General features: G+C 65.9%; 42 protein-coding genes, 1 tRNA gene and 2 pseudogenes (1 of these 45 running past the window's edge). 20 read left to right on the top strand and 25 right to left on the bottom strand.

Features of this window, described 5'->3' with window-relative positions:
• Positions 1–389 (top strand): annotated as a pseudogene (locus AB0I59_RS38380) (transposase); its annotated part reaches 169 nt to the left of the window's first position; the annotation flags it as partial.
• 220 nt (positions 390–609) lie between these two features.
• On the opposite strand, the gene AB0I59_RS38375 reads toward AB0I59_RS38380, so the two are convergent.
• Complete coding sequence (locus AB0I59_RS38375) at positions 610–3,795, bottom strand: NACHT domain-containing protein (protein WP_358141184.1); 3,186 nt, start codon at positions 3,793–3,795, stop codon at positions 610–612.
• A 965-nt stretch (positions 3,796–4,760) separates the two neighbouring features.
• Between AB0I59_RS38375 and AB0I59_RS38370 the strand changes: the two genes are divergently transcribed.
• Both AB0I59_RS38370 and AB0I59_RS38365 read left to right on the top strand, forming a co-directional pair.
• Positions 4,761–5,690 (top strand): ADP-ribosylglycohydrolase family protein, encoded by a 930-nt coding sequence (locus AB0I59_RS38370; protein WP_358141181.1) that lies wholly within the window; start codon positions 4,761–4,763, stop codon positions 5,688–5,690.
• Positions 5,691–6,061: 371 nt separating this feature from the next.
• A pseudogene (locus AB0I59_RS38365) lies at positions 6,062–7,454 on the top strand (IS1380 family transposase).
• Between the two features lie 224 nt (positions 7,455–7,678).
• Here the strand turns inward: AB0I59_RS38365 and AB0I59_RS38360 are convergent.
• The 3 genes from AB0I59_RS38360 to AB0I59_RS38350 are packed head-to-tail and all read right to left on the bottom strand — an operon-like array spanning position 7,679 to position 11,034.
• Entirely contained in the window at positions 7,679–8,332 is a 654-nt protein-coding gene (locus AB0I59_RS38360) for a hypothetical protein (RefSeq protein ID WP_358141178.1), read from the bottom strand.
• A 42-nt stretch (positions 8,333–8,374) separates the two neighbouring features.
• Positions 8,375–9,265: a 5'-methylthioadenosine/S-adenosylhomocysteine nucleosidase family protein gene (locus AB0I59_RS38355; RefSeq protein WP_358141175.1), complete on the bottom strand. Its 891-nt coding sequence runs from the start codon at positions 9,263–9,265 to the stop codon at positions 8,375–8,377.
• Complete coding sequence (locus AB0I59_RS38350) at positions 9,265–11,034, bottom strand: AbeC-like domain-containing protein (RefSeq protein ID WP_358141172.1); 1,770 nt, start codon at positions 11,032–11,034, stop codon at positions 9,265–9,267. Before AB0I59_RS38350 ends, AB0I59_RS38355 begins: the two co-directional genes overlap by 1 nt.
• 147 nt (positions 11,035–11,181) lie before the next feature.
• On the opposite strand from AB0I59_RS38350, the gene AB0I59_RS38345 reads away from it, so the two are divergent.
• Positions 11,182–11,874: an NUDIX hydrolase gene (locus AB0I59_RS38345; RefSeq protein WP_358141169.1), complete on the top strand. Its 693-nt coding sequence runs from the start codon at positions 11,182–11,184 to the stop codon at positions 11,872–11,874.
• Positions 11,875–12,543: 669 nt separating this feature from the next.
• On the opposite strand, the gene AB0I59_RS38340 is transcribed toward AB0I59_RS38345, so the two are convergent.
• From AB0I59_RS38340 to AB0I59_RS38315, 6 genes are all read right to left on the bottom strand, one after another.
• A complete protein-coding gene (locus AB0I59_RS38340) occupies positions 12,544–12,951 on the bottom strand; it encodes a hypothetical protein (RefSeq protein ID WP_358141166.1) in 408 nt (135 codons plus the stop codon).
• Between the two features lie 138 nt (positions 12,952–13,089).
• Positions 13,090–13,950, bottom strand: coding sequence for a hypothetical protein (locus tag AB0I59_RS38335; RefSeq protein WP_358141163.1), 861 nt, complete (start codon positions 13,948–13,950; stop codon positions 13,090–13,092).
• 91 nt (positions 13,951–14,041) lie between these two features.
• A complete protein-coding gene (locus tag AB0I59_RS38330) occupies positions 14,042–19,297 on the bottom strand; it encodes a LamG-like jellyroll fold domain-containing protein (RefSeq protein ID WP_358141161.1) in 5,256 nt (1,751 codons plus the stop codon).
• Between the two features lie 520 nt (positions 19,298–19,817).
• Positions 19,818–20,135 (bottom strand): hypothetical protein, encoded by a 318-nt coding sequence (locus tag AB0I59_RS38325; RefSeq protein ID WP_358141158.1) that lies wholly within the window; start codon positions 20,133–20,135, stop codon positions 19,818–19,820.
• Positions 20,132–20,527 carry a hypothetical protein gene (locus AB0I59_RS38320; protein WP_358141156.1) on the bottom strand — a complete coding sequence of 132 codons (396 nt, stop codon included), beginning with the start codon at positions 20,525–20,527 and terminating at the stop codon, positions 20,132–20,134. The genes AB0I59_RS38325 and AB0I59_RS38320 overlap by 4 nt, the downstream gene beginning before the upstream one ends.
• A gap of 60 nt (positions 20,528–20,587) precedes the next feature.
• The gene (locus AB0I59_RS38315; protein WP_358141153.1) at positions 20,588–21,760 is read right to left on the bottom strand and encodes a hypothetical protein; all 1,173 of its coding nucleotides are present in this window, start codon (positions 21,758–21,760) and stop codon (positions 20,588–20,590) included.
• Positions 21,761–22,127: 367 nt separating this feature from the next.
• Here AB0I59_RS38315 and AB0I59_RS38310 point away from each other — a divergent pair, with 367 nt between their 5' ends.
• Positions 22,128–22,700, top strand: coding sequence for a hypothetical protein (locus AB0I59_RS38310; RefSeq protein ID WP_358141150.1), 573 nt, complete (start codon positions 22,128–22,130; stop codon positions 22,698–22,700).
• Positions 22,701–23,132: 432 nt separating this feature from the next.
• Here AB0I59_RS38310 and AB0I59_RS38305 read toward each other — a convergent pair whose 3' ends face one another.
• Entirely contained in the window at positions 23,133–23,324 is a 192-nt protein-coding gene (locus tag AB0I59_RS38305; RefSeq protein ID WP_358141148.1) for a hypothetical protein, read from the bottom strand.
• Positions 23,325–23,518: 194 nt separating this feature from the next.
• On the opposite strand from AB0I59_RS38305, the gene AB0I59_RS38300 reads away from it, so the two are divergent.
• The gene (locus AB0I59_RS38300) at positions 23,519–24,442 is read left to right on the top strand and encodes a DUF5655 domain-containing protein (RefSeq protein ID WP_358141145.1); all 924 of its coding nucleotides are present in this window, start codon (positions 23,519–23,521) and stop codon (positions 24,440–24,442) included.
• Between the two features lie 13 nt (positions 24,443–24,455).
• Here the strand turns inward: AB0I59_RS38300 and AB0I59_RS38295 are convergent, their stop codons facing one another.
• Positions 24,456–24,869, bottom strand: coding sequence for a hypothetical protein (locus tag AB0I59_RS38295; protein ID WP_358141142.1), 414 nt, complete (start codon positions 24,867–24,869; stop codon positions 24,456–24,458).
• Positions 24,870–24,912: 43 nt separating this feature from the next.
• On the opposite strand from AB0I59_RS38295, the gene AB0I59_RS38290 reads away from it, so the two are divergent.
• The gene (locus AB0I59_RS38290; protein ID WP_358141139.1) at positions 24,913–25,284 is read left to right on the top strand and encodes an ADP-ribosylation/crystallin J1; all 372 of its coding nucleotides are present in this window, start codon (positions 24,913–24,915) and stop codon (positions 25,282–25,284) included.
• Between the two features lie 90 nt (positions 25,285–25,374).
• Here the strand turns inward: AB0I59_RS38290 and AB0I59_RS38285 are convergent, their stop codons facing one another.
• Positions 25,375–25,866, bottom strand: coding sequence for an ATP-binding protein (locus AB0I59_RS38285; protein ID WP_358141136.1), 492 nt, complete (start codon positions 25,864–25,866; stop codon positions 25,375–25,377).
• A 262-nt stretch (positions 25,867–26,128) separates the two neighbouring features.
• On the opposite strand from AB0I59_RS38285, the gene AB0I59_RS38280 reads away from it, so the two are divergent.
• The gene (locus AB0I59_RS38280) at positions 26,129–26,464 is read left to right on the top strand and encodes a hypothetical protein (protein ID WP_358141134.1); all 336 of its coding nucleotides are present in this window, start codon (positions 26,129–26,131) and stop codon (positions 26,462–26,464) included.
• A 4-nt stretch (positions 26,465–26,468) separates the two neighbouring features.
• On the opposite strand, the gene AB0I59_RS38275 is transcribed toward AB0I59_RS38280, so the two are convergent.
• Positions 26,469–27,485 (bottom strand): AfsR/SARP family transcriptional regulator, encoded by a 1,017-nt coding sequence (locus AB0I59_RS38275; protein ID WP_358141131.1) that lies wholly within the window; start codon positions 27,483–27,485, stop codon positions 26,469–26,471.
• 809 nt (positions 27,486–28,294) lie between these two features.
• Positions 28,295–28,954, bottom strand: a complete 660-nt coding sequence (locus AB0I59_RS38270; protein ID WP_358141128.1) for a hypothetical protein — start codon at positions 28,952–28,954, stop codon at positions 28,295–28,297.
• A 159-nt stretch (positions 28,955–29,113) separates the two neighbouring features.
• Here AB0I59_RS38270 and AB0I59_RS38265 point away from each other — a divergent pair, with 159 nt between their 5' ends.
• The 4 genes from AB0I59_RS38265 (at position 29,114) to AB0I59_RS38250 (ending at position 36,747) form a co-directional block, all read left to right on the top strand.
• The gene (locus AB0I59_RS38265) at positions 29,114–32,665 is read left to right on the top strand and encodes a DEAD/DEAH box helicase family protein (protein WP_358141125.1); all 3,552 of its coding nucleotides are present in this window, start codon (positions 29,114–29,116) and stop codon (positions 32,663–32,665) included.
• Positions 32,662–34,155: a restriction endonuclease subunit S gene (locus AB0I59_RS38260; protein ID WP_358141122.1), complete on the top strand. Its 1,494-nt coding sequence runs from the start codon at positions 32,662–32,664 to the stop codon at positions 34,153–34,155. Before AB0I59_RS38265 ends, AB0I59_RS38260 begins: the two co-directional genes overlap by 4 nt.
• A 5-nt stretch (positions 34,156–34,160) precedes the next feature.
• Positions 34,161–35,714, top strand: a complete 1,554-nt coding sequence (locus AB0I59_RS38255; protein WP_358141258.1) for a class I SAM-dependent DNA methyltransferase — start codon at positions 34,161–34,163, stop codon at positions 35,712–35,714.
• Positions 35,715–35,883: 169 nt separating this feature from the next.
• Entirely contained in the window at positions 35,884–36,747 is an 864-nt protein-coding gene (locus AB0I59_RS38250; RefSeq protein ID WP_358141119.1) for an abortive infection family protein, read from the top strand.
• Here the strand turns inward: AB0I59_RS38250 and AB0I59_RS38245 are convergent.
• Together AB0I59_RS38245 and AB0I59_RS38240 are read right to left on the bottom strand one after the other, a co-directional pair.
• Entirely contained in the window at positions 36,726–38,831 is a 2,106-nt protein-coding gene (locus tag AB0I59_RS38245) for a GmrSD restriction endonuclease domain-containing protein (RefSeq protein WP_358141116.1), read from the bottom strand. The genes AB0I59_RS38250 and AB0I59_RS38245 overlap by 22 nt on opposite strands.
• Before the next feature lie 424 nt (positions 38,832–39,255).
• Positions 39,256–39,329, bottom strand: a tRNA-Arg gene (locus AB0I59_RS38240).
• Between the two features lie 299 nt (positions 39,330–39,628).
• On the opposite strand from AB0I59_RS38240, the gene AB0I59_RS38235 reads away from it, so the two are divergent.
• Positions 39,629–40,465: an NAD-dependent protein deacetylase gene (locus tag AB0I59_RS38235; protein ID WP_435831178.1), complete on the top strand. Its 837-nt coding sequence runs from the start codon at positions 39,629–39,631 to the stop codon at positions 40,463–40,465.
• A gap of 29 nt (positions 40,466–40,494) precedes the next feature.
• Here AB0I59_RS38235 and AB0I59_RS38230 read toward each other — a convergent pair whose 3' ends face one another.
• Complete coding sequence (locus AB0I59_RS38230; protein WP_061259146.1) at positions 40,495–41,187, bottom strand: response regulator; 693 nt, start codon at positions 41,185–41,187, stop codon at positions 40,495–40,497.
• A complete protein-coding gene (locus AB0I59_RS38225) occupies positions 41,184–42,341 on the bottom strand; it encodes a sensor histidine kinase (RefSeq protein WP_358141108.1) in 1,158 nt (385 codons plus the stop codon). Before AB0I59_RS38225 ends, AB0I59_RS38230 begins: the two co-directional genes overlap by 4 nt.
• Positions 42,342–42,492: 151 nt before the next feature.
• Here AB0I59_RS38225 and AB0I59_RS38220 point away from each other — a divergent pair, with 151 nt between their 5' ends.
• The 4 genes from AB0I59_RS38220 to AB0I59_RS38205 are packed head-to-tail and all read left to right on the top strand — an operon-like array spanning position 42,493 to position 46,984.
• A complete protein-coding gene (locus tag AB0I59_RS38220; protein WP_358141106.1) occupies positions 42,493–43,101 on the top strand; it encodes a hypothetical protein in 609 nt (202 codons plus the stop codon).
• A 52-nt stretch (positions 43,102–43,153) separates the two neighbouring features.
• Positions 43,154–43,858, top strand: coding sequence for a TetR/AcrR family transcriptional regulator (locus AB0I59_RS38215; protein WP_358141102.1), 705 nt, complete (start codon positions 43,154–43,156; stop codon positions 43,856–43,858).
• Between the two features lie 37 nt (positions 43,859–43,895).
• Positions 43,896–46,046 carry an SDR family NAD(P)-dependent oxidoreductase gene (locus tag AB0I59_RS38210; protein ID WP_358141255.1) on the top strand — a complete coding sequence of 717 codons (2,151 nt, stop codon included), beginning with the start codon at positions 43,896–43,898 and terminating at the stop codon, positions 46,044–46,046.
• 11 nt (positions 46,047–46,057) lie between these two features.
• Complete coding sequence (locus AB0I59_RS38205; RefSeq protein ID WP_358141099.1) at positions 46,058–46,984, top strand: amidohydrolase family protein; 927 nt, start codon at positions 46,058–46,060, stop codon at positions 46,982–46,984.
• Here AB0I59_RS38205 and AB0I59_RS38200 read toward each other — a convergent pair.
• Entirely contained in the window at positions 46,962–48,218 is a 1,257-nt protein-coding gene (locus AB0I59_RS38200) for an ATP-binding protein (protein WP_358141096.1), read from the bottom strand. The two genes, AB0I59_RS38205 and AB0I59_RS38200, sit on opposite strands and share 23 nt — an antisense overlap.
• Positions 48,219–48,379: 161 nt before the next feature.
• Between AB0I59_RS38200 and AB0I59_RS38195 the strand changes: the two genes are divergently transcribed.
• Entirely contained in the window at positions 48,380–49,348 is a 969-nt protein-coding gene (locus AB0I59_RS38195) for an aldo/keto reductase (RefSeq protein ID WP_358141093.1), read from the top strand.
• A 12-nt stretch (positions 49,349–49,360) separates the two neighbouring features.
• Here AB0I59_RS38195 and AB0I59_RS38190 read toward each other — a convergent pair whose 3' ends face one another.
• Positions 49,361–50,119 (bottom strand): SDR family oxidoreductase, encoded by a 759-nt coding sequence (locus AB0I59_RS38190; RefSeq protein ID WP_358141090.1) that lies wholly within the window; start codon positions 50,117–50,119, stop codon positions 49,361–49,363.
• Complete coding sequence (locus tag AB0I59_RS38185) at positions 50,116–51,342, bottom strand: acyl-CoA dehydrogenase family protein (protein WP_061259137.1); 1,227 nt, start codon at positions 51,340–51,342, stop codon at positions 50,116–50,118. The genes AB0I59_RS38190 and AB0I59_RS38185 overlap by 4 nt, the downstream gene beginning before the upstream one ends.
• A 75-nt stretch (positions 51,343–51,417) precedes the next feature.
• Here AB0I59_RS38185 and AB0I59_RS38180 point away from each other — a divergent pair, with 75 nt between their 5' ends.
• On the top strand, positions 51,418–52,083 hold the full coding sequence (locus AB0I59_RS38180) for a helix-turn-helix domain-containing protein (protein WP_358141087.1): 666 nt from the start codon (positions 51,418–51,420) through the stop codon (positions 52,081–52,083).
• A gap of 44 nt (positions 52,084–52,127) precedes the next feature.
• On the opposite strand, the gene lpdA is transcribed toward AB0I59_RS38180, so the two are convergent.
• A complete protein-coding gene (gene lpdA, locus AB0I59_RS38175; protein WP_358141084.1) occupies positions 52,128–53,528 on the bottom strand; it encodes a dihydrolipoyl dehydrogenase in 1,401 nt (466 codons plus the stop codon).
• A 118-nt stretch (positions 53,529–53,646) separates the two neighbouring features.
• Here lpdA and AB0I59_RS38170 point away from each other — a divergent pair, with 118 nt between their 5' ends.
• Positions 53,647–54,468: a class I SAM-dependent methyltransferase gene (locus AB0I59_RS38170; protein ID WP_061259134.1), complete on the top strand. Its 822-nt coding sequence runs from the start codon at positions 53,647–53,649 to the stop codon at positions 54,466–54,468.
• 178 nt (positions 54,469–54,646) lie between these two features.
• Here AB0I59_RS38170 and AB0I59_RS38165 read toward each other — a convergent pair whose 3' ends face one another.
• Together AB0I59_RS38165 and AB0I59_RS38160 are read right to left on the bottom strand one after the other, a co-directional pair.
• Positions 54,647–55,150 (bottom strand): GNAT family N-acetyltransferase, encoded by a 504-nt coding sequence (locus tag AB0I59_RS38165; protein ID WP_358141081.1) that lies wholly within the window; start codon positions 55,148–55,150, stop codon positions 54,647–54,649.
• A gap of 59 nt (positions 55,151–55,209) precedes the next feature.
• Entirely contained in the window at positions 55,210–56,547 is a 1,338-nt protein-coding gene (locus AB0I59_RS38160) for an HNH endonuclease signature motif containing protein (protein ID WP_358141078.1), read from the bottom strand.
• Between the last annotated feature and the right edge of the window lie 1,124 nt (positions 56,548–57,671).

Below are 57,671 nucleotides of genomic sequence, written 5' to 3'. Positions count from 1 at the left end.
CCGACGCCGAGTCGGTGTATGCGCAGCATCGTCACGTCGTGGAGGTGTTGGAGGCGAAGTATCCGGCTGCTGCCGCCCATGTGGATGAGGCCAGGGACGACATCTTGGCGTTCACCGCGTTCCCGAAGGCTGTGTGGCGGCAGGTGTGGTCCAACAACCCTCAGGAGCGGTTGAACAAAGAGATCAGGAGGCGGACGGACGTGGTTGGTATCTTCCCGAACCGGGAGGCGATCGTCCGGCTTGTCGGTGCGGTGCTGGCGGAACAGAACGACGAGTGGACCGAGCAGCGCCGCTACATGGGCCGTGAGGTCTTGGCCGAGTGCCGTAAGAAGACCACGGCGAACGAGACAAACGATGCTAAAGTGAATATTGAGGCGATTTCTGCCTAACAGTCCACCGGATTACGGGTGGCCTTCTCAAACACCACTCCCCGGACGTGGCCAACGCCCGGATTCGGGGTATGCATTTGGCGGGCTTAACTACAGTTCCTCACCGATAGCAGCGCACCACCACACCCAGCAGAGGGGCCCTGATCGGCATACCTACCAATCAGGGATCGTAATGCTTACAAGAGGCGGGCGTTGACGCATTTCCTCATGGTCACCTGAGTCACTCTCTCGAAGTTCCGGAGTCTTGGTCGGAATCTCCCTTACCTTCGCCTTCGCTGATCCTGGTGAACATTTCCTCTACTTTTACAATGATCTCATGATGGCGCGCAACATCGAGATCGGCTCGATCGCCGAGGCGCCCAAGGATCCGCCGGATACCATTCCATTGAATCCGGGACTTGTTCGCGTTGATTGCCCATCTGTCCAGAAAGTTCAGAATCTCCTGGGCGGGCAGCTTGTCGCAGTCCTCGTCAAGCTGTTTCACAACGAAGTCGCCGTAGCGTCCACCGGATTCAATCGCTCCAAAGGATTCCGCAGCAGATAAGGCTCGCATATAGATACGCATGCGGCGGTCGGTGTCCGAGCAGGGCTCCAGCAGGAGCGTCAGCAGTTCAAAAGCAGGAACGACTGCGCCTACTTCGGAAGATAAATAGTTGGCACTAAGACCTACGCCAAGGTTCTTGGCGTAGGGAAGGAGATTAACGAACAGATTCGCCAATAGATGGTCGTCTCGAAAGGAAATCTCTCGCGGCCATACCGCGAGCTCATGGTCCTGGGATATGGCTAGGTCATAGTCACCAGCCCGATCACTGGATTCGAACGGCCACTTCGAGTCATAGCGTAGGGAGATCGGCCATATGAAGGGTGGCAGCTCAGCCACCTTGAAGGCATCGCCGCGATTCAGCTGTACCGTCATCACCCTGACGTTGTCCTGCAAGGAGCGGTGCACGCGCACGGCGCGGATCAGCGAGCCCCATTCCTCGCCCGTGAGCTGGGAGTGCCAGAGGCCGGCGATGCCCTGCCAATGCTCGTTCGCGACGCCCGCATTGTTAAGGGCGAACAACTCAGTACCGGAGATCGGCCTGTCCGTGGCAAGGATGCACAGCAGCAGGTTCGAGCTGTAGGCGGCGAGCCTGGCGGGCACTGTCGCGGGCATGGGTCGGTAGGCATCGTAGGAAGAGCTGGGCCTCGCGTACAGCGAATTGGTGAACAGCTCGCAGAGGTAGCGCCGTAGGAGCGTGCGCCGGTCCTCAGGGATGCGATAGCTGATTCCATACCTCAAAAAGCCGACGATAGGGGCACGCACGGTGAGGACGGCGAAGGACAGCAACGCGTGCAGAAACGCGTCGTCAGGCCGAGCCGGCCGGGTACGGGATCCAGCGGCGGCGAGCTCCGCGGCAAGATCGGCAAGTTCTCGGGCGACCAGCCGGGCGATCAGATATTCGCTGAACGTGGCGTGGAGGAATTCGTAGGTCTTCAGGCGCTGCTCGTCCCGTAGTGCCTGCGCCCGGTGAACGAAGAAGAAGCCGCCGATGACACCTTCAGCCGATGTCAGTTTCCGGCGGAAGCCGTCGGGCCGGCGGACTTCAGAGGGTTGGCAGAGAAGGGCGTTGAGATCCTCATCTAGATCGTCTTCGGTTACCCACTGGCGGCCTCGGTTGAACATGGCAAAGGCGGTCACCGAGAGCCGGAGGAACTCCTGCTCGATCGCCGGTAGGAGGTCGGCGTCGGAGATCCCTTCGCGGGTTTTGCGCACCTCGCGCTCGGCAAAGCGGAGCAACAACTGCTCGTAGAGTTCGGCCTCATCCAGTGTGTTATGCACGCGCCGCAACTCGTTGGCGTCGGCGTCGTATAACGCGAGCATGAGCAGCAGGAGGGGCTGCCCGGCCAGATCGGGTACCGCTAGTACCTCTTCGATCGATAGCGGTGCGAGTCTTCGCTCGTTAAAGTACCCGTGATTGGCACCGTTCCAGACGGTCACCCACTGCCAGACCTGCTCTTCATTGAACGACTCCAGCCGCAGCACTACGGCATCATCAGGCACGCGCGCCCGGTCCGCGACAGCAGTACGGCTAGTGACGACGACGACCAGCGCCCTGCCCCTCTCGGCCTGACGTTGCTGGAACTCCGCAACTTTCTCCAGGTAGTCGGTCTGGGTCACTCCAGTCGCCTGCAGCAGTTCGTCGAAACCGTCCATCATAACGACCGGGAGCGCACCCTGCGCCGCTTGGACCAGCTCCGGCCAGGACACCGGCTCATCCAGGGCATCCCTGATCGCGTGTTCGATCTGCGCCAGCACACTGCTGTCGGCGGGTACATTGCGCAGCTCTACCCGGATTGGCAGGAAGTCGCCCGAAGGCAGGCGGGCCGCGAGCATCTTGGTAAGCACCGACTTGCCCGCACCAGGCTGGCCCAGGATGAGAAGGGGAGCCCGCACTGCCTGTGGCAAAGTGAGGTGACCGGAGAGAAATTCGTTCAGATCATTTCGGAGAGGCAGCGTATCCCAGGACCTCTCGTCCGCGGGATGGCGGTAATGCTCTGGCGAAAGGACGCGAAATCCGGGGTTGATGTACGCCAGGCGCAGAGGCGGAATCGTCATCCCTTGAGGCACGTCGGTCGCGGAGATAATGGGGCGGTCGAGTGCTGCGCGGTTCGCCTGAACCAGCGCCGCCAGCCTGTCGGACGGCTCACGTCCCGATCCGATCTTCCGGAGTTGCTCCTCCAGACCCGCAAGGCCCTGCCTGAGGTGCTGGACCTTGGCACGAGTGGCCTGGTGCTCAATGAGGTTCGCCCAGCAAGCGACCTCGGGGAATTCGGCGGCAAGACGGCGGAAGAGCTCCTCGTAACGGCGGCAGGCCTGATGAGGCAGACTCTTGGACACTTCCCTGCGCACTCGAGCTCGTCGAGTGTCATCCCATTCATCCCAGATGGCCAGGCCAGAGACAAGGTCGAGCAGTCCGAAAGAAAACTTCTGGTAGCACTGGTTCAGCTCCGTGAGCACATCTTCATGCGGGTGTTGCGGGGTGGGGGTGGGCAGCTCCGCGATGATCAGCTGCTCCACCCAGTGGGCCATCGGATCCTGGCCGAGCATCCGCTCCTGGTCATCCCGCGTCAGGTCATCACGAGGAAGGATGTTTAGCTCGCGGAGCGCCTCAAAGTACGCAGTGATCACAACGACCGCATGCGCAGCCACCAGGCGCTCGGTCCGGTCGTATCTGGCCAATCGCTTTACACGATCGCGCAGTCCGCGGATTAGTCCGTCACCGAGCTTGACAACCTCCGCGCGCGCGTCGATCAGGTCGATCGCGCCTAGGCCGAGCAGCGCCACAGCGGACATCTTGTCGAGCAGGCCGCTGAGGAAACTCGCACCGCCGAGAAGGTTCACCGCGTCGCGATAGTTGAACATCCGCCGCACAGGAGGGCTCCACGTTTCACGAGAACATTAGCCGCGATTTTAGATCAACCCGTCGTTGGGAGCATGGATGTTTCTATATCGTGCATACACATCGCGAGCTGGATTCTGTCTACCTGTCCAGCGCTCCTGCCTACCGGACTATGCAATCCGGTTCCGACGACATTGATCTTGCTTGGGCCCGGCGTGGTAGTGCCTGGACTACTGATACCGATCGTTGACTGCCTCTGATTCCCAGGGATAGGCCCGGGGTAGAGGAAGCGATCGAACCCCTGCGCGGAGGCACACGCCTTCCCCTGGCTGATCATCTGGTCGCGGCGTGGCCGCGTGCGGCGGGTCGGATGGGTACAACAGGGATGGAGGCCCGACGGGCAGCCTGAGGTCCCGCCGCCCGGGACCGGCCCCAAGGCCGCACGTTCGGACGGCGGGCGGAAGGCCCATGTGCCACGGTGCGCAGCGCCGCCCTTGGTCACCCACAGGGACATTCGGGCAGATCCCGAATGTCCCTGTGACTAGATAGGCCCGGAAACTTGCGCACGTATTTGGCACGATCACCCGCAACTGCTCGGGCATAGCCGTACGCCACCGGACACAGCAAGAGAGCCCCTGACCGGCATCGCTGCTGGTCAGGGGCTCTTTCGTGCTGCTAGTGGAGAGCGCGCCCTGAGGGATTCGAACCCCCGACCGTCGGATTAGAAGCAAGATCTACGACGTGCTGGAATTGATCGTTCCGGGATTCCGACTGCCGATAGCTGACAATTTGTCCGTGGATCGTCCGATCCTGCTGACGGATCCTGACGGACGTTGACGGCCCCTTCCGGGGCATGCGAGCACACGACGAGCACGCTAGACACGCTCACCGATGCGAGCACGCTGCCGGAAACGTACGGACCGACTTCTACGGCCCAGGACGGTCAACGACCACCGGTGACCAGCCGGCGTACCCCACAATGAGAGAGATGTCCGCTGATCCTCTTGCGCGTGCCACAGCCTCACTTCACGGCCTGGCTCTGGGCGACGCCTTCGGTTCTCAGTTCTTCGTTCCGGCCAATCGTCAAGCCCTCACCGACCGCGTGCTTCCACCCGGACTGTGGCAATGGACCGATGACACCGAGATGGCTTGCTCCGTCTATCGCGTCCTGGCCGAGCATGACGTCATCGACCAGGACAGACTCGCGGCGAGCTTCGCCACGCGTCACGATTTCGATCGCGGGTATGGCCCGGCCACGAACCGGATGCTCCGCCTCATCCGCGAAGGCGGCGATTGGCGGACGCTTTCGAACGAGCTGTTCGACGGCAAAGGTTCGTGGGGCAACGGGGCCGCGATGCGGGTGGCACCGCTTGGCACCTGGTTCGCCGACGATCCAGCGCAAGTCGCCCTACAGGCCGCCCTTTCTGCACAAGTCACGCACACCCACCCTGAAGCGATAGCCGGTGCAGTCGCCGTGGCCATGGCCGCGGCAACGGCCGTCGCGGAGCCCCACCTTTCTCCAGGGCGTTTTCCCGACACGATCAGTAAACACGCGCCCGCGAGCATAGTTCGTGATGGCATTTCCGAGGCGCGGCAGCTTCTCACCATCAGCGATCCCGCGCTCGCTGCCCACATCCTGGGAAACGGGCGGCACGTCAGCGCGCACGACACGGTTCCCTTCACGCTCTGGGTGGTAGCTCGCGAACGCCGTGACTTCGAAGCGGCCCTGTGGACCACCGCAGCGGCCGGCGGTGACGTCGATACCACCTGCGCCATCGTCGGCGGCATCATCGCGGCTTCGGGGAGCGCCAACCGCCTACCCTCAGAGTGGACAAGGAGATGCGAACCGCTGCCGGAGTGGGCGGGCGCCCCGCCGCTCGACCGCGAACCGGACATCTCACACGGGGCTCAGACGTAGGGCTTGAAGCCGTGAGTGACGAGCCCATCAGGCCCCTGGCCAGGTACACGGCTGAGCGTGCATTCGCTGTGGTTGTTTCGAATTTCCTGCTGTCGCTTGCCGGTGCTTCCTCCACAACCTCTCTCGATTCGATTACGGACCGTGGCGGGCAGTGATCATGGGTTCTGGGAGACATACGCGCACACGCCGAGCACGGCACTGCCGACCATGGCTTTCGCCGCGATATACCTGGGTCGCCTGGCGTTTCTCAGCCTGGATGCACCGAGCCGAATCTGACTTGATTGCCGTGAAATGAGAGGAGGTGCCCTACGAACTGGGATGATGGGAGTTCTCTACGCTTCCAAGATCCACAGTCGAAGGACACCTCGTACGTGCGATTGTTTCATGCCGCCGCCAGGACCCATGCGAGCTTCGATGACGAGCACGTGATCGCCTACGCCGGGCTGGAGCCGGTGATGCGGCTGGCCGAACGCTGTGACCTGGGCGGACTCGTGGACGAGCACGTCGCCATCGCCGACCGGCTCGGTGTGAACGCGGCAGCGAAAATCAGCTCGATCGTGGCCGGGATGGCTGTGGGGGCCGACTCGATCGCGGATCTGGCACGGCGGTATGGACAAGCTGCTGGCCGGTATCCGCGCCCCGTCCACGCTCGGCTCGTTCCTGCGCTGCCTGAGGTGGGGGAACGTCCGCCAGATGGAGAAGGTCTCCCGCGAGTTGCTGGCCCGGCTGGCCGCGCATACGCCGCTGCTGCCCGGCGCGGACGTGTTCGCGTTCCTGGATGTGGACTCGATGCAGAAACGCACCTACGGATACGCCAAGCAGGGCAGCGGGTTCGGGCACACGAAGATCCAAGGCAAGAGTGTGCTGGTGCGCGGGTTGAATGTGCTGGCCTCGACCTTGTCGACGCCGCTGGCCGCTCCGGTCATCACCGGCACCCGGCTACGCGGCGGGAAAGCGAGCTCAGCCCGCGGCGCGGAATCGTTCGTGGCCGAGTCGATAACCGCGCGGGCAGCGGGTGCTACCGGGATCCTGGTCGTGCGCGGCGACTCGGCGTTCTATGCGGCGGGCGTCATCGCCGCCTGCCGCCGCGCGGGCGCGCACTTCTCGGTCACCGCGAAGATGGACCCCAAGATCACGGCGGCGATCGCCGTCATCGACGAGGACGCCTGGCAGGCGATCGAGTACCCGGACGCGATCTGGGATGAGCAGGCCGGCTGCTGGGTGTCCGACGCCGAGATCGCCGAGGTCACCTACACCGCGTTCACGTCGAAGAAGGGCCAAGCTGTCACGGCCCGGCTGATCGTGCGCCGGGTCAAGCGGCTCAACCCGCAGGACGCGACCGGTCAGGACGAGCTGTTCAGCGTGTACCGGTACCACGCGGTGTTCACCGACAGCCCGTTCCACCTGGTCCAGGCCGAAGAACAGCATCATGACCACGCAATCGTCGAGCAGGTCTTCGCTGACTTGTCCTGCGGCCCGCTCGCGCATCTGCCCTCGGGTGACTTCGCCGCGAACGCCGCGTGGCTGACCTGCGTGGTGATCACCCACAACCTGCTGCGTGCGACCGGTTGCCTGGCCGGCCCCGCCCACGCCAGGGCACGCGGAGCCACACTGCGCCGTCATCTGATCGCTGTGCCCGCCCGCCTGGCCCGGCGCGGACGCGGTCACATCACCCTCCACCTGCCCGCGCATTGGCGCTGGCAGCAGGCATGGATGAACGTCTTCGACGCCGTCCACGACCCACCATCTGCTGTGGTGGCTTGACCAGCCCGAACGCCCTCGGTCACCGCCCACACCGCCACGACCCCAACAGTCACCCGCGCCATCGGCGCACCAACCCCCACCCCCGAGCCATGTGGACAAGCTGCGACCCGCGCGCAGCGGCTCTCCCATACCCGGAAACAGCGCTTCACCTGGCGAAACGGCCCTCGCGGAGGATTTGGACTAGGAATCGATTACGAGAAATCACGCGGTGCATCCAGGCTCAGTCACTCAGCACGGCGGCTGTTGTCCCAGGCAGTGCTGAAGAGGAGCAACGCGTAGTCGTACATCAGCCCTGGTCGTTGTGCCACGATGCAGGGAGATTTACGGCCGTGTTCGTTTTGCCGGTAGAAGGTCAGGTAGGCAACGTTGTCGGTGACGATCACCCGATGTGCATTGGGCAGGTCGTAGAACCGCAGCGAGACGTGCTCACGATGCTGGGCGACCTCACCCACATAGGCGGCGTTGATGCGTACCTGTTCGGCGAGTATGCCAGCGGAGAACCCCGGGTCTATCCGACGCATCTCCGCCTCTCGTCTGGCGAGCCAGGAGTCGGGGCCGAGATCGGCGTCGGGCAGGAGGATCTGTACGGATTCCAGGCGCCTGCCCACGGCCTCCCAAACGGCGGCGAATCCGTCGCGCGTCAGTTCGTTCCCGCGTCCGGCGAGGACGCGAACCCAGCGAGCTCGGGCTAACTCATCCGCCAGTTCTTGGGAGGCCAGGTGTTGATGTGAGAAGACGCGGCGTACTCCCAGACCCGTCAGCCGGGAGAGGAGCGCGACCGGCCACTGACGGGAACGCATGGAAAGAATCCAGCCTCCCGCGAAGGTGAGTGCGGTAGCGAGGAGGGAGCTCACCACGCCCAGCACGAACGCATCCATGTTCGTCTCCTTCATCGATGACCGTCGCAAGTGATCAGAACGTCACGACTTGTCCACGGGAAGATAGGGAAGCAGGCTGCGCAGGACGATCGCCGCGTGCCGTGCGGCGATGTCGTGGTAGTTGTCATCCTTATCCGGATTAGCGCCATCGGAGATCCCGCGCACAACGGCCCAGCCGCGTACGGCCTGAGGCCCGTCCTGCTCGTGGAATGCCTGGGTGAGGCCACCGGCTTCCATGTCCACGGCGAGGATCTTGTCGTTGAATGCCTTCAGGTATCGGATGATCTCCGATTCCGCATCCGCAATCACTGCGTCGCCCGAGCCGATCGGTCCGGTGTGCACTTGGTAGTCGCGGATGGGTCCGTTGTCTTGAGAGTCCTGGAACCGGGCCGGCTCGCCGAAGTCGATGAAGAAGGAGTTGACGGCATGGCCGACCGGAGCAGGAGCTTCTCGTTCCTCTCCTCTGCGCCGCCGCCCGTCCGGAGTCTCCTTGCGCAGGTCGTAATACACAACCCGGGTTGTGACGACGACGTCGCCGATCGCGGGGTCTGGGTGAATTCCTCCACCGATTCCGGTCAGTACGACGACGGCTGGGTTGTAGTGCCGTCGAAGATGATCGAAGGCCATGACGGTCGACCGCTGCCCCTGGGACAGGGCACGGATGGCTGCGACCCGAGTGGTCGTACCCCGGACATTCACGGTTCCTTCGAAGAAGGGAAGCCCGCTGGTCTGAGTCCGCTGTAAGCCGAGTACCGCATGGACAGCGGCAGCCTCCTCGGTAAGGATGGTGATCACCCCTACGTCGGCACGTCGGGTGTCCGATGACTCCTTGTCCAGGTCGGCCTGTACGGAGACCGTCGCCCCATGCCCGACCGCGGACTGGCTGATCTCCATGGAACCTCCGTGGTTGACGATGCCGCTGTTGACGCTCATCACTGGCCTCCTTCACTTGTCGATGCATGCTCGTTGTTCTTGTCAGGTTCGCGGGCGTCCGCGCGGACCTGGGCATTGGCGCCGATCGCCGACTGCTTGATCTCGGTCTTTCCGCCCATGTTGAGCACGCCCGTGTTGATAATGCTGGCTGCTCTCTTCTTGAACGCGGAGGTATCGACCCCACGCGACTCGAGGAAGTCCTCGGCGGCCTTAAGCAGGCGCTGTTCGATGAGTTTCATGTGGTCGTGGATCGTGACCTCGTCCAGCTGCGCGTGCTTCCACGGTGTCGACTTCTCCTCCCGGATGCTCACCTGGGCACCGATGGCCATCCCACGCCTGGGCTTGAGCATGCGGTTCTTGCGGGCTCGCATGGCACCGATCAGCAGCAGGGGAGCCTCGGCCAGGCTCCGTATCCCCGCGACTTCGGCGGGAAGGTTGGACAGCATGCGCAGCGTGGACCGTATTACCGCGCTCGCACCGCTCTCCGCGTAGGCGTTGAGCAACTGGTAGTCGACGGGCGTTCGGGTCAGCGCGCAGGCGGCGAAATCGAGACTGAGCGCTCGGCCCTTGACGGTGACCCGGAGGAAGACCGTGGTGACCAGTTCTCCTGTGGCACTGGCGCCGATCTCCAGAAAGTGGTGAGCGGCGTCGTAGGGATCATCGATGGTCCGGTCTATCTCACTCTGGCTCGGCCGTTTCCTGAGCCATTCCGGGCGAGGCTCCACGTCGAGCTCGGCGATGTACAGCCGGTCACACATCGTGAACCCACGTAGTGAGGTCGGGTCGTCGACGTCTCCTATGGGGCCCATCGCCTTCTTCAAGTGGGCGACGAGCTCATGGGCTTTGAAAGGCGGTGTCGAATGCTCCAGCTTCTCCATAGGCGCGTGCCCGATGGGATCCTCCCTGCCTTCGAGCGACCGAAGGAACTGGACGGTGAGCGGAGGAAGCCACCGGTGTACGAGCTCGCCGCTGCCCACGAACGGGCTCCGGTCCTCGTCGATCAGTTCGACAGCAGAGTCTTCCGATTGCGCTTCAGGCTCTGGCGGTGAAGGCCTGCGGTAGACCACGTAGGGATGTGACTGTTGGTCGGCGATCGCTTGCTGCCGCAGCGTGAGCTTCCGCGGTCGCAGGGACTTTGTCCCGTGCATGTGATTGAGGGACTGCTGCTGAACAGTTCCCCTTCCGCCGACCACGACAACGAGCAGTAGCACGAGAACCGCCGCCGCTCTTGTCATCTCATCCAGTGAAACCCGAGAGAGCCCGGCCACCGCGACGGGCGTCACAGCCAGGACCGCGCACCCTATGCCACTGAGCCGCAGAAGGCGTGTCTGCTGCCGCAGCTCATCCGATTCGCTCCTCCACCTTGTCCGCCTCAGCCACCTGTCCGTCGCCGCCTTGGCCCGGAGCGTGAGGACTACCCGGGCACTCCTGACCGCCAGGCGGGACAGGTGCCAGAACCCGAGTCCGCTGGCGACAGTGACAGCGGCAGGGAGGTTGGCGGTGAAACCGACGGCGAACATCACCAGCACGCAAAGATGCTGCATCGTCTCCAAAACCCATGCTCGCCAGGCGTGTGCCACGACAGGGACGAGGTCGAATCCGTATGACGGAGCGACCATGCGGGTCGTGTCGTTGTGCACCCGACGAAGAACGGTGTCGCGAAAGGCGGGATCGAGGTACACGCCGGCGCAGAGATGCCGAGTGGCCGCGTCTTCCCTCAAGGCCCCGCCGTACTGATGCTCATCTTGTGTCGCCCTGGATTCGACCATGCCGCTCTCCCTCGGCTCCTATTTAGGTCTACTTGACCATAAGTCGAGCTGGCACTTTAGGTCAAGGTGACCTTTAGCTAGAGTGAGCCGGTGATAGAAAGACCCGGGCGACGTCCAGCGGCATCGGTCACTGTGACAGTGGATCTAGTGATCTTCACTGTTCGGCAGGACCAGTTGCAGGTCCTGCTGATTGATCGCGGCAATGAGCCCTATCTCGGCTGTGCTGCGCTGCCGGGCGGCTTCGTACGCGACGGCGAGACCTTGGACGAGGCCGCGTTGCGGGAGCTGCGAGAGGAAACCGCACTCGACGGCCGTACGCTGCACCTGGAGCAGCTGCACGCCTACAGCGACCCGGAGCGAGACCCGCGGGGCAGGATCATCACGGTGGCCTACCTGGCCCTCGGGCCTAACCTGCCACCGCCGGTCGCAGGGACAGATGCCGCAGCAGCGCACTGGACACCGGTCTCCTCCGCCATCGACGGCGACATGCCTCTGGCCTTCGACCACGCCACGATATTGAAGGACGGCCTGGAGCGGGCGAGGTCCCAACTCGAGCACACGACTGTGGCCGCAGCCTTTTGCCCCGAGCCCTTCACGGTTGGCGAGCTACGCCGCATCTACGAAGCGGTATGGGGATTCAAGCTCGATGCCAGCAATTTCCGCAGGAAGGTGACCGGAACGGAGGGCTTCCTCATCCCAACCGGCGAGCGGCGCTTCCCTGAGGTGGGCCGGCCAGCAGCACTTTATTGCCGGGGACCGGCGTCGTTGCTCGTTCCGCCACTGCTGCGTTCGAGCGAGGTTTTTCCTCTCTCACATGAGAGATTCTCGATTGGAACCTGAAACAGCTCACTAGAGAGTTTGCGGCGGGAGAGGACACCTTCAGACCGCTGTCCCATGATCGTGCAGAAAGCTCGTGAACCGAGTACGAGACCGTAGCAGCGCACCTCACCGAAATTCGTCGGCTGGTACAAGACGAAGCCTTCTCGCGGTGGGTTTCGGTGTGAAGTAACGGCTGGCGTTGAGCGACACTCGGAGCTGACGCGGTACGCGAGAATAGAGGCCTGGATCTGACCACCGGAGTGATGATGAGCCCTCGGCCGGCAGGCGAAGCCGATAAGGTCGGCAATCGCTACGAGAACGCTTGGATCGTGCAACGCGCTTGTACGTACTGCAAGGCGGTGCCGAATCGATCACAGTCGAGGACGTCAGCGAGCGAGCCGAGGGCGCCGAATTCACTCTCCGGCGGGCAGGGGTAATCGAGGTTCACCAGGTGAAGCGTCAGCAGGGGAATGCCAACGCTTGGACGGTGGCATCGCTGCGGGCCAAAGGAGTCTGGACTGCAGCTGCGCGGCACGCGGAGGCCGGGCGGCACTTCCACTTCGTGTCGACGGTCCCGGCCCGGCCCGTGCAGGAGCTGAGCGACCGGGCCAGGCGATCAGCGAGCGCCGTTACCGGAAATGGCTCAATGGCCGTGATGGTGAGCATCGCGGAAAAGGCGTCTTTGAGGTGTCAGGTGCGAGTCGAGAAGGTGGATGCGAGTGAACCACTGCTGAAACGTTGAAAGCGTAGCGACGTCATCGAAACCGGCACCACCGTGATCACCCGTCCGCCCATCCCGGCGACATGAAAGGCCCCGACTAACCGGCCCACCGAGGGGACCGAGACCATGCCCGGCGTCCACGCCACAGAGCCTTTGGCATGCCAAAAGGACCTATGCAGGGCCAGAGCGAAGATCAAGAGGAGTGCGGGAGGCCTCTTCGGTAAGGTGTAGACGCGGGTCGTGGTGGCGCCGGGAACCCATTCTGGCGCCACCACGACTATTGATTCACGGACGGTGACGCGTTCCACCTTCACCACCGCGATTTCCGGCATGCCGAACAGGATCGAAGTACTGTCGTCCACAACCAGTGGCCCCATCTACTGAAACTGTCGTGATCAACAGCCAGTGTCGTGGGGTCACGGGCTTCTGTCGATCAGGCCACGCCCAGGTATTTCCCCGTCAAGATCGAAGAGCCAGATTGAGGGTATCGGCGAAGGGCTTGCCTTGATTGATACTTAGGGGATGGGCTTTCGCAGCTGAACGCCAGCAAGGTAAGCGGCCCGAACATTGGGGTTGTTTACGACAGATAGCATGCCGGTTGGCAGCGTCAGATCGTACATCAGCCCGGCCACTCTGCCGCCCTCGGTCAGTCTCAGCAGTTGATCGGGATAAACTCTTTTTTTGATTAGCAGGTCGCGGTCAGATTTGGTCAGTTGAGCCAGCCACGTACGAAAATGCTTGACGGGGGATGGGCCGTCACAGTCAAGAGAGGAATAGGTGCAGTTCGAGTCTGTCCAGGCAATGGGAAGGCCGCTCTGCGTCATCGGGAAGAGAACCTTCTGAGCGCCGTCGAGACTCGCTTTCTCCAACTCCTCATCCGACATCGGATGTCTCAGTTCGATGATGACGGTGACCGCGAAGTGTTCGTCATCTAGCCCCTCCAGTACTTGCGCCACCTGCCGCTTCGATTTCTCGGTTCTACCCTGGCCTGCGAGATATCGCTTGAGAGTGCTCGTTGCGTCATTGCCTTTGAGTCGGGGAAACACGAGATCCCCTTCCGTGTTTGTGCGGACGATCGCGACCTCTCGAGTGTCCACCCCGCCAGAATCGAATCCTGTCTGCGGAATCGCCTCTATGGCTATTGGAATTTCTGTCTTATTGGTCTGGATGTCGCGAACAGGAGCACCATCCAAGCCGACATAATAATCCGGATGAATTATGGACAACGCAATCCCGTACAACTCCACCAAATGTTGAGGGCTTTGGTCTGACTTTTTTGTGGAAGTGTCATTGGTATTGACAGTGCATCCACTTGCGAGTGCCACGAGCGCCCCGGTGAGAATTGCCGACGCCGCGCCTCGTCCCGTCAGGTTCATTTTGAAGCCTCCCTGTCGCCAGATATGCGAACGTCTGGTGTCCACCTTGTTCGGTAAACACCAGACGACGCTCTTAGGAAACTAGATCCCGCTAGAATGCGCTATAACGGGTGCCGTCGTATTTCATCCACGGACCATATTGCTCACCGGGTTGGAAAAGTATTCGATGCGCCACTGCAGACTTGCTGTTGCTGGTGTGATAAAAGAGCTTCACCTTGGGGGCGAATGTGTGCATGTAGCCTTCGATTTGGCACACTGTTGTAGCGTTCTGGAAGCATTCGGCTTTCGGATTGTGCCTGTTCCAGATCGGGTAGAGCATGAAATTGCCCCCGGTGGACGGCTTGTCCGGCCCAGTCTCCGTGTAGTCCTTGCAGACGGTTTCCTTGGCGCCGCTGACCTCGATGCCCACGGAATAGTCGCGCTTGCCTTCGATGGAGATGCCGTAAGCTGCGTTGAACCTCTTGCCGAGGAAGCAGGCAGATGCCGTGCTTTCCATGACCAGGTTGTTCTTAATGAACAGTGCCTCCTTCTGCGGCCAGTTGGACGGCCCTCCGACTCGGATGTAGTTGATGTTCTCGGATATCAGCCAGGTGTCAGTGGTCGGAGTGCTCGAGGCCCATGGCACATACCATCGGGAACAGCCGTGCGCGCTGATCCACCACCCCTTCCAGACTTTCTTTTTGTTATTCTTCTTTTCGGTGAACTGTATTATATTTCCCTTGGTTTTGTAGCGGTAGGTGTCCTCTGTGGCATAGTAGCCATTTCCGTTCTGTGCCCGAGTGCATGGCACTCGGCGTGCCGCCGTCGCCGAGATGTTAAGTGAACTGACACTCGTGTTGGTCTTTGAATTGGTGGCAGCACTTTGATCGGCGTCATCATAGATATAGAAGGCGTCGTCGTATGTGAAGTCCGTGGAGTCTTCCTCCACATCGGTCGGTTCGGAATCAATCGCGAGCTCGCCACAGCGGACGAACGTGTAGGTGACTTCATCGGTACTGCTTTCATGGTCTGTTTCCCCGGTAGCCCCGTTGGTCAGGTTCCATGTCTGCTCGACTGTCGCATTTACCCGCACACGTCCATTGTCCACGTCGCGAGCGACCGCATGCGTGATCGCGATGGCGCTGCTGGACCGCGTGATTCCCCGCGCGTCCATGGACTGCTTCTCGCTGATCAGCGCAGGGTTGTCGAGAGCGAGCCGAGCCGTCGTCGCTCCTGCAGGATCCGTGCCGGCGGCCCAGACATCAGCTGCCGCGCCTTCAAGAACGGCCACCTGCTTTGCGTAGTACTCGTTGAGTTTCTGTACATATGTCGAGAGGCCGCAAGGCCCCACGAGCGGCTTGGGGGTGACGGTCGTCGATTCCCACTCACTCGTCCCGTGGATGGTGTGGGCCCTTACTTTGACGGTGTACGTTACTCCGTTTGTGAGGCTATCGATCGTCGCCATGGGGTCTGAAACATCGTATGTCCCGACTACCGAACCATCAGGCCCGAGCACCTGGATATCGTACCCGTCGAGCATCGCCATCCCGCCGCTTTTTTCGGGTATACCCCATGCTGCGATAGCGCCGCTGTCGGCAGTTTCGGCTGTCAGATTGAGGACTTTACTTGGGGGCCCCGGGGGGAAGTAGGTCAGCGTCAATTTTGGTTGTTCAGATGCTTCGGGGGCCCCGAAGCTGATCGACTCCGGACCGTCCGAAGTAATCATGACCCAGCCGTATTCGGCGTTGCTGTCCGAAATGTCGGCCTGGGGTGCTGTTATCGGCAATGCGTAGGTAGCGCTGGTGTCGATGTCGTTGACCAGGTCAGCGCCTTTCGTTTCGGACGTGACGGAGCTCTTGAGTGGGACGACGCTGAGTGCGCGGCTGGCTGGGCACGCAGCTGTTGGACAGACCGCTGTACCCAGGCTAAGGATGGCCTCGCTGATGGCCGCTCCATCAGGTAGATCCGCCAGCCTGAAGCCGAGGGCAGTGGCAAGCTTCTCGGAGCCTTCTCCACCGACTTGAATGGTCGACGAGTCGGACAGTGGGCAGGGGGCGCCACTACAGGCAGTGGGGTCTGTCTTTCCAACTTTTATTACGAACTGGTCCTTCAAGAGGTTCAGTGAGTGGACGTCTTCGGTCTTATCGGGAGGGGTACCGGGAACTGTGAAGCTCACTGCGTTGGTCTTAGATGTACATACTTCCTCGGCACACGCCTGCATCTGCCAGGTGTACGTGCCACCGGCCGTGACGGTGCCCTTTGGCAGTTGGTAGGAGGCACGCTCGCCACCGTTGACGCTGATCTGAGCAAGAGGGCTGGAACCAACAGGGAATCCACCCCCGTCGAACAGGTAGAACTTCGTTGCCACAGGACCGTTCGACGGCCGCGCCACCATTCCCGAAAGGATCGGCTGGAAGGGATCTTCCATTCCGGTCTCCGGAGAAGTAGGTGCCCAGGGGGCATCCGTAGTGACTCGATAGTACGGGGTCTCGTTGCACATCCGCGGTGTGATGCCGGTCAGGCAGGCCTTGACCTTGAACTTGAAGCTGTCCGGGCTGCCCAACTTGAATTCGTTGCTGACTACCTGGCCGGAGTCTGCGCCGGACACCGGCGGGAACAACTGCGCGGAAGTGAGCGCGGAGACCTCGTTCGAGGCGCCACCGGCCTGGCCGGCACTGTCGACGGCCACTACGCGGTAGTAGTACTGGCCCTGGACCATGCCGCTGTCGCTGTAGGCCAGGTCGCTGACGGTGGCGACACGTGTCTCCGCGGACGGCGTGAACCCGGCGGTCTTCGATCGGTACACCTGGTAGGTGACCGCGCCTCGGTCGTCGGTCGCCGCTCCCCAGGACAGGTTAACCGTGTCGGGACCAGCCACAGCGCTCAGTGTGCCGGGGGCGGACGGCGGGTCATCAGGGGCGGGAGCGCCTCCAACCGCAGTGTTCATGTCGCTCTGGATCTGCGCCTGGGTCAGGGCGACGTTGTAGACCCGGACCTCGTCGATCAGGCCCTTGAAATAGGTGCCTGCGATGGTGTCGGCGCCGATGCGGAGCGGCGACGTGCTCGTGTCGATGGCGCCTGAGACGTTGGTGCTTGCGACTTGTGAACCGTTCACATAGGTCTTGATCGTCGCACCGTCATAGACGCTGGCGATGTGGCTCCACGACCCGGTCGCCAGGGAACTGGTTCCGGTGGCGTAGAAGCCGGAACCGCTCTGCTTCACCTCTGAGCTGGGAAGGTAGCTGTACGTGGGCGAGAACCAGCACACGAAGGGGTCAGCAGTGCAAATCTCTAGCGCAGGGAACAGCCCATATACGGATTCCGAGGCCGCTTCTTTCACCAGAGCGGGACGCTCAGCCCCCAAGGCGGCGGGCTGTACCCATGCCTCCAGCGTCAAACGGTTGGTCATCCGCAGGGAGGCCGAGTCCGGGACTGTGACCTGGCTGGACGTGCCGTTGAAGGACAGAGCTTGACCGTACTTGCCGGTTGCCCAGCTCGTGCCGCTCGCCGTGCCGGTGTTGCCCGTGCCGGAAAGGTCGGCCACCGTCGTGCCGGTGCCCTCGTTCATGCCGTACGCGGCGACCAGACCTGGGATGGCCGTGGGCGACGGGCTCGGTGAGGCGGTGGGAGTCGGGGATGGAGACGGGCTGGGCTCGGTGGTGGGGACTGGAATCGGCGTGGTCGGGTCCGAGATCGACACCAGATAGTCGATCCTTTTACCGTCGATCGAGGTGGACTTGTAGTTCACCTTCACGTCACTGGACCGTGAGATCGCGTCATTGCCGACGATCGAGTCGATGGATTCGCCCGTGACGGTGGGGATCTCGGGCGGGAGCAGGTAGTTGACCGTCAGCTTGGGAGGCGACTGCCCAGATTCGACAGAGTTGAAGGTCCAGTACTGCGCCGTGACCGGGTTGGGGTCGTCCGGCCAGCTGGTACGCGGATCCTCCGTCGACTTGAGCTCCACCCCGAAGCTGGCGGAACCCGTGGCCCAGTTCCTCGCCATCTGCGTCACGCTGAAGCTGGTGACCGTGCTGGAACTGCAACTGGGCGTGATCGCCACCGCGCCGGTGCTCGTGGTGGGAGGCAGGCTGCTCCACGACAGCGAGCTTGTCGACCACGAAGAGGTGATCGGCGAGGCCGTGAGCGTACGGGAGGTGCACGGTCCGGCGTACGAGCCGAGCAGCTGAATCGTGGCCGAGTCGACGTACTTGCCGGCGAAGCCGCTGGTACCGCCGAAGCCGATGTAGCCGCGCAGGAAGTTGGGATAGATCTTGTTGGTGTAGGTGCACACGCTGCCCGAGCATCTGCGCTCGGACTGGTAGTACGTGCCGGTGCCGATATTCAGCTCCGACCCGGTCGCGTCAGCGGCGCCGGTCCGGGCCTGCACCCAGGCGTCCGTTGTCGCGGTCAAGGAAACGGTGGGGTCGACGGTGACCGGGTAGGTGGTCTTCTCGTCCGCGAGGAACGCCGGGTCCGGCTTGATCACCAGAACCTGGCCGCCGTTCTTCTCACTGACCACAGAGGCGTCGATCTTGCCCCGCTGGTGCGGCAGCGTCTTGGCATCGTTGTTGGGCGCCTCGGCCATGAACGGCTCGGCCGCCGCAGCGACGGTCTTGCCCTTGGCGTCTGTGAGCTTCAGCCCGCCGACCTTCGTCTCGGCCAGTTTCAGACCCTCGGTCCGTACGGGCAGCCGGAATTCGACTGGTCCAGTGGGGCGTTCGCGCAGCACCACGTCATGACGGAAGCCAGTGGCGAGGGCGGTTACGACGAGGTCGGCCGTCGGGCCGGCCGCGCCCGCGTAGATGGCTTTGTTGCCTTCGATCCGGGGCTTGGGCAGCGGTGTGGGCCATTCCAGCGCGAACAGCTGGCCCTTGTCGTCGCGTTCCAGCGAGGCGAGCTTGGTGTCCCCGCCCTGGCTGAATCGGATGTCCGCCTTGGCCATTTTGGGCTGGAACGTTCCATCCCGTTCGATCAGCGTGGTGTCGATCCACTGGAAGGAGCCGTCCGCCTGCTTGATGCGGGCGGGACCGGCATAGGTGTCGGTGGTGATGTGGCCGTCCGGATAGGCCCAGGATCGACTGGACTCGGTGCCCTTGCTGAGCACCTCGACGGGCTTGTTCTGCTGCTTGGCCTCGGCGATCGCGGTCCGCAGGTCCGCGTCCGGATCTTCCGGCTTAGGGAACGTCGTCGTGCTCGGGGCCGTCGTCGGTTCAGGGCTTGGAGTGGGCTGGGTGTCGTCCGCTGCTGCCGGTACGGCGCCTGCCGTCAGTAGCGATGCCGTGACTACTGCTGCCAGCAGGCCGGATAACTTGCGGAGACTGACGCCACCCAGTGGGGAGGGGGGAGGTGATCCTGACTTGTTCACGTTCTCCTCGTTCGGAGTTCACAGGAATTACTCAGCTTCAGGTGATCTTTTACAGGTGATCTTCAGGGATCTACAAGCATGGACATCTGCCGCTCGATCGGTTACAAGGCCCGCATAAAGAACAGAGATGTTGAAATCTGGTAAGGCTGCGATGTCAATATGCGGCGCCCTCACCTGGAGGAACCGGCCGTACGCGTGTCAGCAGTCAGTAGCCGAAGGCTCGGTCGACGATCGCTGTACATGTGAACACCAGCACCCTGTGTGACAAAGATCACAATCCTCTCGGGTTATAAGGACGCCTTGTATTCCACTCGGAAGGCGCTGGACGAAGTTGTCTCAAATCCGCAGATCCAGCCACCGGTCGTTGCCATGAGTTGAGCTACGACGAGGCTCGTCCTGCCGGATGGCAGAACGGGTATTGCTTACGTAGGTGCGAGCTGGCTGATCAGTTGGGCTTTGTTGGTCTCGTGTCGCTCGCGTACCCGGCGGCCTGGTTACGAAGGGGCCGCCGGGCAGTGGGTCAGCGGATCCGGACGGCGGCGACCTTGTCACCGCCGTGGATGCGGCAGGCGTACTCCTCCTCGGCGGCGATGCGAAGCCAGCCGTCGATGATGAACGGCCCGGCGTTGGGGAACGGCCCGGCATTGGGGAACGGCACGGCGATCAGCGGGACCGACAGGTCGACAGCCCCGATGCGGGAGTCGTCGATCCGAATGGCGCTCAGGTAGCCGCGCCACGTGTCAGGGGCGAGCCGTCCGGTGGGCTTCCGGCCCGCCGCGTACTCCTTGGCCGTCGTGACGTCCCAGGACCAGGCGAGGAAGTGGAAGGCCTCGTTCATGCCCGGGCCTCCGCAGCGGCGGCGGCGAGCTTCTCGGTCGTCTTCAAGAACCGCTGCGCGGCCTCGCGCCGGGCCTCGGCCATGGCCTGCTCGAACAGCCCACCGTGCCGTATGGGTGGCATGTCGATCAGGTGGTGTTCGGCCTGCTGGCGGACCTGGAGGATGGCGTCGGCCCCGTTGGCGCCCTCGTCGTCGATCAGGGTGGTGGCCCAGCGCCACCAGCCGTGCAGGTGCTGGTGGAGCGCGATCTCGGCCAGATCGGATGCGGTGAGGTCCTCACCCTCGTCGATCTGGGCGGTGACACGGGCGGCGGCGTTGGCCCATGCCTCGCCGGCGTCATCGCGACGCTCGGCGGCATAGCGGTCGAAGTGGCACGTCAGGGACTCCGTCATTGGTTTCTCCTTGGTCCGTTGGAAGGGGACAGGCCGGACTGACCCGCCCCGTGATGCGGGTCAGCGGGTGGCGGTGGTGGTCTGGTCGGCGGCGGTGAACTTCCGGGGCTGCTCGGAGGTCAGCTCGGCCTGCCCGAGGGACACGAGGCGGTCGAGCGCGTTGGCGACCGCGCCGGAGGAGTTGCCCAGCACCCGTCCGATCTCGTACGGGGTGAACTCCTGGTTGGGGTGCGCGGTCAGATGGGCGAGGACGCGGTCGCGAAGCTGCCCCGGGCGCATCACCTCGGCCCCGCTGGTCTTGGTCCGGCGCCCCGTACCGGTGAGCGCGGCCTTGGCGTCACGCCGGACGTGTCCCGCGTTGCCGTACATCAGCTCCAGGCGGCCGAGCGCGGTCGCGAGGTCGCCGTTCTCCGCCGCCTCGACCGTGCCGAGGGCGAGGTTGGCGAGTTCGATCAGAGCGCGGCGGGCCTCCGCCCATGCCTCGCTGACGACCGATTCCGGCGTGCCCTCGGGTGCCTGCCTGTCGGCCGAGTCGTCCTTCTTGGTGCTGGAGTCATCCCGATCACCGGGGCGCGGCGCCATGTTCGGCGCGCCCGGTGTGCCGGTATCCGGCCCATCCGAGAGGGCAGCCTCGTCCGATGTTGTGGGTTGCGAGACGGCGTCAGGCTCGTCAGGGGAGGGCTCGTCGGTTTCCACCTCGTCGGGTGCGGCGTCCGCCGACTCGTGCCCGACGTCGGCGTCGGTGGCGTCCTCCGTGGGCTGATCGATGACGGTCAGGGGAATGTCCGCCCGCTGATCGTCGGTGGTGACGCTGCCGGTTTCCGGGCCGGGTGCCTCCGAGGGCGGGGTGGCAGTGACCTCGTTGGACGGCTCGTCGCTGATCTCATCGGTGGGAACCACCGCGTACCAGGCGTCGGGGGTACGCCTGCCGCCCTCGTAGCCACCCGGCGTCCGGCTCGCCCGTCCGTCGGCTTCGAGGGACGTGAGGATCTTGGAGGCGGCGGCGCGGCTCATCCCGGCGGCGGCCCCGATCTTCACGGCGGACATGCCCGGGTTGGCCATCAGCACGGCCCACACGGCGTCCGTCGGGCCGTTGACCGCTTGGGTGGTGTCCTGTTCCGGCGCGAGGCCGTCGGGCGCGTCAGCGATGACCGTGGGCGCGTTTTCGATAATGCCAAGGGGTGTGTCGGACGGAATCGCAGTGGATTCCTTGCGAGCGGCCTTCGAGGGCATTTCCGGTGCTCCTTTCCATTTCCCGTTTCAGGGTGGTGGTGGCTGGCGGAGCACGACCATCACTCTGCTCGCGGGGAGCTCGCAAGTGATGTTGGGTAAAAACATTCATTACCAAACCGGCCGGCCGTTGGGCCCCTGTCTGGAGGGCCGCCTGTTGTCGTTGAGCTGGGGAAATGCCATGATTCGACTTGACTGTGCGTGTGTGATTCGCTATCGCGCCCGCGTCGTCCACTGGTGTTTATTCGCCACCAAAAGAGTCATGGAAACGAGCCGCTGATTCGGTTGACATTCCACGAATTCGAGGTTCCATGGAGTCGGGACGGAAACGGGGCCCCGGATAGCCGGGGAATCATCGAAGGGAAACGAAATGTCCGACCGCGTATTCATCGACGTGACCGCCGACGACGTGGCAACCCTGCGCGGCCACGGGCCGGGGTGGGCGCTGATGTGGGACGGCACCAACGTGATCATCCGGCCGATCACCGAGTCGGACGACGGGTCACTGATGCAGATCGGCGACTACGACTCCATCGCGCACATCAGCGAGTTCAATGCCGAAGACGGTCGGGGAACCGACGACGAGGACCTCGCCGACGACTACACGGACATCGCCAACGACTACCTCGCCGGTTGGGAGGACGAAAAGCGGCTCATGCCGCTGATCGCGCCGATCAGCCGCGCCCTGAGGGATCACGGGATCAACCGGATAGGCGGCGGCCTGGTTGGCCGGCGTCCGGGCGGTCCGCGCCGGGTGACCCAGCTCTATCGGACGCCCCACACCGACACGCGCGCCAGGATCACCGTGACGGGCTGCCCGGGTGACCCCATCGAGCTGGCCGTCAGCGGTCACGGACGCACGTACACCGCGTTCCTGAGCCCGGGCACCCCCGCCCGCACGGTCGCCGCGCGGTTCGCGGCGGTGGCCCGCGCCGCACGGTAGCCCAGCCGGGGCTCGCCCCGCGCGGGCCCCACCCCTCCTCCGGCGTCCCGCCGTCCGTCCCAACCGTCAGGCCCGCCGCGTTCAACGCGGCGGGCCTGACCCGTATACGGCGGAGCGAGAGTCGTACGGCGAGTGCCACCGCCGGGGCAACACGAACCGTCATTCGTACGGCGCGCACATATGAATACGACGCCTATGGGCGGTCGGCATCACCAGTGGGCCACCCCAAATCCCCGGTAGCTGCGAAGACTCGCAATCCAGGACGTACCAGCCATAGCCGGTACCCCGATCGGTCACCACACTGGAACCCCGATCGGTACCCCCGTCAGACGTTGAGAGCTGTACCGCCTGCGGGATGGATGACGTCGGGCACGGGGACTCATAGGGACGGTCTGACGAGTCGTCGCGGTAGAACGGCCCACATCACACCGATCACCCTGTTGGGTATCCATCCCCAGGCAGGTCCTGTTCGGCCGCCAGCGCGTACGTCGGCCGCCCACGTCGCCGGACGATCGAGGCGGAGATGACCGGCTCATCCGACCGGATCGGCAGCGAGCCGGCTCGCGTGACGAGGCCGGACGACGTCCGGGGCTCGGGAAGGATCTCGCTGTCGTGGTCGTTCATCGGCATCGCCTTCCGGAGGTCACCCGACCCGCGTCGGCATGCCACGATGATTCGACTCATTGACGGGAATCAAGTCGCGTCAACGGGCCGATCACGCCGGTCGCCGTACCCCCGGGAAACGGAACAGAAGAGTGTCTCGGGCAGCCAGAGCCATTTGAAGATCGACTGGGTTTACCTGCATGTACTCTTGGCCCGTGAGCGATCTCAAGTTGTTCCGAATCGACAACGGGAAAGCCGCTGAGCTGCGCGGAAGCACCTTCGCCGTTGAGGTATCCGTTCAGCGGCTGATCGAGAACAACATGGAAACGCTGTTCGGCGTGCGGTTCCTCGCATCGGAGTACTCGACCGGGAACAAGCACCGCGGACGGATCGACTCACTCGGGATCGACGAGAACGGCTCGCCCGTCATCTTCGAGTACAAGAGGGCCGCCAACGAGAACGTCATCAGCCAGGGCCTGTTCTACCTGGACTGGCTGCTCGACCACCGGGAGGCGTTCGAGCTCCTGGCCATACGAACCCTCGGCGCGGAGACCGCACAGGAGATCGACTGGCGTAATCCGCGTCTGGTGTGCGTAGCCGGCGACTTCAACCGCTACGACACGCATGCCATCGAACAGATCAACCGCTCCATCGAACTGGTCCGCTACCGGGACTTCGAGGGCGAACTGCTGGCGCTTGAGCTGGTCGCCTCTCGCGAGGGGGGCGGCGAGACAGGCTCTGACAAGCAGGCTCAGAACGGCGGTGCCAAAGCGCCGGCTCAGGCGAAGACCGTCACCGAGTTGCTCGCTCAGGCCCCGCCATCCCTGGCGGACCTGTACGGCGAGCTGGAAGCGTACGTTGAGGGCATCGGTGACGACGTCACCAAGAAGGTGCTGAAGCTCTACTTCGCGTTCCGGCGGATCAAGAACTTCGCCTGCGTCGAGGTCCATCCCAAGAATCACACGCTGCTGGTCTATCTCAAGGTGGATCCGGACGAGGTGGAGCTGGAGGACGGCTTCAGCCGTGACGTACGGAAGATCGGCCACTTCGGCACGGGTGACCTGGAACTGAGGATCCGTAATCGGGCGGACCTGGACAAGGCGCTTCCCTTCGTCCAGGCAAGCTACGACGCGAGTTGACCTACGTTCGCCGTCAGGATGGTGTCGGCCGCTTGACCCCGAGGCAGGCGATCAGCTGATCGAGGGCCGGACTCAGGAAGAGCTGGAAGTGGCACGGCGGACCTGCCGCCTGGACCAGCCCGAGACAGACGACCTCGAGTCGGCAGGCTTCGAGCCGGGCGATGGTTTCGTCGGAATCCAAGGTCGGTGTGCCCAGCCGCTGGAGAAGCCTGGCCCGCCTTCGGAAGGTGGTAAGCAATGGCCGCAGGTGTACGGGATTTTCCCAGATCGTGTAGCTCGCCATGGAGCGGAGAGCGGCCCAGCATGCCCGATCGGCGGCGCCCTCCCTGATGAGCAGCCGCATGAGTTCCTGACGGTCCATGACGGCGGTCACATCATCGAGGATCGCATGATTTCCACGGAAATCGGGTCGCTCCGTCGTGCGCATTTAAGGAAGATGGCACCTCGACGTACGACGGGGGGACAGGGCCATGGCGACGGAGTCGACGAAGCTCACTACGCTTTGGCGGCCGACCGGCCCGCAGGAGTTGGAGCTGGTCCGGCGGTCGGGCTGGCGGGAGTGGCCTCCACGCCTGCCCGAGCAGCCCATCTTCTATCCGGTTCTCAACGAGGAGTACGCCATCAAGATTGCGCGTGACTGGAATGTCCCGCATTCCGGAGTCGGCTACGTCACGCGCTTCCAGGTCGATAGCGACTTCCTTGCCCGCTATCCGGTACGGCAGGCCGGCGGACGCGACATCCTCGAGCTGTGGGTCCCCGCCGAGGAGCTGGGGGAGTTCAACGGCCACATCGTCGGCCTGATCGAGGTCGTCCACGAGTTCCGGCCGCCCGTCGGCGGATGACCGTCGGACGTCCGACGGTCATGTCCGCCAGGAGTGCGGCGCCGCTGGGCCATCATGGAGGGCGGCTTCGACCCCTGCCATCGCGTCTGATCACGATGCGGTGCCTACGGCCGGTACGGTCAGGACAAGTTGGGCCCAGACGACGTGGCCTGTTACGGGATCGCCCTCCAGCCCGACACGGTTGGCGAGCGCCGCGACGCCGCGAAGGCCGTGTCCGTGCTCGCTCGGCTTGAATCCCTGGCCGAAGACGGGCACGCCTCCGCCGCCGAGGTCGTACACCAGGACCTTCGCGACGCAGATGTTGCGCGCGACCTCGACCACGAAGTAGCCGCCCTGCGCTCCCGAGCGGGTGTGCAGGAGGGCGTTGCTGATCAGTTCGGCCGCCACCCACTCCGCGTCGTCGGCGCGCTGGGTGTCCTCCAGCAGAGAACGGATTATCTTGCGAGCGGGCGCGACCTGATCGCCCCTACCAGGGAAGACCCGCCACCGCAGCATCTCGCCCGCTCCGCGCCGCAGCCGGACCGTCGTCCAGATCACGCCTGGGCGAGGCTCGTCGAACTCCTGAAGTTCCTGATCGTTCATGCTGGTCACCTCCGTGACGTCCCGGGGATTCCGGGAGGGACCAGCACGATGGATCGACTCACCGTCCGATTCGAATCCCCAGAACACGTCATCCAGCGACCTACGGAACGGCGCGTGTTACCTGCGGAAATGCCAATCAAGTCGCCGTGACCGGCTGATGTTCTGCTGACGTACCACCCGACCGGACTCGATCACTCACCAGAAGTCGGCCTATGGTCCGCCCGTCACTGACCAGCGCGAATGCCGAAAAGGCGGGTTCACCATGTCAGGTACCGGTTACCAGGCGTTGCTCGAATGCCGACGGCGCGGCCGTACCCTCCGGGCACACGGCTTCACGGTCGACCAGATCGCCATGGTGCTCGCCCTCGACCACGACGTGAGCCCGTTGAAGCTCTATCGCTATGCCAACGGGCTCACCGCCGCCCAGGTCGTGACCACCTTCAACGACCTCGACCCGTCCGGTGCTGCCACGCTGCGGGACAGCAGGCTGTACGACTACGAGGTCTGGCCCGCCGGGGGCAGGCGGCCCTCCGCCTGGGCGCTCACCCTCCTGGCGCAGATCTACGGGACACATCCGACTCGGTTGGAACCGCGGTGACGGGCTACGAGGCGTGGCCGGTGAGCTTGCCGTACAACTCGCGTGTCTTGGTCGACGGCGACAGCCCATCCAGCTCCGCGAGGGCCTGGCAGAGATCCCGGTAGGTCACATAGACCGCGTCGTTCCGGCCGAGGGCGCTGAAGTGGCGCATCATCCGGCACGACACCTGCTCATTGACGGGGTCCAGCCGGTGGGCCCGTTCGAGTACGGCGGTCACGCGATCGGCGTCGGGATCGAGTTCGCTGAGCCGTAGCAGTGCCTGGATGACATCGTGGCGTAGGTCCTCGGCGGCTTCGGTGGCCCACGGATGGGTGCCAGCAGGGAGGAACGGCCCCGCGTACAGGTCGATGGCCCTGCGCAGAGACGCGATCACCTGCTCGGGGCTGTCGGCCTGCTTCGCCTCGGCCAGTGCGTCGCGGAGTTGCCACAGGTCGGTGGTGACGAGTAGTGGGTTGAGCCGGTAGCGGCCTCCGACGTACTGGAGCAGGTTCTTGCCCTGGTGCGGGCGACCGAGGACCCGCACCAGCTTGTCACGCAGCTCGCTCTTCGGCCCGTGGAAGCAGTCGTAGTGGTCCAGCGTGATGTCAGGCCACAGCAGCTGGTACGCCCGCTCCCGGGTCATGCCTTCCCGGTGAACTACCAGCAGGCCGAGGAGATCGGCGACGTCCTTTCCTCGGCTGCAGTCTGCGCTCCCGGCCGGACCGTGCACCGTCACCTGGTCCAAGACCCGTACCGTGACGAGTGCCACGCTGCCGCCCACCTGGCTGTGATCCGGCTCCGCGATGATGCGGGGTTCGGGGGCGCTCGCTGTGATCGGGACGGCGAAACCGCGAAGCCTCGGACCCGTCTCGTCCTGCCGCTCTGGCCGGTCGATTTCCGCGTTCTGGCTCATCTCTGCACGGGCCGGCATAGGGCGGAGCCGATGCAACAGCAGCGCAGTAGCGCCTGCGACCGCCATGCCGTACAGCAGGGCTTTTCCGATGGGGACGATCAGCGGCTCGCTGGTGGCAGCCGTTGTCACGTCGGAGACGCGGGGACTCGGGACGACGTGTCCAGTAGGTTCGCCCAGCGTTATAGGGGGCCGCGGAGACACAATCTCGGGGACCGCTGGCGACGGCTTCACGGTGGGAGTGGAGCGAGGCTCATCCTGCTTGGCTCGGATGGCCTTGCCGCGCGGCGGCTTCTCCGTCACGCGATCGACGGGCTTCCCGTGGTGCCGCCCGCTGCTCTGCACCTTCTCCCTACGAGACGGTGGTGTAGCAGGCCGCTCGATGTGAGTCTTCTGCACGTTCCGGCTGGGCGTGGTGCGGTCGTTCTTGGCAGGAGTCACGTCCGGTGGCTTCTTTGGCTGCGGCGGCCTCGCGGACACCGTCGGCCTGGAGACCGTTGGCGGCGGTTGCGGGACGCGGCGCGATTCCTCCAGCCGTGCCAGGAGGTCAGGCATCCGGCCCTCGGCGAGGTCCTTGTTGACGAGGTCGCAGAACTTCTCGACGTCGTAGACCTGCCAGGCCTGCTGAGACACGTGGCAGTAAGGATCCCGGATGGTCATCGCGTAGCCAGCCGTTGAGCTGAGGCCGACCATCGCGACACTGAGGAGGGCACCTCGTACGAGGTAGCGAGTCCCCTGCTTGCGGGACGGGCACGTCTTGATCACACCGCATCACCCCCGGACAGTCCTCTGAAAGGGCTGGATGGCGCACGACTCGTGACACCCGAAGATCTACCCGGTAGGCGATCAAGATTGACAGCTGGAAGATCAAGACTTGGCAATGGATCACAGGACAGCGTGGTAGCGCGAGATCGGCCGTTTAACAGTTCCGTGACTGGAGCTCAGGACGCGCGATCAACAGCGACGAGAATCGAAGCAGCGATCATCTCCACAGTCTCGATGGCCTCCATCGCGGCCTCGGCGCTGATGTGGCGCTTGCGGTCATCGTCGGTGTCGCGGTCGGACTCGTGTGCAATCTTGTTGCGCCTCCATACGATCGCGCCGAGCATCTGCTTGATGGCTTTGGCCGTAAGCCGCTCCGTCCCGCCAAAGCGCTCGCTGTTGATGGCCTTGGTGACCTGTTCCCACAAGGCGACGTCGCTCACGATGGCGAAGCCGTCCTTGATGTCCTCGGGTCCCTGGAAGGTCTTGCGGCCGACGACTTGCTTCAGATGCTTGCGGAGCGCCTGATCGAGGGGCACCGTGCCGTGATGGACGTCCTCGAAGAGCTCCATGGGGATGGTGAACTCCCGGAACTTGCGTGGCTTGGGGATCCCGGGCTGCTGCGCGAGCAGGATGGCGCGGTGATACACCTCTTGGTGGACCCAGTGATCGAGCGCGGCGACCGCCTGCACCCAGGCGGCTCGGTGCAGGTCGCCTACGTCGAAGGCTGAGACGCCGATGGCGTCGAGATGCTGGCCGGCTCGGACGAGTTGCTTCGCGTATTCCAGATTCCGTTCGAAGTCGAGGAACGCCTGAGTTTTCGGAGGATATTCCAGCAACGCGCGCTCCTTGCGGAGGATGTCCGACGGTCCGCCATGAGTATGCCGAACTTCAGGCAGCCCCTCGCCGCAATTTGTGACCAGATCGTGCCTGGCGCGGTCAGCTAGAGATGTCCGAAACATCACGAAAATCGGCAACGTGATCGTGCAGACTGGGCAATGGGTTATCAGCTCAAGATGGAAGGGCCACGGGTGGCGGACGACTCACATTTAGGCGATCTGGCAGACCACTCGCCGAACTTCGGGTTTCTCCTCCAGCACGAGCCGCTGCTGGTGGCCTATGGGGCGGGCGCGGAGTCGATCGTGTTCACCGATCCCAATGGCGCCCTGGTCAAGTGTCGTCAGTTCATAGAGGTGCTCACGGCGGTCATGGTTCGCGCCACCGGCATTCCGGTAGAAGGCCGAGACCTGGTGGACCGTATCAACGCCCTGAGCCGCGCCGATGTGATTACCCCCAACGTCACGAGCGCTCTCCACGAGATCCGCCGCTCGGGTAACGCGGCCGTACACAGTCACGTCGCTCACGCACCCACAGCGCTGCGTTGCTTGGAACGGTGCTTCCAACTCGGCCTGCTGCTCCATCGGGCGATCACTGGGACGCGAGAGCTTGTCGCGTTCGTTCCGCCCGCGCCTCCCGCTGTAACCAGCAACGCCGACCTGATCGCAGAGCTGGAACGCTTCAAACGCGAGCTGGTCGAGGCGAAGCTCGTTCTGGATGGCTCGCATAGCAGGGAACAGGCAGAAGCTGACGCCAAGAGAGCAGCCGAAGCGGAACTCGCCAAGGCGCGGGCCGAACGCGACGCGGTAGCGGCCCAGGTTCAAGCCCTCGAAGCGCAACTCGGCAGTCTGCGGACGCAGTTCGAGCAGAAGGCGGCTCAGCCGGCGAAGGTCAGCCCGGCCCGTCGGGATGCCATAGCCCAACGAGCACGCCAGGCTGCACCCCTCACCGAGGCGCAGACCCGGCGCAACATCGACAGGATGCTCGCGGAAGCCGGGTGGGTAGTCCAGGACCTGGCGCAGCTCAACCACAGCGCCGGTACGGGCGTGGCCGTGCGGGAGTTCACCATCGGTCGCAAGCGCGCCGATTATGTGCTCTACGTCAATCGCAAGATCGTGGGAGTAATCGAGGCCAAGCGCGAGGGGACGCCGCTGACCGGCGTCGAGTGGCAGTCCGGCGATTACGCCGCAGCCCTGCCGGGTGATCACCGCATGGCGGTGTGGCGACGGGATGAGCCGCTGCCGTTCCGCTACGAGAGCACCGGTGTCGAGACCCATTTCACCTGCACGCTCGACCCGGAGCCACGATCCCGGGAAGTGTTCTCCTTCCACCGGCCCGAGACCATCGCACAATGGATGGCCGAAGCCGACGAGAACCGGAACGCCCCGACCTTCCGGGCCAGGCTTCGCACCATGCCCGATCTCGACACTGATGGGCTGCGTCCCGCCCAAGCGGATGCGATCAGCGGGGTCGAGGGGCATTTCCGGAGAAACCACCAGCGGGCACTGGTCGATATGGCCACTGGTGCGGGCAAGACCTTCACCGCGGTCACGCTCTCCTATCGGCTCTTCCGGCATGCCGGGGCAAAGCGCGTTCTCTTCCTGGTGGACCGCAACAACCTTGGCGACCAGGCGGCCGGAGAGTTCGCCCGCTACGTCACAGCCAGCGGGCAGACCCTCGGTGAGGACTACAACGTCCAACGCCTCTCAAGCGGCACTGTTCTGTCGTCGGCCAGCGTGGTGGTCACTACCATTCAGCGGCTTTATCGCGCGCTCACCAACCAACCGCTCCCGCCAGGTGACGCCGATGACCAGGATGTGGACGAGTTCGAGCCGTCGCGTCCGATGGACGCCGTCTACAACAAGGACCTGCCACCTGAGACCTTCGACCTGATCGTCGTGGACGAGTGCCATCGGTCGATCTACGGCCGCTGGAGGGCAGTACTCCAGTACTTCGACGCTCCCATCGTCGGGCTGACTGCCACTCCCACCGCGCAGTCCCTTGCGTTCTTCGGCGACCCAGTCAGCGAGTACACCTACGAGCAGTCGGTCGCCGACCGGGTCAACGTCGACTTCGCCGTTTTCCGCATCAAGACGAAGATCGGCGAGGACGGCTCCACGATTTCCGCGCTCGATGAGGACGGCACCAAAACCGTCGTACCCAAACGTGATCGCCGCACCAGGAAGCAGCGGTACGAGGAACTGGACGAGGACTACACCTACACGGCCCGGGAGATCGGCCGTTCTGTGGTGGCCATGGACCAGATCCGTACGGTGATAACCGCCTACCGCGATCGTGTCCTGCCGCAGATGTTCGGACACTACACGCAGTCAGTACCCAAGACGCTCATCTTCGCTCAGGACGACAGTCACGCTGATGACATCGTGCAAGCCGTACGCGATGTGTTCGGCAAGGGCAATGACTTCTGCGCGAAGATCACGTACAAGTCCAAGCTGGCCGACGAGGATCCCAAGGATCTGCTGCGGCGCCTGCGCACCAGCCCGGAACTGCGGATCGCGGTCACCGTCGACATGGTCGCCACGGGAACCGACGTCAAGCCGCTGGAATGCGTGTTCTTCATGCGCAGCGTGAAGAGCGCCGTCTACTTCGAGCAGATGAAGGGGCGCGGCTGCCGCACCATCGACCCCGACGACCTCCAGGCCGTCACCCCGGACGCGGCCGTTCAGACGAAGGACCGCTTCGTCATTGTGGACGCCGTCGGCGTCACGGATCACCCGCTATGCCAGGCCACGCCGCTCAACCGTGACCCTGAGAACCGGCTCAGCCTCAAGCAGTTGCTCTCTCGCGCCGCGAAACTCTCCCTGGATGAGAACCAGACCGCGACCCTGGCATCTCGGTTGGACGCCCTCGAACGTCAGATCACGGATGCCGAGCGCGACGAGCTCACCCAGGTTGGGCACGGCACCACGCTGCGCGATCTCGTGCGGCGCCTCGCTGCCGCAGTCGACGTCCAAGCGCTGACACGGGCAGCAGACGAGGGCGGCGAGGATGCGGTAGCCGAGCAGCTCCGGGAAGCGGCACAGCCTCTGGCTGATAACCCGGAACTGCGTGACCGGATCCTCGATATCCGGCACAAGCACGACCAGCTCATCGATGAGATCAGCCGCGACAAGGTCACACATGCGGAAGCCGTACCTCGCGAACAGATCGCCCGAAACCGAGTGGCGTCATTCCGTGCGTACCTGGACCAACACGGTGACTCCATCATGTTGATGAAGGCTGTTCAGGGCAGCGGGACGGCACGACTGTCCTGGGCGGAAGTGAGCGACCTCGCGCACCGGATCGAGCGCGTTCCGCTGGTGGGGAACGTAGTTCACCTGTGGGAGTCCTACGAGGAATCCGGCACCAAGGTGAAGACCCCGGGCCACGAGGCCAAGCCCACCGATCTGGTCTCCATCCTTCGCTACGAGCTGCAGCTTGATTCCGAACTCCGTCCGTTCCGCAGCCTCATCGAGGAGCGGTACGCCGCCTGGCTCACCAAGCACGAGGCTGCACACGGTGCCTTCTCACCAATGCAGCGTTGGTTCCTGGACCGGCTCTGCGAGATCGTGGTCAACAGCGCAGAGATCACCGAGGATGCCCTCGACTACGCTCCGTTCGACCTGCGCGGCGGCGAGGACGGCTTCTACGATGCCTTCGGCGACCGCGCCACCACCGTCCTCAACGACCTCGCAAGGGAACTGACCGCATGACCGACCTGCCCCCCGGCTGGGCTCGCGCAAAGCTTGGCGATCTCCTTCTCCGTATCGAGGCAGGAAAATCCTTTACATGCGAACCCCGTCCAGCCGAGGATGACGAATGGGGCATCGTAAAGGTCAGCGCGATGACCTGGGGGACTTTCCGCGAAAGCGAGAACAAAGCCGTTCCGGCGTACCGCGAGATCAATCCCGCATACGAGATCAGGCCTGGCGACATCCTGGTCAGCAGGGCCAATACTGAGGAGTATGTCGGCGCACCGGTACTGGTCGGTGATTGCCGACCTCGACTTCTTCTCAGCGACAAGAGCCTCCGCCTGGTTCCCTCATCAGAGCTAAATCGGAGCTGGCTTCTCCATGTCCTCAAATCACCTACTGTCCGGAAGGCGATATCTGCCCGAGCCACTGGCACAAAGGATTCCATGCGCAATATCTCGCAGCAAGCACTGAGCGAGATCGAAGTTCTGGTTCCACCGGCCGATGAGCAGCAGCGCACTGCTGAGGATCTTGAGAGTTATCTCTCATGCCTTGGGCTTACTGACGAGAGAATCGAGCTCAGCATGCAAAAGCTGCAGCTGCTCAAGAAGCGCATTCTCGTAGAGGCTGTACCAATTCCAGGACCAGCGCACTGGAAGATGGCCACGGTCAATGAAGTTGGACAGGTAGATCTTGGGCGTCAGAGACATCCGGATTGGCACTCTGGACCCCACATGCGCTCCTATCTCCGCGTCGCCAACGTTTTCGAGGCTCGGATCGACACCGGCGATCTCATGGAGATGGATTTCCCGCCTGCCGTCTTCGAAAAATTCAGACTTACCCAAGGTGACATTCTCCTCAACGAGGGACAGAGCCCTGAGTACCTGGGACGTCCCGCGATGTACCGAGGAGAGCCGAAGGAAGTCGCCTTCACCAACAGCCTTCTTCGGTTCAGGGCGGGACCAGAGGTGGATCCGGAATGGGCCCTGCTCGTCTTTCGCCGCCACATGCACGCCGGCCGCTTCATGCAGGAGACCCGGATCACGACCAACATCGCCCACCTTTCAGCCAGTCGGTTCAAATCTGTTGAATTCCCGGTACCACCGCTTGACGAGCAACGAGAAATCGTGAAACGGGTCACGAAGAGACTTGCCGAAGTTGATCTTCTTTCTGTTCAGATCAATCACGCAAGGGAAAAGTCTGCCGCGCTGCGTAATAGGCTGCTCACCGACGCGTACAGTGGACGACTGGTGTCTCAAGACCCTATTCATGAACCCGCTACGGAGCTTCTGAAGCGAATCCAGGCCGAGCGTGAGGCTATCAGAGCTAAGCGGCAACCACTCCGTGAGACAGCAGCGACCCGCCAGAGGCCAAGTGTGCTCCCAGCCGCGGATGTGCGAAATGGCAGCCGTGCAAGTGCCCGAATTCTGTCGGTACCCTCGCCTACGGTGGGCGTCAGCCGTACAGGAAATCAAGAAGTCTTGTTCCAAGAGGAGGAACTGTCCTCGTGACCACCATGCCAACCGAGGAGCCAGCGGAGTTGCCGGAGGCAGAGTCACGAGAAACGGCAGCACACACCCGTTCGCTCGTGGACAAGCTGTGGAGCTACTGCGATGTGCTCCGCGACGCGGGAGTGCCCGCAATCGACTACGTCGAGCAGCTCACATACTTGCTTTTCCTGAAGATGATGGACGAGCAGGAGAAGAAGCTCGCGCGCAGGGGGAAGCCGAACCGGGTCTTGCCTGTAGGGATTGACTGGGACACCCTTGCAAGCAAGAAGGGCGCGGACCTCAAGGGGTACTACGAACACGTACTGGAGGACCTCGGCAAACGCCCCGGGATGTTCAGGCTCATCTTCCTCGGCGCCCAGAACAAGGTCCAGGCGACGGGGCTGCTGGAGCGGCTAATCAAGGAACTGATCGGCAAGACCCAGTGGTCAAAGGAAGGCGTGGACGTCAAGGGTGACGCCTATGAGGAGCTCCTGTCCCGCAGCGCCAGCGATGTGAAGTCGGGGGCCGGGCAGTACTTCACCCCGCGTCCACTGATCCGCGCCATGGTGGACTGCGTTCAGCCGACTCCGGAGGACACGATCGTCGATCCGGCCTGCGGCACGGGTGGCTTCCTTCTGCTGGCCAACGAGTACCTGCGTCGCGAGTACCCCATGGAGTCACTCAACCCCGACCTGCGCAACCGAGTGATCCATGGGCATGCCTTCCATGGCGTGGAACTGGTCCGCGGTACGGCCCGCCTCGCGGCGATGAACATGCTGACCCATGGAGTCGTTCCCAGCGAGAACCAGGAAGTCATCGAGGTGGGTGATGCTCTCCTGAATGAGCCGAAGGTGCGTGCCACCCTCGTCCTCGCCAATCCGCCGTTCGGCCAGAAGTCCGCGATCACCGTGCTCGGCGAGGACGGCAAGGTGGTCAAGGACGAGGCCGTCTACACCAGCCGCGACTTCTGGGTCACCACCAAGAACAAGCAGCTCAACTTCGTTCAGCACATCGCCAAGCTGATGAAGATCGACGGCCGTGCCGCCGTAGTCCTGCCGGACAACGTGCTCTTCGAGGGCGGAGCCGGCGAGACGATCCGGCGTCGATTGCTCAAGGAGTACGACGTCCACACGCTGCTCCGCCTGCCGACCGGCATCTTCTACGCGGGCGGCGTGAAGGCGAACGTTCTCTTCTTCGAGCGCAAGCGGCCATCGGACAAGCCGTGGACATCCAAGCTATGGGTGTATGACTTCCGTGCCGGAGAGAGCTTCACGCTCAAGCAACGGCCGCTTCGCCGCGAGCACCTGCAGGACTTCGTCGACTGCTACCTCCCCGGCAAACCCCGTGAAGAGCGTGTGGGAACTGAGCGCTTCAAATCCTTTACGTACGAGGAACTGATCGCCCGCGACAAGGTCAACCTCGACATCACCTGGTTGAAGGACGACGGAGCAGGCGACTCGGTCCAACACTCTCCCGAAGAGATCGCCCGTTCGATCGCCGCCGACCTCAAGACCGCGCTCGCGCAGATCGAAGCCATCGCCGACGCCCTCGCCAGCCGCAACCAAATGGAGAACACTTGAGAGCCAAATGACAGGATCACTAATGCCGTGCACCTGAGCATGCGCCCTTCACGACTCGATCGTGACGCCACGGTAGACGCGTGTCCACTCGGGCTCTCAGCTGGCCTTCTGATTTATATCGAGCAGATCAACTTACGTAACACACCCCCATTAAGAAAGATTCGTGCCCGTGACAGACACGAAGTCACCCCTGCTCAGCACCGATTCCATTGGGGCGATTGCGGACATCGCACGATCGACCCGTGACGCGGAGCGCGCGTTCTCCTCGGTCGGCATCACGCTGCGCAGGAAGCCCGCCACGACGCATGGCGGCACCACGGTCGTCCCCAGCACGGCGAGCCATGTCTCCACCACGCTTCGCGGACTCGACCTCACCGAGCCTGGCGTGGTCAGTGCGGTGTTACGCGCGACGGTGACACTGGCCGAGATCTACGAGTTGGCGTCGTCGACAGACCAGAGCAGGCTGGTGCGCCTTCGCCACTGCCTGGCCGCGGACGGGTTCCCGCTCGACCCCAGCGGGGATCCGATGGCCGCCATTCGCGCTCTGGGCGCGGCTGCCTCGGGCGTCCTTCCGGACGCGTCGGCCATCCGGGTCGAGCTGGCCCGCCTGGAACGATCCCTGGAGGGCGACCCCAGCCTGGCGATCGGTAAAGCAAAGAACCTCATCGAGGCCACGGCCAAAGCCGTTCTGGCTCAGCGTGGTCAGCCGGTCGGCAGTAACTTGAACGTTCCCACGCTGGTCAAGAAGACGATGGAGTCTCTGGGCGTCCACCCGGACCAGATCGACGCGACCACATCACCCATCGTCCGGGCAATCCTGAGCGACCTGCAGGACATCGCGCTCAAGGTCGGCACGCTACGGAACAAGGCCGGTGACGGTCACGGCAACACGTCTGCCGTGACCGGGATCGCAGCCAGGGACAGTCGCCTCGCGGTACGCACAGCCATTGCCTGGTGCGCCTACATATTGGACACGCTCAGCGAACCCGGCGGACCATCACCGGCGTCTGGTCACTCAGGCAGTCCCGGCTGAGCCACTCGCTGGGCGAACTCCTCACGCAGGTCGGAGAGCAGCTTCAGCCCGTTATCCGTTGCTGCGTACCAGAACTCCCAGCCGTTGTAGCTCTTCACGTCGAGTACGGCGCAGGCTGCACCCGACGGCGTGTCGAAGGTCTCGCCATCAACGTCGATCTTTCCGTCGGAGGTCACGACCGCGGTCGCGTCCGTCCCGCGCTGATGGTCGATGAGCGTGGTGCCAGCCTCCAGCAGGCCGAGATCGATGAGGTCTGCGATCTTGACGCCAAAGACGCCGTTAGATTTCGGCACGGCCTCCAGCGCGCCAGGGGCCGGGTATTTGGGGTGGTAGGACTGGTCCTGGAGCAGCGTGAACGCATCCCTGGTCATCTGCGCCATCAGATGGCGACGTGCGGCCAAGAACGACTGATACTCCATTTCATGCCAGTTCTCCGGAAGCGCGTGCAGGTAGGCATGCTTGGCCAACACCTCGGAGGGCATGTTCACCTCGGCGATCTCCTGAGGCCAGTACTCCGAAGGCGCCTTGTCAGAGATGGCGATGTTGGTGTGCCACTCCGCGAGTGCCATGTTGGCGATCTGATTGATCTTGTTGGTGTCCGTGATCTGGAGCGCTTCGCGGAGATACTTGCGCGGAAAGAGGTGGTGCCGCTCGATCCCTCGCTTCGCGATGATGGCGGGGTCGAGCCGGGCGCGGACGCGTATGTGAGAGAGCAGCGCGGGCGCGTCGTGGATGTTGAGAGCGGCGATGTACGCCATCAGCGCCGGGGACTTCGCCGCTGAGGTGGCCAGCCCGTTAGGCAGCGTGATCGTCCAGAAGTCGTTGGTCAGCGTGTCGTTGATCAGGTTGTCGAGCGTCTCGCAGTAGCCGTCCGTGTCTCCGGGGGCGATGCCGTCGAACAGGGCGAAGTCCCGCTCCGCTTGGCTCTCGAACGAGCTCGAGTAGCGACCGGTGGTGTGCGCCATGAAGAACCAGCGCGCGATGACCTCGCGAAGCCGGGGAATCGGCACGCCGTAGTGGACCTTGCCAAAGAGCCACATCGCGTACGTGAACAGTATGGCGTTGTCGCTGGAGATCATCTTGCTGCTGCGGAACCCGGCACGTTCCAGGCATAGAAGGAACTCGTGCCAGTGAGTGAGATCGAGAACGTGAGCCTGGGCCTCTTCGAGTTTTGCGAACCGCTCCTGCCGGCCCTGGGGGGAGAGGCTTCCTGACTCCGGGTCCCGGCCACGCAACAGGGTGTAGACGTTCTTCAACACTGCTCGGCGGAAGGCCAGGGCGACGGTGACGCGGAGCAGCTGCGGCGGCTGCGGCTGGATGTACCAGTTGAACGAGGAGGCGGTGTCGAGCGTGGGTGTCTTGGCGGCCCGACAGAAATCCTCGAGTTCCCGACGGCCCTTCTCCCAGAACACGCTCATCAGCGTGAGGATGAAGTCGGCCTGGTTAAGGGTCACGCCCTCGCTGTTGATACGGACGAAGACCTCTGCCACCTGCTCCTCGTCGACCTCGCTCGACAGCTCCACTACTTTGAACGTGTAACTGTCGAGACCGCGGAGCCGACCCAGGGTCTCACTGAGTTGGTCGCGCTGGTCTTCAGTCAGGACGCGCTTGGTTGACAGACGTGTGAGAAACTCCCGAACCGTCTTCTGGAAGTTACTCGCTGTCCACAGAACGCTGATGTCCGGGATGAACTCAGGATCCTTCTCGATGGCGGCGTCAGTGACTGCGAAGGTTTCATCCGCCGCTCGGAAGGCGATTCGGATCCGAGTCCTGGAGTAGTCCTCGCGCAGGACTTCCATGCCCTTCATCACGGCGTACAACGACGTCAGCCGCTGCTGCCCATCGACGATCAGATAGTGCGGTACGGCTTTCCCTGTACCGATCTGCCTGGCGCCTGGGTCGGCATCAGTTGCCCAGAACAGCAGGTAGCCAACCGGGAAACCCTTGTACATGGAGTCGAAGAGTGAGCGGACCTTGGTCGCCTGCCAGACAAACGGACGCTGGATGTCGGGGAGCGCGATCTGTCCGAGATCGACGGCCTGGACCAGGAAGCTGACGGGATAGCTGGCGTCCTTGAAAAGCATCGCGGCCATGATCACCTACAAGTTGGAGGGCGAGGTAGCTGATCATTAACCCTAGCTGGGGACTTCGAGGTCGTCCCTGGACTTGGAGAATCATCAGGACCTGGAGTCCATGGTTCCTGTCCTGCCTCCTCGGCGCCCGCCGCAATCGCATCCAAGGAGATGGTCTAAGGGTTGCGTCCAAGGAAGTGGTGCAGGAGTTTCCGCTGGTAGAGGCGTGGTGTCGTGAAACGAGGACGGCCATCGCGTGTGATCGGGACATTCACCAAGACGGTTGGCGAGCTTTCACGACCGGCACGACCGCTTCCGATCATGTCGCGTGCACGATCTGTGCACGCGAGCACGCTACGAGCACGTAGAGGGTGGGTCTCTGTTCCAGAGGAGCCTTGAACTCTGCGTTTCCGCAGGTCAAGGCCATGATGATGAGCGCGCCCTGAGGGATTCGAACCCCCGACCGTCGGATTAGAAGTCCGATGCTCTATCCGGCTGAGCTAAGGGCGCTCGTGCCTAATTGTGCATGATCCTGCGAGTAGGTACGTACCCGGTCCTGCTGCTGTTTCCCCGTGTGACCCAGGAAGATCAGATATGGGGTGACCGTGGCGGGAGAAGTCAGGGGGATCACGACCTCCGGCGTGACATCGGGAGGGGCCGAAGCCGCGCCCCCTTCCTCACCCGAGTTCGCCGGACGGGCGGGGGCGGAGGCTCAGGTAGGCACGGCTGTCAGGCACCATGGACGGATGACTCGGGCGGTAGGCGAAGATTCAGGCGGCCTGTCCGGTGGGCTGCTCGACTCGTCGGGCATGTCGGCCTTCCCTCGGTTCCGCATGCTGGTCGATCTCGTCGCGGACGGGGACGTGGTGGTCCTGAGCGGAGCCGGCCTGTCCACCGAGTCCGGCATCCCGGACTACCGCGGAGAAACCGGCCGCAGGCGGCGAGCCGAGCCGATGACGTACCAGACATTCGTCGGGAGCGCCGCCGCGCGCAGGCGATATTGGGCGCGTAGCCACGTGGGGTGGCGGCACATCGCCCGTGCGACCCCCAATGCCGGCCATCACGCGATCACCGGGCTGCAGAGCCGCGGGCTGGTCGCCGGGATCATCACCCAGAACGTCGACGGACTGCACCAGTCCTCCGGCGCGGAGCACGTGATCGAACTCCACGGCAGCCTCGACCGCGTCCGCTGCCTCGCCTGCGGTCGACGCACTCCCCGGCAGACGCTCGACCAGCGACTGCGCGAGGCCAATCCCGGATGGCACGCGCGGGCCGGGGCGATCAACCCCGACGGCGACGCCGTACTCGCCGACGACGAGATCGACGCCTTCCGCGTCCTGGACTGCCACGGCTGCGGGGGCGTGCTCAAGCCCGACGTGGTGTTCTTCGGCGAGAACGTGCCGCGGGCTCGTGTCGACGGCTGCTACGCGCTGGTCGAGCGCGCGGGCATGCTGCTGGTACTCGGGTCCTCGCTGACCGTCATGTCCGGCTACCGGTTCGTACGCCACGCCGCCGAACGGGCGATTCCCGTCGCGATCATCAACCGGGGTCCGACCCGAGGCGACACCGACGCCCTCCTGACCTTCGACGCATCTCTCGGCACCACCCTCACCGCCCTCGTGTCAGAGATCGACCTCGCTCGGTGACGGACGGCGGTACCCGCTGCCGGCACGGGCTATCCCGGATCGGCGTCGGAGTGGCGCGATCCGGGAGTGGCCAGGCCGGATTCGTACGCGAAGACCACGGCCTGGACTCGGTCCCGCAGGCCCAGCTTGGTCAGGACCCGTCCCACATGGGTCTTGACCGTGGCCTCGCTGAGGAACAGCGCCCGCCCTACCTCGGCGTTCGACATGCCTCGGGCGAGGTGGGTGAGCACCTCGGTCTCCCTTTCGGTGAGGTCGGCCAGACGGGAGTCGGGTGCGTGTCGCGCGGGTGGAAGGGCCACGAGCTTGTCGACCATGCGGGCGAGCACCGGCGGCGAGAGCATCGTCTCGCCCGCCGCGCATCGCCGTACGGCGTCGCACAGTTGGTCTGGTGGTGTGTCCTTGAGCAGGAACCCGGCGGCGCCGGCCCGCAGGGCGTCGTAGACGTGCTCGTCGAGGTCGAAGGTGGTCAGCATGACCACGCGGGTGCGTTCGGTGGTGGCGAGAATGCGCCGGGTCGCCTCGACTCCGTTGACGCCGGGCATGCGCACGTCCATGAAGACCACGTCCGGGCGGAGCCGCTGGGCGAGGAGTACCGCCTCGTCGCCGTCGGACGCCTGCCCGACGATCTCGATGTCCGGCTCCTCCGCGAGGATCGCCGCGAGCCCGCTCCTGGCGAGGGGATGATCGTCCGCGATCAGCAGGGTGATCGTCGTGCCGGTCACAGCGGGCGCTCCTCGGCGGGGAACCGCGCGGTGACGGTGAACGCGGCGTCGTCCCGCAGGATGTCGAGTGATCCGCCGTGCAGCCCGACGCGCTCGCGCATTCCGGTGAGTCCTCTGCCCGCACGGAACGGGATCGATCCCCGGGACGGATCCGGGTTGGACACGGTGACCGTGGTGCCCGAGTCCGAATAGGCGATGGTCACCCGGGCCTGTCCCGTCCGACCGTGGCGCCGGGTGTTCGTCAGGGCTTCCTGCACGATGCGGTAGATCGACAGCTCCAAACCGGGTGCGAGCGAGGGGCGTTCGCCGACTTCGACGAACTCCACACCGGTGCCGGACTCGCGCGCCTCGTCGATCAATGTGGTGAGATCCGACAGGCCGGGCACCGGATGGTACTCGGCCGTCTCGTGCAGGACGTCGAGCAGACGACGCATTTCTATCAATGCTTCGCGGGCCGTGCGCCGGACCGTACGGGCATGCTCCTCGGCGGCCTGGGGACGGGTGTGGATGAGGCGTTCGGCGGCGCCGGCCTGCATGGCGATGATCGAGAGCGAATGCGCGACGACATCGTGCAGTTCCCTGGCGATGCGTGCACGTTCGGTGGCGGCGGCCTCGGCGACGGACCGGGCGGCGGCCTCGTCCTTCCTGCGGGCCGCCTCCTCGGCCTGCGCCACCCGCATCCGGATGACCCGCCCCCCAGCCCAGCTCCCGAGGCAGAAGAACGACAGCAGGGCGTAGTCACCGGGCCCGGGGGCGCCGGTGTAGTAGTCGAGATAGGTGGCCGCGACGATCGCGCCCGCCCCGACCGGGGCACTGCCCCATGCCAGCCAGGCCGGTCGCGCGTACAGGCCGCATGAGAACGTGGCGACGAGCAGCGCCGGGAACGGCGTGGCCCCGGGCTCGAACGTGGTCGCGAAGTACGCCCGGACCACCAGCGCGACCGCGATCGCGAGCAGGACCGGCACCGGAAACCTGCGGCGCAGCACCAGGGGTGCCGACACCACCAGGGCGAACAGCACCCGTACCGCGAGAGGGCCGGGTCCGGGCAGAGCGACCGCCTCCACCAGTGCCCACACGCCGAGGAACGCGGCGAGCCAGTAGTCCGACCGTGGTGGCCGGGCCGGGACGTGCGCCAGCCGGGAGAGGGGATCCACGCGGCCACCGTAGCCGCTGCCGTCACCCGCGACGTCCCCCGCCGGACGTGGCCGGGGTCATCCTCAGGTCGCGCCGGCTCGCGCCGTGAGGATGAGATCCGCGCGCCGTGACGGCGATGTGCGCGACATCGCGTCCGAGCACGCTGGAGGCATGACTTCTCCAGCCTCCGCTTCCCACTCCCCCGCTTCCCAGGATCCGGCGGGGACCTCCCGGACGCTCGCCCTGTGCGCCGCGGGGACGGCGATCGCCTCCCTCGTCGCGGGCACGCTGCAGCTCGTGCACACCCCCTCAGGTGAGGAGACGGTGGTCGGCGTCGAGCACGTGACCCTCGCCTGCCTCGCCACGCTGCTGATCCTGCAGATCCCCGTCGTCCTCACGGTCGCCCGATGGGCGGGTTCCCGCTGGTGGCCGCTCGTGGCCGTCACGGGCATGGTGCTGCTGGCCGCGGTCGGCACCATCTCCAACGTCCTCGGGCACGACGCCTCCTTCTTCGCCGCGGTCGCCATCCCGGCGAACCTGCTGTGGTTCGCCGGTCTCATGGCCGTGGCCGTGGCCGTGTGCCGCCGACGGCGCCTCCCCCTCGCTCTGGCCGTACCGCTGCCGCTGACCTGGCTGTGCACGATTCCGCTGTCCAGCCTGGGTGGCGGTCTACTCGCCGGCGCGTACTGGGCGATGCTGGGGTGGATGTTGTGGACCCGCGCCCTGCCACTCGCGGGATCCGCGGATGACGAACTCCATGGTCAGGCCGGCCGGCGGTAATCCAGCGGGCGATCGATTGCGAGGCCGGCGCGCACGCGGCCAGACTTGAGGCATGAAGACGAGCGAGGAAGACGTCTCCACGCCCCGCGCGCGTCGCCGCGGGCGGCCGCCACGCGACCTTTCCGCACCGGCCACGCCCGAGCGCATCCTGTCGAAGGCGACCGAGCTCTTCGCCGTGCGCGGGTTCGACGGCGTCTCCATGCGCGACATCGCCGGTCAGGTCGGGATCGACGTCTCCAGCGTGCACCACCACTTCCCGTCCAAGGCGTCGTTGTGCGAGGCGTGCTTCGCCCGGGTCTTCGAACTGGAGCGCGCGACCCTCGAACCCTCGGTCCGCGCGGTGGCGGAGGCCGCGCGCTCGGCGTCGCCCACGGAGCTGGTCGCCGCCGTGCACGGCGTGGTGGACACGTTCGTCGACTTCCTGGACGAGCATCCGCACACCACGTTCCTGTGGCTCCGGCGCTGGCTGGACCCCACCCGCCACGCGCCGCTGGACGAGGCGTACGCGTTGCCGATCTACCACGAGATCGAGCAGGCGCTGCTGGACGCGGCCGCCCGCGGGCTCATCATCGAGCCGACCCCTCACGTCACCGTGCGCGGTCTGGTGTGGGCGGCGCACGGGCACGTGGCGGCGTTGACCGCCGCGGGCGCGGGGGCCGTGGCCGTCGCCCGCGAGAAGCGGGAGTTCCGCGCCTACGCCCATCGGCTGATCGATCTGCTCTACGCACCCCCTGGCGCGAACGCCGCATCCCGCTAGTATTCCATCAGTCGATGGATTAATCGGAGGCTGCGTGATGGACTCCAGGAAGCCGGGCATGACCGCCGTCGTCGGCGGCGGCGCCGCCGGGATAGCCACGGTCAAGGCGCTGATCGAGGCGGGCGTCCCCGTGCTGGGCATCGAGCGCGCGGACGCGCTCGGCGGCCTGTGGCGGCTGGACGACGGCACCGCCGCCTACGACGGTCTCCACCTCAACACGAGCAAGCCGCGCACGCAGTTCTCCGACTTCCCCATGCCTTCGCACTGGCCGGACTATCCGACCCGGGCCCAGATGCTGGAATACCTGCTCGCGTACGCCGGTCGTTTCGGGGTGGGCGACCGGTTCCGGTTCGGTACGACGCTCGAGTCGGCGCGGCGTTCCGGCGACGGGTGGGAGCTGGTCCTGGACGGCCCCGGCGGGCGCGGCCACGAGACGGTCGAGCATCTCGTGGTCGCCAACGGCCACAACCACGTGCCGCGCTATCCCGACCCGCCCTACAACGGGTCGTTCACCGGCACCCAGTCCCACGCGCACGGCTATGTCACCCCGGCGGAGTTCGCGGGGAAGCGCGTGCTCGTGGTGGGCACGGGCAACTCCGCGATGGACATCGCCGCCGAGCTGACCGGCCACGCCTCGGCCGTGCTGCTGTCGGCCAGGCGAGGGGTCTGGGTGGTGCCCAAGCGGCTGCTCGGCCGTCCCTCCGACCAGCTCAACGGCGCCCTGGCCGCCCTGCTGCCCTGGCGGGTACGGCAGGTGATCGCGCAGACGATGCTCAGGGTCGCCGACAGGAAGCCCGCGGGACCACGCCTTCCCGCGCCCCGGCAGGGCCTGCTCCAGGACCACCCCACCCTGAGCGACTCCGTTCCCGCGCTCGTGGCCGCCGGGAAGGTGCTCGCCCGGAACGGCATCTCCCGTCTCGACGGGTCGCGGGTCCACTTCACCGACGGCCGGGTGGACGAGGTCGACCACATCATCTGGTGCACCGGATACCGCGCGGTGGTGCCGTTCCTCGACGCGGACACGGTGGCCGATCCGGCGAGGCTGCTGCTGTACCGCCATGTCCTGCCCGTCGGCGAGACGTCGCTCAGCTACGTCGGGTTGATGCAGTCCACCGGGTCGGCGCTGCCGGTCGTCGAGGCGCAGGGCCGGCTGGTGGCCGCCCTCCGCGCCGGGAGGTACCGGCCGCCGGGTCCGGAGGCGGCCTCGAAGGTCGCCTCCGCCGAACTCGCCAACGCCCGGGCCCGATGGGGCGAGCGGAGGCCGCACATGCGGATCGACATCGACGAGTACCTCCGGATCATGAGGAAAGAGCTGCGCTCCTCCCCCGGGCGCTCCTCCCCCGGGCGCTCCTCCCCCGGGCGTGGCCTGGCCGGTCGCAGGATCCTGGTCACCGGGGCGGCCGGCACCTTCGGCCGGGCCATGAGCGAACGTTTCGTCGGCGCGGGCGCGCACGTGGTCGGGCTGGACGTCGTACGCCCCGAGGACGCCGGCGTACCGATCATCACCTGCGACATCACGTCCCAGACGTCCGTGGACGCCGCGGTGGAGGAGGCCGTGGCGCTCCTCGGCGGCGTCGACGCGCTGGTCAACAACGCCGGGCGCGGCGGCCCGGCGCCGGCCGAACTCGCTCCCGACGAGGAGGTGGACGCGCAGTTGCGGCTGAACCTCGTCGGCGCCTGGCGGGTCACGGCCGCGCTCATGCCGCATCTGGTACGCGCGAGGGGGCGGGTGGTCTTCATCGCCTCCCGGATGGCGGTCCTGCCGTTGCCGCTCGCCGCCGCGTACGGCGTCTCGAAACGCGCGCTGGCCGCCTACGCCGACGCGCTCCGGCTCGAGGTCGGAACGCACGTCGGCGTGACGACGATCTATCCGAGCATGGTGCGCAGCCCGATCCACGACAGCACCCGGCGGGCCGGCCTGTCCCTCGACGCGGTGTCCAGGCCGGAACCGGTGGAGGGCGTGGTGGACGCGGTCGTCGGCGCGCTGACGGCGCGCCGCGCCCCCCGTGACGTGGCCACCACCGCCCGCGGACGGGTCGAGATGATGCTGGCCAGGCACGCGCCGCGCTTGGCCGACCGGCTCGTACGCCGGACCGTGGCGGCGCGGATCGCCGCCGGGGACTTCGCCGAGGCTCCCCTCGCGGCGGGCATGGTGCGCAGACACCGCGCCGGTCCCGATTCCAGCTAACGTGAGGCGTTATGACGGAGTCGGAGGAGATTCACCGGGTCACCGCGTTCTGGCAGGGTCTGGGCCTGCCCGGGCTGATCGACGTGCACACGCACTTCATGCCGGAACGGGTCCTGTCCAAGGTGTGGGCGTACTTCGACGCCGTGGGCCCGCTGATCGGCCGCCCCTGGCCGATCACGTACCGGATGGAGGAGGACGAACGGGTCGAGCGGCTGCGCTCGTTCGGCGTCCGGGCCTTCACCTCGATGCTCTATCCACACAAGCCGTCCATGGCGGCCTGGCTGAACGGCTGGGCCGCGGACTTCGCCGGGTGCACGCCCGATTGCCTGCACACCGCGACCTTCTTCCCCGAGCCCGGCGCCACGCGGTACGTCACGGAGGCGATCGAGTCGGGCGCCCGGGTGTTCAAGGCGCACCTCCAGGTGGGGGCCTACGACCCGCGCGACCCGCTCCTCGACGACGTCTGGGGCGTGCTCGCGGAGTCCGGAGTCCCCGTCGTGGCGCACTGCGGCTCGGGGCCCGCGCCGGGACGGCACACCGGGCCGGGCCCGATCGGCGCCGTGCTCGCCCGGCATCCCCGGCTGCGGCTGATCGTCGCTCACATGGGTCTGCCGGAGTACGCCGAGTTCCTCGACCTGGCCGCCCGCCATCCGTACGTCCACCTGGACACCACGATGGCCTTCACCGGGTTCACCGAGGAGGCCACGCCGTTCCCGAAGGCGGAGCTGCCCCGGCTGCTCGATCTCCAGGACCGCATCCTGTTCGGCAGCGACTTCCCCAACATCCCCTATCCGTACGCGGAGGCCCTGGAGGCCCTCGCCGGGCTCGGGCTCGGGGACGACTGGCTGCGCGCCGCCTGCCACCACAACGCCGCGCGCCTCTTCCCCGCGGTGACCCCCGCGGTGACCCCCGCCGCTATACCCGAGCCGCGATCCTGAGGTCGCGGTCGAACGCGTCGATGTCCTCGTCCGTCAGGGTGCCGCGGGTGCTCCCGATCGCGTCCAGGTAGTCGTCGGTGAGCCGGGCAGGCCGCGGGTCGTACCCCTGCGCGAGGTGCCGTTCGAACGCGGTCTGCGCCGCCGTACGCGCCGCGTAGTCGATGTCGGCGGGCGTGAACCGGTCGCTCGCCTCCACCAGCACGTCGAGATCCACCTGCGCCAGGCGGTCCGGGCCGATGTAGCGCGCCCAGATGGCCCGGCGCGCGGCCGCGTCCGGCGGGCCGACGGGGATCAGGTAGTCGAACCGGCCCGGCCGCAGGAACGCCGAGTCGAGGCTGCCGATGGCGTTGGTCGCGCAGATCAGCAGCCGCCGGTCCCGCTGCCGGAAGACCGGGATGAGCTTGAGCAGCTCGTTGGTGACCCGGTGGGCGAGCGAGCTCGGATCGCGCCGCTCCGAGGCGATCTCCTCCGCCTCGTCGAAGAACAGGACCACCTGCTCCAGATGTTCGACCTGCGAGAAGAGCTGCCGCAGTCCACCTGCCACACCCAGCGGATCCCCGGCCAGCTGGTACGGGAAGACCTCGACGAACGGCCACCGCAGCCGCGAGGCGACCGCCCTGGCGAAGGTCGTCTTGCCGGTGCCGGGCGGGCCGAACAGGATGACCGCGCGAGGCGGCTCAAGCCCGTAGTGCGCGGCGACGTCCCGGTGTTCGAGCGGCATGACCAGGCGGCGCTCGATCAGCGCCTTCTCCGCCTCCATGCCCGCGATCCTGTCCCACAGGCGCGGCCCCGGTACGGCACCGCCGAGCTGGTCGAGGATCGTGACCTCGGCCCTGGCCAGCGGCAGCTGCTTCTCGAAATAGCTGATGTCGGGCCGGTGGGCGTACCCGGAGTTGATGAAGGCGTTCTCCCCCACCTCGTGCTCCGGCAGCAGCGCGCCGATGCGGCGCACGCCGAGCCGGGCCAGGCGTTCCTCGACCGCCGACAGCAGGGCCGAGCCGATGCCCCGGTGCCGCCATTCCCTGGCGATGGCGAGCTTCAGCACCCAGGCCCGGTCCTCGTTCGCCGAGGAGACGGCCACCCCGACGATCTGGGCGCCGACGACCGCGACGACACCGGGCGCGCCGCGCCCGACCGCGCCGATCCCCTCCGACAGCGTCACTATCGGATCCGCCGAGGTGTCCCTGGAGTCCTCCCAGACCCTGACCACCTGGTCCAGGTCTTCCTCTTTCAAATCACGAAGGTGCCATGGAGCCATCCACGTTCTCCCGATCCGGATTGCGGTTGACGACACCTCCTTCCCCCCTCCACGCTGCCGAAACACCGGCGACACGGCCCGTCGGCAGAGGGAGCCGCGTGTCATGATCGTTTGCGCGCGGCGTTATGTTGTGCCGCATGGACGCACGCGCGCTACGCCCGCTCGGCCGTACCCGCCTGATGGTGACCCCGCTCGGCCTCGGGCTGGCCGCGGTCGGCCGTCCCGCGTACATCACGCTCGGCCGGGCCGAGGATCTCGGCGCGGACCGGAGCGTCCCCGCGATGCGGGATCGGGCCTGGGCCCTGCTCGACGCGGCCTGGGAGGCGGGCGTGCGCTACTTCGACACCGCCCGCTCGTACGGCATGGCCGAGGAGTTCCTCGCCGGGTGGCTGCGCGACCGCGGCATCGCCCCGGGAGCCGCGACCATCGGCTCGAAGTGGGGCTACGCGTACGTCGGCGGGTGGAGGATGGACGCCGGGTACCACGAGGTGAAGGAGTTGTCGGCGGGGCAGCTGCGCCGCCAGTTGGAGCAGACCCGGGCCCTGCTCGGCGAGTACCTCTCGCTCTACCAGATCCACTCCGCGACCGTGGAGAGCGGGGTGCTCGACGACGAGGACGTGCTCGTCCGGTTGCACGCGCTGCGCGCGGAGCACGTCGCGATCGGGCTCAGCACGACCGGGCCGCGCCAGGCCCGCACGATCGCGCGGGCGATCGAGAGCGGGGTCTTCGACACGGTGCAGTCCACCTGGAACCTGTTCGAGCGCTCCTGCGAGGCGGCGCTCGCCCGCGCGCACGAGGCGGGCCTGGGAGTGATCGTCAAGGAGGCGGTGGCGAACGGGCGGCTGACCGCCAGGGCGGCGCCGGCCGCTCTCGCCGAGGCGGCCCGCGAGCGCGGCGTCACGCCGGACGCGGTCGCGCTCGCCGCCGTGCTCGCGCGGCCGTGGGCAGGCGTGGTGCTGAGCGGCGCGGTCTCGACGGCGCAGTTGCGCAGCAACCTGACCGCCACCGGGGTGGAGTGGGACCAGGAGCTCGACGAGCGGCTCGCCGGGCTGGCCGAGGACCCGGAGACCTACTGGGACACCCGGGCCGCGCTCTCCTGGCGCTGACTCACGGCGGGATCAGTCCTTCCGCGCCAGGCGCGGCCCCGGAGCGCGGCGGAAGCCGAACGGCTCGCTCTCACGGCCGGGGATCACGAACCAGCACTCCCCCGTCCCCTCGCCGTCGAGCAGCCGGACGAACGTGTCCACGACCTCGGACACGTCGAGGATCGGGAATCCCATCTCCTCCAGCATGGACCGGCTGTCCGCGATGATGGCGGTGTCCGCGAACGACGGGCACAGCGCCTGCACCCGTATGCCGAGCGGCTTGAGGTTGTCGGCGAGCGAGCGGACCAGCCCGACGACGGCGTGCTTGTTCGCGGCGTAGATGGGGTCGTGCGGGATGCCCACGATGCCCGCCATGCTCGCGGTCGCCACAATGGTGCCGCCGCCGGAGGCGACCAGCGCCGGGATCGCGGCGTTCACGCCGAACACGACGCCGTCGAGGTTGATCCCCATCGCCCTCCGGTAGCGCGCCAGGTCGAAGTCCGCGCCGAGCCCGCAGCCCGAGGCGACGCCGGCGTTGAGGAAGGCGAGGTCGAGCCGGCCGTACCGCTCGGTCGCGGCGGCCACCGCGGCCGCGTTGTCCTCGGGGCGGGACACGTCGCAGTGCGTGTACAGCGCGCCGAGTTCGGCGGCGAGAGCCGTACCGGCGTCGTCGTCGACGTCGGCGAGGACGAGCCTCGCCCCGTCCCCCGCCAGCCGGCGGGCCACCGCGGCGCCGATGCCGCCCGCACCCCCGGTGATCAGAGCGACCGTGCCCTCGGTTCGGTACGTCACAGCGGCAGCCCTCCTGTCGCGGCGCTGGTCGAGCCGGTGTCGCGGTAGGCCGCGATCGTCCGCTCGGCGATGCGCATCCGGTGGATCTCGTCGGCTCCGTCCGCGAAGCGGGCCCAGCGCGCCTGCTGGAACATGTGGGCCAGCGGGGTGTCCGTCGAGTAGCCGAGCGCGCCGTGCACCTGGATCGCCCGGTCGATGATGCGGCCCAGACTGCCCGCCACGAAGTGTTTGGCCATCGACACCTCGGTGCGGAAGTCCTCACCCTTGTCGATCTTCGATGCGGCGTGCAGCACCATGAGCTTGCACTGGTACAACTCCATGGCGGAGTCGGCGATCAGCCACTGGACGCCCTGCTTCTCGGCCAGCGTCGAGCCATGGCTGTAGCGGTTCACCGCCCGATCCACCATCATGTCCAGCGCCGTCTCCGCCTGGGAGATCCAGCGCATGCAGTGCGCCAGCCGGGCCGGGCCGAGGCGGTACTGCCCGAGCCTGTGCCCGTTGCCGCGCCCGCCGAGGATCTGCCCGTCGGGCACCCGCAGGTCGGTGATGACGATCTCGCTGTGACCGGTCGAGCCGTGCATGGTCTCGATCTCGCGGACGTCCTGCCACCCCTCCTGGGGGAGGTCGACGAGGAAGGCCGTGGTCGCCCCTCGGACGCCTTCGGGCACGTCGGGCTCGGTCCGCGCGATGAGGATGGCGAAGCTCGCCCGGCGCGCGTTGGAGATGAACCACTTGTGCCCGTTGATGATCCATTCGTCGCCGTCCCTGACGGCGTTCGTACGGATGAGCGTGGGATCGGAACCGGCCACCTCGGGCTCGGTCATCGCGAAGCACGACATCACGGTGCCGGCGAGCAGCGGCCGCAGATATCGCTCCTTCTGCTCCTCGCTCCCCCAGTGCAGCAGGGTGTGCATGTTGCCCTCGTCGGGCGCGGCGCAGTTGAGCACCCACGGCCCGAGCCGGGTCTTGGCCGCCTCGGACTGCACCATGGCCAACTCGACGTGGCCGAGCCCCATCCCGCCCCACTCCTTCGGCATGTGCGGCAGCCACAGCCCCTCGGCTCTCGCCCGCTCGCGCAGCCCGAAGATGACGCGGAGGTACTCGTCGCGCCGCCCGCCCGGGTCGAGGCCCTCGGTCGCCGGGACGATCGTGTCCCGCACGAAGGTCCGTACGCGGCGGCGGATCTCCTCATGTTCAGGAGCGAGCGTGAAATCGATGGCCATCGGACCCCCATTTCAGGCAAGTGCCTGATTACGATAACGAGTGATCCATCCGCCGACAAGGGAGGAACCGGGCCCATGCCGCCCAACCCGGAGGCCACCTGCAGGAGCCTGGTCGAGGCCGCCGAGCGCCTGTTCGCCGAACGGGGCATCGAGGGCGTGTCGCTGCGCGAGATCAACGCCGCCGCCGGGCAGCGCAACTCGACGGCCCTGCAGTACCACTTCGGGGACCGCCAGGGCCTGCTGGGCGCGGTCCTCGCCAAGCACCATCCCGCGATCGAGGCGCACCGCCACCGGCTGCTCGACGCGTACGAGTCCGGTGGGAACCTTCCCGACGGCGCGGCCCGGCGCGCGTTGGCCGCCGCCCTCGTCCGGCCCCTGGCCGCGAAGCTGGCCGACCCCGACGGCGGCCGGGCCTACCTGCGGATCATGGAACAGCTCGTCCACCGCACCCACCTGCCCGCGCTCGGCGGGATCCGGGACGATCCCGCGCAGAGCGTCAACCGCTGGCGCGGGCTCGTCGCCCCGCTGCTCCCCGAGACCGCCGTACGACGCCTGCACCAGCGCTTCATGGCGATCCGGGTGGCGTACGTCGAGCTGGCCCGGCGCGCGGGCGGCCCCGAGGGCAGGGACGACCGGCTCTTCACCAGCCACCTGATCGACGTCGTGTCGGCGATCCTCGCCACCGAGGTGTCGGACGAGACCGCGCGGCTGCTCGCCGAACGCGACCGGGACGCCCCCTGACCCGCCAGGCCCGGTGTCAGGTCAGGGCCGCACGCTCCCGTGGCTCACATGTTGATCATGTGTCCGGCCAGGCCGTGGATCGCCTCCTTGACGGCCTCGCCCAGCGTCGGGTGCGCGTGCACGTTGCGCGCCACCTCGTTGACGGTCAGATCCCACTGCTGCGCCAGGGTCAGCTCCGGCAGGAGTTCCGTGACATCGGGCCCGATCAGGTGCGCTCCGAGCAACTCGCCGTACGTCGCGTCACTGAGGATCTTGACGAAGCCGACCGTGTCGCCGAGGCCGTGTGCCTTGCCGTTCGCGCTGAAGGGGAACTTCGCCACCTTGACGTCGAAGCCCTGCTCGCGCGCCTGCGCCTCGGTCCAGCCGAAGCTCGCGATCTGCGGCTGGCAGTACGTCGCCCGGGGGATCATGACGTAGTCCAGCTCCATGGTCTCCGCGTCCGCGATCGTCTCGGCGGCGACGACGCCCATGGCCTCCGCCGCGTGCGCGAGCATCAGCTTCGCCGTGACGTCGCCGATCGCGTAGATGTGCGGGACGCTGGTGCGGCACCGGCCGTCCACGTCGATGGCGCCCCGGTCGGTCACCCGTACGCCGGTGTTCTCCAGGCCGTATCCCGTGACGTTCGGCTGGAAGCCGATGGCCTGGAGCACCTTGTCGGTCTCCAGGACCTGCTGCCTGCCCTCGTGTGACACCGTCACGCGGACCTTCTCGCCGGTGTCGTCGATGCCCTCGACCCTCGTGGAGGTGAGGACGTTGACGCCGAGCCTCCGGTAGCGCCGCGCCAGCTCGGCCGACACCTCCGCGTCCTCGAGCGGGACCATCCGGTCGAAGAACTCCACGATCGTCACGTCCACGCCGTAGCTGTTCAGCACGTAGCCGAACTCCACGCCGATCGCCCCCGCCCCGGCGATCACGATGCTGCCCGGCAGCTTGTCGCTGAGGATCTGCTCCTCGTACGTCACGACCCGCTCGCTCAGGGACGTCCCCGGCAGCAGCCTCGGCGTCGCGCCCGCCGCGATGATGCAGGAGCCGAACGTCACCGTCTCCGAACCGCCGTCGTTCAAGGCCACCTGGAGGGTGTGGGCGTCGGTGAAGTGGCCGCGGCCCTCGAGCTGGGTGATCGAGTTCTTCTTCATCAGGTAGTGGACGCCCTTGACCCGGCCGTCCGCGACCTTGCGGCTGCGCTCGTAGGCCACCCCGTAGTCGAACCCGACCTGGCCGTCCACGCGGATGCCGTACGTCTTCGCCTCGTTGGCGAACAGGTGCACCAGCTCGGCGTTGCGCAGCAGCGCCTTGGACGGAATGCATCCGACGTTGAGGCAGACGCCACCCCAGTAGCGTTCCTCGATCACAGCCGTCTTGAGCCCGAGCTGGGCCGCGCGGATGGCAGCGACATATCCCCCTGGGCCGGCGCCCAGCACGACCACGTCAAAGTGTTTGCTCATGCGCCAACAATAGGACGCGGCCCCGGGCGCCGACCCGTCGTGCCGACCCTCGGAAACCGGTTCCGGGACGCCCCGCCCGGGATCGCGTCAACGCGCCCGTCCCGGGTATCACGCGCGGGTGACCACCGAGAAGGTCGCCTTCACCGGCGCACGGCAGACCCTCCTCGCCACCCTGTACGGCAGAGCGCTCGACAGCCGCTCGGACCACCCCGTCCTCGGGGACACGATGGCGGAGGAGACGGTCCGCCGCATCGCGTACGACTTCACGCGCTTCCACCTGAGCCGGGGTGAGGCGACCGGCGTCGCCATGCGGGGAAGGCAGTTCGACGAGTGGACCGCCCAGTTCCTCGCCGCCCACCCCGACGCCACCGTCGTGCATCTGGGCTGCGGCCTCGACGGCCGGGTCTTCCGGGTCGCCCCTCCCGCCGGCGTCCGGTGGTTCGATGTGGACTATCCCGAGGTCGTCGAGCTGCGCCGCCGCCTGTATCCCGAACGCGCCGGCTGTCGGCTGATCGGCTCCTCGGTGACCGACCCGGAATGGACGGCCGAGATCCCCGGGGACCGCCCCACGCTGGTCGTGGCCGAGGGGCTCACGATGTATCTGACGGCCCCCACCATGGAGGCGCTCGTCCACCGGATCATCGACCGCTTCCCCCGCGGCCAGTTCGTCTTCGACGCGGTGAGCCCGCTCGGCATACGGGCCCAGCGGTTCAACCGTGCCCTACGCGCCGCCGGCGCCACCCTCACCTGGGGCCTCGACGACCCCCGCCGGCTGGAGAGCTGGGATCCACGGTTCACCCTGCTCACCGAACTGGCCGCCGTGGACCTGCCCTGGATCGACCGGCTGCCACCGCACTACCGGATCGCCTGCCGGATCATGAAACTGATCCCCCCGATCCGCCGTATGGGCCTCCTCCTGCGTTACCGGTTCTCGCGCTGACGCCGCCTCCGGTACGTCCCCGGCCCGCGGCGATCGTCCTCACCCACCAGGGCACCGCGGGCGCGGCAAGCGTCAAGCACCCCGTCCGGAACCGGACCGGCGGGTCCCCAGATGTCACTATGAACGGATGGGTACTCGCGAGTCCCCGCGTTCTGCTGATCACAGGAACCGTGATGACTCACACCGTGCGCTCCATGCACACCAGCTGATCCCGCTCGTCCCATGACTCGGTGACGGTGAAACCGAGCCGCTCGTACAGGGTGACGGCATCTGCCCGCCATTCCCACACCGACAGCCTCACCGTGCGGACGCCGCTGTCCGCGCAATGTGCAAGCGCGGCGCCGACCAGGCCGGACCCGATGCCCTGGCCGCGATATGCCGGGTCCGTCCAAAGCCTCTTGATCTCTGACCGTCCCCCGACGGGGGCGGTCACCACCAGGCAGCCCACGGCGGTATCGCCGCTCATCGCCACCAGCACCGCATCATCGACGAACGCGGCTCGTGGGTCCAGGACCTCCGCCTTGTAACGGTCCGGCAACCCGTCCACATCGGTAACAGCTTCGCCCTTCTCTGCCTCCGTCCGCAGATGGTAGGCCGCCAGCAACTCGACCAGCCCGCCTTCAGCGGTCGAAGGGCTCCGACCTGGCCAGCGGACGATGACCACCTCGCGTCGATCAGTCATTGCGCCAGCATCACACGACACATGCCAGACGGCGCGCAGCCCCTTGATCCACTTTCGCCCTAGAAGGGTGGGATATCGTCCGCTGGGTCGGATAGCGGAACAGGTGGTGTCTCGGCTTCGGCACGTTCTGCTCGATCTTGTACGGGCTGTTCCCACCAGGCGGGTTCGTAGTTCCAGGTCGGCAGGAATGGGAGTTCGTCGTTGGCGGGATCGGTGATGCTGCCCGCGCCGTACCCGCTCACCGCAAGGCCTGTCCTGTTCGGCCTATGTGTGCTGTGGCGGTGTGTGCGGTGGCGGTGTGTGCTGTGGCCGTCTCCGGCGGCACCCGGCCGGCCGCTGACCCGATCGAGGTGGTCGCCCTTCGCGCCGCCCACGGCGATGACGTGCTGGTCGCGGTTCTGGAGCGGGCGAGCGGGTTCGGCCGCCGGGGCGCCGGCGGAGTCCGCTCGAGGTTGGCCGCCGCAGCCGGGACGCCGCCGTGTGTCCGCTGCGGAGCCGCCCGCCTGCTGGATGCCGGTGGTGTCCGCCCCGCGGGTGGTCCAGCCGTTGGGTGCGAACGGCTCGGGTAGGGATTCGATGATCGGTGGCGGCTGCACGGGATAGGTGTGGCCGGTCCGGCTGATCCAGGTCAGGTGCCCGGGGCTGGTCTGGATGACCTGCCAGCCGTTGTCGCGTAGGTCGTGGTCGTGTGCGCATGCGGCGGCGAGGTTGTGTTCGGTGGTGGGGCCGCCGTTCGCGTATTGGCGGGTGTGGTCCATCTCCGACCGGGTCGCAGGTGCTCGGCATCCGGGGTGGGAGCAGACTCTGTCGCGGATCTCGATCTGTCGCCGCAGCCGGGTTTTGGGGAACCGCCGCCGCTCATCCCTGGCAGTCGTGTCGCGGCCGGTGGCTGGATCCTGCCTGTGGTCGGCTGCAGGGCCGCCCGAGCCGGCCTCAGCAGACTGGCCGGCGCCGAAGTCCGCGATGGCGCGGCCTTCGAAACCTGGATCGGCGATATCCGCGCCACCACCACGACTGTTGCCACCATGACCGTTGCCACCATGACCGTTGCCACCATGACCGTTGCCACCATGACCGTTGCCACCATGTCCGTCGCCACCATGTCCGTCGCCACCGTGTCCGTTGTCGTCGCCAGGCTGGGAGGACTTCTCAGCGGGTTCGTCGCTGGGAATGGAAACCTTCTCGGTCACCTCGTCGTATTGACGCATGATGTCGGCGATCACACCGGCCCAGCCGCCCTGGGCGTAGAGGTCGGCGTGCAGCTCGCGCAGCAACGCCAGCGGAAGCTGGAGCTCGACGATCCCGCGACGGCGAACCGAGGTCGGCCTCGCGCGAAGAGCCTCGCCCGGCCGGTCGCCGTCTTCCTGCCCGGCAGCCGGTGTGCGGGCAGGCGTCATCCCTACCCTGGCCGTGCCCGCCGGATCGCTCCCATCCCGGTTGTCACCCGCGAGGGGTTGGGAGGGTAGGCCGGGTGTGAGACCGAGACCGAGACCGTGCGCAGGGTCGGGTGCGGGGTGGCGGGGCCATCCTGTGGGGCGGCGTCGGGTGATCCCGGCGTGCAGGAGCTGTCCTTGTTCGTCGCAGATGGCGAACCGCCACTCGCCGCCGATCTGACGTTTGGCGAGCCGGCGTGCCAGCTGGGCGTGGATGGGTCCCCATCCGGCGAGTTCGGCGGGCAGGTCGTCCAGGTGCATCAGGGTGGAGACCTGGACCCGTAGCTCACCGGCCGCGAACCCGACCGCCCCCACCGCGCCGGCTACGCCGACCGCAGTCCCGTTCTCGTTCTCCGTGCTTCCTGTCATGGTGCCCGCGCCTGCCAGGCCCGTCTGCAGGTTGCTGCTACCGGTCCCAGAAGCAGGGGCAGCGTTGGACTCGACCCCAGAGCCGGGGCCAGTGTCGGGACCGGACCCTGGGGCGGGACCGGCGGGACCACCAGGACCAGGATCGGGGTCGGGATCGGACCCCGGGGCGGGGTCGGCGGGGCCACCATCGCCAGGACCAGGACCAGGATCACGACCAGGATCGGGACCGGACCCCGGGGCGCGACCAGCAGGGTCGCCATCAAGAGGCCCGGGACCAGCGCCAGGACCGGGGTCGGGTCCGGGGCCGGGGGCGGGCGGACCCGCGTCAGGGTCGCTGTCGCGGGGCTCGGGGGGGCAGACGTCGCCGCCGTTGTGGACGGGACTGTGGGCACTCGCCTCGGAGCCAGGGGCGTCGCTACCCCCGAGGGGATCTCTGAGGCTCGCATTGGGGCTGAGGTCGCCGCCACCGGCGCCGCACGCGTCAAACACACCGATGCGGTTGCCGTGATCGGCGGGACCGGAGGAGGCCGCGCTTGTGTCGGTGTGGGCAGCCTCGCCATCACCAGAGCCGTCCGGGTCACACGTATCGATGCCGTCGCCATGGTCGGATGGAGCGGAGGGGGCCGCGCTGGCGTCGGTGTCGTCAGCCCGGCCGCCGCCAGCGTCGGACGCGTTCGCGTTACAGGGGTCGGTGCCGTCGCCGTGATCGGCAGAGCCGT

This window comes from Microtetraspora glauca, from assembly GCF_040656155.1.
Taxonomy (GTDB): Bacteria; Actinomycetota; Actinomycetes; order Streptosporangiales; family Streptosporangiaceae; genus Microtetraspora; species Microtetraspora glauca.
The sequence above is the reverse complement of the archived record's forward strand: the minus strand, read 5'-3'. Positions and strand labels throughout refer to the sequence as shown.

What these genes read in the sequence shown, in the direction of transcription:
- AB0I59_RS38245 (WP_358141116.1), bottom strand. Translation starts at nt 38,831, where the DNA reads ATGCTTTTCAAGGACGCCAGCTATCCCGTCAGCTTCCTGGTCCAGGCC.
- AB0I59_RS38210 (WP_358141255.1), top strand. Translation starts at nt 43,896, where the DNA reads ATGGACTCCAGGAAGCCGGGCATGACCGCCGTCGTCGGCGGCGGCGCC.
- AB0I59_RS38215 (WP_358141102.1), top strand. Translation starts at nt 43,154, where the DNA reads ATGAAGACGAGCGAGGAAGACGTCTCCACGCCCCGCGCGCGTCGCCGC.
- AB0I59_RS38260 (WP_358141122.1), top strand. Translation starts at nt 32,662, where the DNA reads ATGACCGACCTGCCCCCCGGCTGGGCTCGCGCAAAGCTTGGCGATCTC.
- AB0I59_RS38350 (WP_358141172.1), bottom strand. Translation starts at nt 11,034, where the DNA reads ATGGTCGAATCCAGGGCGACACAAGATGAGCATCAGTACGGCGGGGCC.
- AB0I59_RS38375 (WP_358141184.1), bottom strand. Translation starts at nt 3,795, where the DNA reads ATGTTCAACTATCGCGACGCGGTGAACCTTCTCGGCGGTGCGAGTTTC.
- lpdA (WP_358141084.1), bottom strand. Translation starts at nt 53,528, where the DNA reads ATGAGCAAACACTTTGACGTGGTCGTGCTGGGCGCCGGCCCAGGGGGA.
- AB0I59_RS38195 (WP_358141093.1), top strand. Translation starts at nt 48,380, where the DNA reads ATGGACGCACGCGCGCTACGCCCGCTCGGCCGTACCCGCCTGATGGTG.
- AB0I59_RS38360 (WP_358141178.1), bottom strand. Translation starts at nt 8,332, where the DNA reads ATGGATGCGTTCGTGCTGGGCGTGGTGAGCTCCCTCCTCGCTACCGCA.
- AB0I59_RS38255 (WP_358141258.1), top strand. Translation starts at nt 34,161, where the DNA reads ATGCCAACCGAGGAGCCAGCGGAGTTGCCGGAGGCAGAGTCACGAGAA.
- AB0I59_RS38340 (WP_358141166.1), bottom strand. Translation starts at nt 12,951, where the DNA reads ATGGGGCCACTGGTTGTGGACGACAGTACTTCGATCCTGTTCGGCATG.
- AB0I59_RS38265 (WP_358141125.1), top strand. Translation starts at nt 29,114, where the DNA reads ATGGGTTATCAGCTCAAGATGGAAGGGCCACGGGTGGCGGACGACTCA.
- AB0I59_RS38335 (WP_358141163.1), bottom strand. Translation starts at nt 13,950, where the DNA reads ATGAACCTGACGGGACGAGGCGCGGCGTCGGCAATTCTCACCGGGGCG.
- AB0I59_RS38285 (WP_358141136.1), bottom strand. Translation starts at nt 25,866, where the DNA reads ATGAACGATCAGGAACTTCAGGAGTTCGACGAGCCTCGCCCAGGCGTG.
- AB0I59_RS38325 (WP_358141158.1), bottom strand. Translation starts at nt 20,135, where the DNA reads ATGAACGAGGCCTTCCACTTCCTCGCCTGGTCCTGGGACGTCACGACG.
- AB0I59_RS38165 (WP_358141081.1), bottom strand. Translation starts at nt 55,150, where the DNA reads ATGACTGATCGACGCGAGGTGGTCATCGTCCGCTGGCCAGGTCGGAGC.
- AB0I59_RS38295 (WP_358141142.1), bottom strand. Translation starts at nt 24,869, where the DNA reads ATGCGCACGACGGAGCGACCCGATTTCCGTGGAAATCATGCGATCCTC.
- AB0I59_RS38320 (WP_358141156.1), bottom strand. Translation starts at nt 20,527, where the DNA reads ATGACGGAGTCCCTGACGTGCCACTTCGACCGCTATGCCGCCGAGCGT.
- AB0I59_RS38315 (WP_358141153.1), bottom strand. Translation starts at nt 21,760, where the DNA reads ATGCCCTCGAAGGCCGCTCGCAAGGAATCCACTGCGATTCCGTCCGAC.
- AB0I59_RS38370 (WP_358141181.1), top strand. Translation starts at nt 4,761, where the DNA reads ATGTCCGCTGATCCTCTTGCGCGTGCCACAGCCTCACTTCACGGCCTG.
- AB0I59_RS38220 (WP_358141106.1), top strand. Translation starts at nt 42,493, where the DNA reads ATGACTTCTCCAGCCTCCGCTTCCCACTCCCCCGCTTCCCAGGATCCG.
- AB0I59_RS38180 (WP_358141087.1), top strand. Translation starts at nt 51,418, where the DNA reads ATGCCGCCCAACCCGGAGGCCACCTGCAGGAGCCTGGTCGAGGCCGCC.
- AB0I59_RS38160 (WP_358141078.1), bottom strand. Translation starts at nt 56,547, where the DNA reads ATGACGCCTGCCCGCACACCGGCTGCCGGGCAGGAAGACGGCGACCGG.
- AB0I59_RS38205 (WP_358141099.1), top strand. Translation starts at nt 46,058, where the DNA reads ATGACGGAGTCGGAGGAGATTCACCGGGTCACCGCGTTCTGGCAGGGT.
- AB0I59_RS38310 (WP_358141150.1), top strand. Translation starts at nt 22,128, where the DNA reads ATGTCCGACCGCGTATTCATCGACGTGACCGCCGACGACGTGGCAACC.
- AB0I59_RS38290 (WP_358141139.1), top strand. Translation starts at nt 24,913, where the DNA reads ATGGCGACGGAGTCGACGAAGCTCACTACGCTTTGGCGGCCGACCGGC.
- AB0I59_RS38305 (WP_358141148.1), bottom strand. Translation starts at nt 23,324, where the DNA reads ATGAACGACCACGACAGCGAGATCCTTCCCGAGCCCCGGACGTCGTCC.
- AB0I59_RS38280 (WP_358141134.1), top strand. Translation starts at nt 26,129, where the DNA reads ATGTCAGGTACCGGTTACCAGGCGTTGCTCGAATGCCGACGGCGCGGC.
- AB0I59_RS38185 (WP_061259137.1), bottom strand. Translation starts at nt 51,342, where the DNA reads ATGGCCATCGATTTCACGCTCGCTCCTGAACATGAGGAGATCCGCCGC.
- AB0I59_RS38235 (WP_435831178.1), top strand. Translation starts at nt 39,629, where the DNA reads ATGTCGGCCTTCCCTCGGTTCCGCATGCTGGTCGATCTCGTCGCGGAC.
- AB0I59_RS38355 (WP_358141175.1), bottom strand. Translation starts at nt 9,265, where the DNA reads ATGAGCGTCAACAGCGGCATCGTCAACCACGGAGGTTCCATGGAGATC.